62 protein-coding genes and 1 pseudogene (2 of these 63 only partly in view) are annotated in these 55425 nt (G+C 70.2%); 36 read left to right on the forward strand and 27 right to left on the reverse strand.

Annotated elements, in window-relative coordinates:
- The 14 genes from rimM to ACVHNB_RS08425 form a co-directional block, all read left to right on the forward strand.
- A protein-coding gene (gene rimM, locus ACVHNB_RS08360; RefSeq protein ID WP_428952041.1) for a ribosome maturation factor RimM crosses the window boundary here: on the forward strand, nt 1-373 show its 3' portion. Its footprint begins 185 nt before the window's first position; only the last 373 of its 558 coding nucleotides appear in the window; its start codon lies beyond the left edge, outside the window; it ends in the stop codon at nt 371-373.
- On the forward strand, nt 370-1191 hold the full coding sequence (gene trmD / locus ACVHNB_RS08365; protein ID WP_428952040.1) for a tRNA (guanosine(37)-N1)-methyltransferase TrmD: 822 nt from the start codon (nt 370-372) through the stop codon (nt 1189-1191). Before rimM ends, trmD begins: the two co-directional genes overlap by 4 nt.
- 132 nt (nt 1192-1323) lie before the next feature.
- Nucleotides 1324-1674, forward strand: coding sequence for a 50S ribosomal protein L19 (gene rplS, locus ACVHNB_RS08370; RefSeq protein ID WP_428952039.1), 351 nt, complete (start codon nt 1324-1326; stop codon nt 1672-1674).
- Between the two features lie 66 nt (nt 1675-1740).
- Nucleotides 1741-2445: a signal peptidase I gene (gene lepB / locus ACVHNB_RS08375; RefSeq protein ID WP_428952038.1), complete on the forward strand. Its 705-nt coding sequence runs from the start codon at nt 1741-1743 to the stop codon at nt 2443-2445.
- Complete coding sequence (gene lepB / locus ACVHNB_RS08380; protein WP_456228855.1) at nt 2438-3553, forward strand: signal peptidase I; 1116 nt, start codon at nt 2438-2440, stop codon at nt 3551-3553. Before lepB (ACVHNB_RS08375) ends, lepB (ACVHNB_RS08380) begins: the two co-directional genes overlap by 8 nt.
- Nucleotides 3441-4418: a signal peptidase I gene (lepB, locus tag ACVHNB_RS08385; RefSeq protein ID WP_428952037.1), complete on the forward strand. Its 978-nt coding sequence runs from the start codon at nt 3441-3443 to the stop codon at nt 4416-4418. The genes lepB (ACVHNB_RS08380) and lepB (ACVHNB_RS08385) overlap by 113 nt, the downstream gene beginning before the upstream one ends.
- 92 nt (nt 4419-4510) lie before the next feature.
- Nucleotides 4511-5251 (forward strand): signal peptidase I, encoded by a 741-nt coding sequence (gene lepB, locus ACVHNB_RS08390; RefSeq protein WP_456227720.1) that lies wholly within the window; start codon nt 4511-4513, stop codon nt 5249-5251.
- Nucleotides 5244-5753, forward strand: coding sequence for an NUDIX hydrolase (locus ACVHNB_RS08395; protein WP_456227721.1), 510 nt, complete (start codon nt 5244-5246; stop codon nt 5751-5753). Before lepB (ACVHNB_RS08390) ends, ACVHNB_RS08395 begins: the two co-directional genes overlap by 8 nt.
- A gap of 55 nt (nt 5754-5808) precedes the next feature.
- Nucleotides 5809-6117, forward strand: coding sequence for a DUF2469 domain-containing protein (locus ACVHNB_RS08400; RefSeq protein ID WP_005311352.1), 309 nt, complete (start codon nt 5809-5811; stop codon nt 6115-6117).
- 96 nt (nt 6118-6213) lie between these two features.
- Complete coding sequence (locus ACVHNB_RS08405) at nt 6214-6621, forward strand: YraN family protein (RefSeq protein ID WP_428957529.1); 408 nt, start codon at nt 6214-6216, stop codon at nt 6619-6621.
- A complete protein-coding gene (locus ACVHNB_RS08410) occupies nt 6621-8240 on the forward strand; it encodes a YifB family Mg chelatase-like AAA ATPase (protein ID WP_428952034.1) in 1620 nt (539 codons plus the stop codon). The genes ACVHNB_RS08405 and ACVHNB_RS08410 overlap by 1 nt, the downstream gene beginning before the upstream one ends.
- A complete protein-coding gene (gene dprA, locus ACVHNB_RS08415; RefSeq protein ID WP_456227722.1) occupies nt 8237-9418 on the forward strand; it encodes a DNA-processing protein DprA in 1182 nt (393 codons plus the stop codon). Before ACVHNB_RS08410 ends, dprA begins: the two co-directional genes overlap by 4 nt.
- A gap of 361 nt (nt 9419-9779) precedes the next feature.
- Complete coding sequence (gene whiG, locus ACVHNB_RS08420; RefSeq protein WP_428952032.1) at nt 9780-10622, forward strand: RNA polymerase sigma factor WhiG; 843 nt, start codon at nt 9780-9782, stop codon at nt 10620-10622.
- A gap of 130 nt (nt 10623-10752) precedes the next feature.
- On the forward strand, nt 10753-11310 hold the full coding sequence (locus ACVHNB_RS08425; RefSeq protein WP_428957528.1) for a TetR/AcrR family transcriptional regulator: 558 nt from the start codon (nt 10753-10755) through the stop codon (nt 11308-11310).
- Nucleotides 11311-11355: 45 nt separating this feature from the next.
- Here the strand turns inward: ACVHNB_RS08425 and ACVHNB_RS08430 are convergent, their stop codons facing one another.
- Complete coding sequence (locus tag ACVHNB_RS08430) at nt 11356-11898, reverse strand: M23 family metallopeptidase (protein ID WP_456227723.1); 543 nt, start codon at nt 11896-11898, stop codon at nt 11356-11358.
- A 268-nt stretch (nt 11899-12166) separates the two neighbouring features.
- Between ACVHNB_RS08430 and rpsB the strand changes: the two genes are divergently transcribed.
- The 5 genes from rpsB to ACVHNB_RS08455 all read left to right on the forward strand — a co-directional run bounded on the left by rpsB (nt 12167) and on the right by ACVHNB_RS08455 (nt 16845).
- Nucleotides 12167-13060 (forward strand): 30S ribosomal protein S2, encoded by an 894-nt coding sequence (gene rpsB / locus ACVHNB_RS08435; protein ID WP_428952030.1) that lies wholly within the window; start codon nt 12167-12169, stop codon nt 13058-13060.
- A 117-nt stretch (nt 13061-13177) separates the two neighbouring features.
- The gene (tsf, locus tag ACVHNB_RS08440) at nt 13178-14014 is read left to right on the forward strand and encodes a translation elongation factor Ts (protein WP_428952029.1); all 837 of its coding nucleotides are present in this window, start codon (nt 13178-13180) and stop codon (nt 14012-14014) included.
- A 162-nt stretch (nt 14015-14176) separates the two neighbouring features.
- Nucleotides 14177-14947, forward strand: coding sequence for a UMP kinase (gene pyrH / locus ACVHNB_RS08445; RefSeq protein WP_428952028.1), 771 nt, complete (start codon nt 14177-14179; stop codon nt 14945-14947).
- Nucleotides 14948-15103: 156 nt separating this feature from the next.
- Nucleotides 15104-15661, forward strand: a complete 558-nt coding sequence (frr, locus tag ACVHNB_RS08450; protein WP_428952027.1) for a ribosome recycling factor — start codon at nt 15104-15106, stop codon at nt 15659-15661.
- 32 nt (nt 15662-15693) lie between these two features.
- Entirely contained in the window at nt 15694-16845 is a 1152-nt protein-coding gene (locus tag ACVHNB_RS08455) for a phosphatidate cytidylyltransferase (protein WP_428952026.1), read from the forward strand.
- A gap of 115 nt (nt 16846-16960) precedes the next feature.
- Here the strand turns inward: ACVHNB_RS08455 and ACVHNB_RS08460 are convergent, their stop codons facing one another.
- Nucleotides 16961-17389: a hypothetical protein gene (locus tag ACVHNB_RS08460; RefSeq protein WP_456227724.1), complete on the reverse strand. Its 429-nt coding sequence runs from the start codon at nt 17387-17389 to the stop codon at nt 16961-16963.
- 112 nt (nt 17390-17501) lie between these two features.
- On the opposite strand from ACVHNB_RS08460, the gene ACVHNB_RS08465 reads away from it, so the two are divergent.
- Nucleotides 17502-17894, forward strand: a complete 393-nt coding sequence (locus tag ACVHNB_RS08465; RefSeq protein WP_456227725.1) for a hypothetical protein — start codon at nt 17502-17504, stop codon at nt 17892-17894.
- Nucleotides 17895-18093: 199 nt separating this feature from the next.
- On the opposite strand, the gene ACVHNB_RS08470 is transcribed toward ACVHNB_RS08465, so the two are convergent.
- From ACVHNB_RS08470 to ACVHNB_RS08525, 12 genes are all read right to left on the reverse strand, one after another.
- Nucleotides 18094-18633: a hypothetical protein gene (locus ACVHNB_RS08470; RefSeq protein WP_428952023.1), complete on the reverse strand. Its 540-nt coding sequence runs from the start codon at nt 18631-18633 to the stop codon at nt 18094-18096.
- A 346-nt stretch (nt 18634-18979) separates the two neighbouring features.
- A complete protein-coding gene (locus tag ACVHNB_RS08475; protein WP_456227726.1) occupies nt 18980-20242 on the reverse strand; it encodes a tyrosine-type recombinase/integrase in 1263 nt (420 codons plus the stop codon).
- Nucleotides 20242-20439: a helix-turn-helix transcriptional regulator gene (locus tag ACVHNB_RS08480; RefSeq protein WP_338701022.1), complete on the reverse strand. Its 198-nt coding sequence runs from the start codon at nt 20437-20439 to the stop codon at nt 20242-20244. The genes ACVHNB_RS08475 and ACVHNB_RS08480 overlap by 1 nt, the downstream gene beginning before the upstream one ends.
- A gap of 2 nt (nt 20440-20441) precedes the next feature.
- Nucleotides 20442-21830, reverse strand: a complete 1389-nt coding sequence (gene repSA / locus ACVHNB_RS08485) for a replication initiator protein RepSA (protein ID WP_456227727.1) — start codon at nt 21828-21830, stop codon at nt 20442-20444.
- 7 nt (nt 21831-21837) lie between these two features.
- Entirely contained in the window at nt 21838-22020 is a 183-nt protein-coding gene (locus ACVHNB_RS08490) for a hypothetical protein (protein ID WP_456227728.1), read from the reverse strand.
- Between the two features lie 91 nt (nt 22021-22111).
- A complete protein-coding gene (locus tag ACVHNB_RS08495; RefSeq protein ID WP_428952018.1) occupies nt 22112-22438 on the reverse strand; it encodes a SpdD-like protein in 327 nt (108 codons plus the stop codon).
- 24 nt (nt 22439-22462) lie between these two features.
- Complete coding sequence (locus ACVHNB_RS08500; RefSeq protein ID WP_456227729.1) at nt 22463-22618, reverse strand: hypothetical protein; 156 nt, start codon at nt 22616-22618, stop codon at nt 22463-22465.
- A 9-nt stretch (nt 22619-22627) separates the two neighbouring features.
- Complete coding sequence (locus ACVHNB_RS08505) at nt 22628-22816, reverse strand: mobile element transfer protein (RefSeq protein ID WP_428952016.1); 189 nt, start codon at nt 22814-22816, stop codon at nt 22628-22630.
- A 20-nt stretch (nt 22817-22836) separates the two neighbouring features.
- Complete coding sequence (locus ACVHNB_RS08510) at nt 22837-23517, reverse strand: DUF2637 domain-containing protein (protein WP_456227730.1); 681 nt, start codon at nt 23515-23517, stop codon at nt 22837-22839.
- 132 nt (nt 23518-23649) lie between these two features.
- Nucleotides 23650-24987, reverse strand: a complete 1338-nt coding sequence (locus ACVHNB_RS08515) for an FtsK/SpoIIIE domain-containing protein (protein WP_456227731.1) — start codon at nt 24985-24987, stop codon at nt 23650-23652.
- A gap of 3 nt (nt 24988-24990) precedes the next feature.
- On the reverse strand, nt 24991-25323 hold the full coding sequence (locus ACVHNB_RS08520) for an SCO3933 family regulatory protein (protein ID WP_456227732.1): 333 nt from the start codon (nt 25321-25323) through the stop codon (nt 24991-24993).
- A 134-nt stretch (nt 25324-25457) separates the two neighbouring features.
- Nucleotides 25458-26237, reverse strand: a complete 780-nt coding sequence (locus ACVHNB_RS08525) for a GntR family transcriptional regulator (protein WP_428952013.1) — start codon at nt 26235-26237, stop codon at nt 25458-25460.
- Nucleotides 26238-26255: 18 nt separating this feature from the next.
- Here ACVHNB_RS08525 and ACVHNB_RS08530 point away from each other — a divergent pair, with 18 nt between their 5' ends.
- The gene (locus ACVHNB_RS08530) at nt 26256-26732 is read left to right on the forward strand and encodes an NUDIX hydrolase (protein WP_456228856.1); all 477 of its coding nucleotides are present in this window, start codon (nt 26256-26258) and stop codon (nt 26730-26732) included.
- A gap of 516 nt (nt 26733-27248) precedes the next feature.
- Here the strand turns inward: ACVHNB_RS08530 and ACVHNB_RS08535 are convergent.
- Together ACVHNB_RS08535 and ACVHNB_RS08540 are read right to left on the reverse strand one after the other, a co-directional pair.
- Nucleotides 27249-28040 carry a hypothetical protein gene (locus tag ACVHNB_RS08535; protein WP_456227733.1) on the reverse strand — a complete coding sequence of 264 codons (792 nt, stop codon included), beginning with the start codon at nt 28038-28040 and terminating at the stop codon, nt 27249-27251.
- Between the two features lie 187 nt (nt 28041-28227).
- The gene (locus ACVHNB_RS08540; RefSeq protein ID WP_456227734.1) at nt 28228-28815 is read right to left on the reverse strand and encodes a DUF6932 family protein; all 588 of its coding nucleotides are present in this window, start codon (nt 28813-28815) and stop codon (nt 28228-28230) included.
- Between the two features lie 477 nt (nt 28816-29292).
- Between ACVHNB_RS08540 and rlmN the strand changes: the two genes are divergently transcribed.
- The 5 genes from rlmN (at nt 29293) to ACVHNB_RS08565 (ending at nt 35255) form a co-directional block, all read left to right on the forward strand.
- Nucleotides 29293-30399 (forward strand): 23S rRNA (adenine(2503)-C(2))-methyltransferase RlmN, encoded by a 1107-nt coding sequence (gene rlmN, locus ACVHNB_RS08545; protein ID WP_428952009.1) that lies wholly within the window; start codon nt 29293-29295, stop codon nt 30397-30399.
- Nucleotides 30400-30627: 228 nt separating this feature from the next.
- Nucleotides 30628-31704: a thiamine ABC transporter substrate-binding protein gene (locus tag ACVHNB_RS08550; RefSeq protein WP_428952008.1), complete on the forward strand. Its 1077-nt coding sequence runs from the start codon at nt 30628-30630 to the stop codon at nt 31702-31704.
- Entirely contained in the window at nt 31680-33374 is a 1695-nt protein-coding gene (locus ACVHNB_RS08555; RefSeq protein ID WP_456227735.1) for an ABC transporter permease, read from the forward strand. The genes ACVHNB_RS08550 and ACVHNB_RS08555 overlap by 25 nt, the downstream gene beginning before the upstream one ends.
- Nucleotides 33375-33383: 9 nt before the next feature.
- Nucleotides 33384-34433 (forward strand): ABC transporter ATP-binding protein, encoded by a 1050-nt coding sequence (locus ACVHNB_RS08560; protein WP_456227736.1) that lies wholly within the window; start codon nt 33384-33386, stop codon nt 34431-34433.
- A 9-nt stretch (nt 34434-34442) separates the two neighbouring features.
- Nucleotides 34443-35255: a maleylpyruvate isomerase N-terminal domain-containing protein gene (locus tag ACVHNB_RS08565; RefSeq protein WP_456227737.1), complete on the forward strand. Its 813-nt coding sequence runs from the start codon at nt 34443-34445 to the stop codon at nt 35253-35255.
- Nucleotides 35256-35328: 73 nt separating this feature from the next.
- On the opposite strand, the gene ACVHNB_RS08570 is transcribed toward ACVHNB_RS08565, so the two are convergent.
- The 7 genes from ACVHNB_RS08570 to ACVHNB_RS08600 all read right to left on the reverse strand — a co-directional run bounded on the left by ACVHNB_RS08570 (nt 35329) and on the right by ACVHNB_RS08600 (nt 41797).
- A complete protein-coding gene (locus ACVHNB_RS08570; RefSeq protein ID WP_428952004.1) occupies nt 35329-35997 on the reverse strand; it encodes an LAETG motif-containing sortase-dependent surface protein in 669 nt (222 codons plus the stop codon).
- A 176-nt stretch (nt 35998-36173) separates the two neighbouring features.
- On the reverse strand, nt 36174-37316 hold the full coding sequence (locus ACVHNB_RS08575) for an LOG family protein (RefSeq protein WP_428952003.1): 1143 nt from the start codon (nt 37314-37316) through the stop codon (nt 36174-36176).
- A 38-nt stretch (nt 37317-37354) separates the two neighbouring features.
- Nucleotides 37355-37762, reverse strand: a complete 408-nt coding sequence (locus tag ACVHNB_RS08580) for a VOC family protein (RefSeq protein ID WP_456227738.1) — start codon at nt 37760-37762, stop codon at nt 37355-37357.
- A gap of 73 nt (nt 37763-37835) precedes the next feature.
- Nucleotides 37836-39020, reverse strand: coding sequence for a hypothetical protein (locus ACVHNB_RS08585; RefSeq protein ID WP_456227739.1), 1185 nt, complete (start codon nt 39018-39020; stop codon nt 37836-37838).
- Nucleotides 39002-39742 (reverse strand): ABC transporter ATP-binding protein, encoded by a 741-nt coding sequence (locus ACVHNB_RS08590; protein ID WP_428952000.1) that lies wholly within the window; start codon nt 39740-39742, stop codon nt 39002-39004. Before ACVHNB_RS08590 ends, ACVHNB_RS08585 begins: the two co-directional genes overlap by 19 nt.
- 175 nt (nt 39743-39917) lie before the next feature.
- The gene (locus ACVHNB_RS08595) at nt 39918-41297 is read right to left on the reverse strand and encodes an aspartate aminotransferase family protein (protein ID WP_456227740.1); all 1380 of its coding nucleotides are present in this window, start codon (nt 41295-41297) and stop codon (nt 39918-39920) included.
- Nucleotides 41282-41797 carry an Lrp/AsnC family transcriptional regulator gene (locus tag ACVHNB_RS08600; protein ID WP_428951998.1) on the reverse strand — a complete coding sequence of 172 codons (516 nt, stop codon included), beginning with the start codon at nt 41795-41797 and terminating at the stop codon, nt 41282-41284. Before ACVHNB_RS08600 ends, ACVHNB_RS08595 begins: the two co-directional genes overlap by 16 nt.
- 176 nt (nt 41798-41973) lie before the next feature.
- On the opposite strand from ACVHNB_RS08600, the gene ACVHNB_RS08605 reads away from it, so the two are divergent.
- The 3 genes from ACVHNB_RS08605 (at nt 41974) to ACVHNB_RS08615 (ending at nt 45284) form a co-directional block, all read left to right on the forward strand.
- A complete protein-coding gene (locus tag ACVHNB_RS08605; protein WP_428951997.1) occupies nt 41974-43416 on the forward strand; it encodes a gamma-aminobutyraldehyde dehydrogenase in 1443 nt (480 codons plus the stop codon).
- The gene (locus ACVHNB_RS08610; protein ID WP_456227741.1) at nt 43413-43925 is read left to right on the forward strand and encodes a DUF1990 family protein; all 513 of its coding nucleotides are present in this window, start codon (nt 43413-43415) and stop codon (nt 43923-43925) included. The genes ACVHNB_RS08605 and ACVHNB_RS08610 overlap by 4 nt, the downstream gene beginning before the upstream one ends.
- Nucleotides 43926-44081: 156 nt before the next feature.
- Nucleotides 44082-45284: a polyamine ABC transporter substrate-binding protein gene (locus tag ACVHNB_RS08615; RefSeq protein ID WP_428951995.1), complete on the forward strand. Its 1203-nt coding sequence runs from the start codon at nt 44082-44084 to the stop codon at nt 45282-45284.
- 75 nt (nt 45285-45359) lie between these two features.
- Here ACVHNB_RS08615 and ACVHNB_RS08620 read toward each other — a convergent pair whose 3' ends face one another.
- The gene (locus tag ACVHNB_RS08620) at nt 45360-46244 is read right to left on the reverse strand and encodes a helix-turn-helix transcriptional regulator (RefSeq protein ID WP_456227742.1); all 885 of its coding nucleotides are present in this window, start codon (nt 46242-46244) and stop codon (nt 45360-45362) included.
- Between the two features lie 247 nt (nt 46245-46491).
- Here ACVHNB_RS08620 and ACVHNB_RS08625 point away from each other — a divergent pair, with 247 nt between their 5' ends.
- The 6 genes and pseudogenes from ACVHNB_RS08625 (at nt 46492) to ACVHNB_RS08650 (ending at nt 51533) form a co-directional block, all read left to right on the forward strand.
- Nucleotides 46492-47508, forward strand: coding sequence for a zinc-dependent alcohol dehydrogenase family protein (locus ACVHNB_RS08625; protein WP_456227743.1), 1017 nt, complete (start codon nt 46492-46494; stop codon nt 47506-47508).
- Nucleotides 47509-47602: 94 nt separating this feature from the next.
- Nucleotides 47603-48016, forward strand: a complete 414-nt coding sequence (locus ACVHNB_RS08630) for a (R)-mandelonitrile lyase (RefSeq protein WP_428951992.1) — start codon at nt 47603-47605, stop codon at nt 48014-48016.
- 180 nt (nt 48017-48196) lie between these two features.
- Nucleotides 48197-48978, forward strand: a pseudogene (locus tag ACVHNB_RS08635) (helix-turn-helix domain-containing protein).
- A gap of 483 nt (nt 48979-49461) precedes the next feature.
- Entirely contained in the window at nt 49462-50154 is a 693-nt protein-coding gene (locus ACVHNB_RS08640) for a haloacid dehalogenase type II (RefSeq protein ID WP_456228857.1), read from the forward strand.
- Nucleotides 50155-50239: 85 nt separating this feature from the next.
- Entirely contained in the window at nt 50240-50941 is a 702-nt protein-coding gene (locus ACVHNB_RS08645) for an SDR family oxidoreductase (RefSeq protein ID WP_456227744.1), read from the forward strand.
- 22 nt (nt 50942-50963) lie between these two features.
- Nucleotides 50964-51533, forward strand: coding sequence for a TetR/AcrR family transcriptional regulator (locus ACVHNB_RS08650; protein ID WP_456227745.1), 570 nt, complete (start codon nt 50964-50966; stop codon nt 51531-51533).
- 101 nt (nt 51534-51634) lie between these two features.
- Here ACVHNB_RS08650 and ACVHNB_RS08655 read toward each other — a convergent pair whose 3' ends face one another.
- The 3 genes from ACVHNB_RS08655 to ACVHNB_RS08665 all read right to left on the reverse strand — a co-directional run bounded on the left by ACVHNB_RS08655 (nt 51635) and on the right by ACVHNB_RS08665 (nt 54704).
- Nucleotides 51635-52780, reverse strand: a complete 1146-nt coding sequence (locus ACVHNB_RS08655) for a serine hydrolase domain-containing protein (RefSeq protein WP_428951989.1) — start codon at nt 52778-52780, stop codon at nt 51635-51637.
- 141 nt (nt 52781-52921) lie between these two features.
- Nucleotides 52922-53602, reverse strand: coding sequence for a glycerophosphodiester phosphodiesterase (locus tag ACVHNB_RS08660; RefSeq protein WP_428951988.1), 681 nt, complete (start codon nt 53600-53602; stop codon nt 52922-52924).
- Between the two features lie 37 nt (nt 53603-53639).
- Nucleotides 53640-54704: an adenosine deaminase gene (locus tag ACVHNB_RS08665; protein WP_428957525.1), complete on the reverse strand. Its 1065-nt coding sequence runs from the start codon at nt 54702-54704 to the stop codon at nt 53640-53642.
- A gap of 132 nt (nt 54705-54836) precedes the next feature.
- On the opposite strand from ACVHNB_RS08665, the gene ACVHNB_RS08670 reads away from it, so the two are divergent.
- Nucleotides 54837-55425 carry the 5' portion of a DUF4190 domain-containing protein gene (locus ACVHNB_RS08670; protein WP_456227746.1) on the forward strand. 47 nt of this gene lie beyond the right edge of the window, so only the first 589 of its 636 coding nucleotides appear in the window; it begins with the start codon at nt 54837-54839; its stop codon lies off the right edge, out of view.

Below are 55425 nucleotides of genomic sequence, written 5' to 3' on the forward strand. Positions count from 1 at the left end.
CTTCGCGGGCGTACGCGACCGGAACGGGGCGGAGGCGCTGCGCAACACCCTCCTGATCGCCGAGGTCGACCCGGAGGAGCTGCCGGAGGACGAGGACGAGTTCTACGACCACCAGCTCATGGACCTCGACGTCGTCACGGCGGACGGTGTCGAGGTCGGCCGCATCACCGAGATCTCGCACCTGCCCTCGCAGGATCTGTTCATCGTGGAGCGGCCCGACGGCAGTGAGGTCATGATCCCGTTCGTCGAGGAGATCGTCACCGAGATCGACCTCGAGGAGCAGAAGGCGGTCATCACCCCGCCGCCCGGCCTCATCGACGACCGGGCGGAGGTCGTCTCCGCCCGCGACGAGGCGGAGGGCGAGTCCGCATGAGGCTCGACGTCGTCACGATCTTCCCCGAATACCTCGAACCGCTGAACGTCTCGCTCGTCGGCAAGGCACGCGCGCGTGGTCAACTCGACGTCCGTCTGCACGACTTGAGGGAGTGGACGTACGACCGGCACAACACGGTCGACGACACCCCCTACGGCGGCGGCCCCGGCATGGTCATGAAGACCGAACCGTGGGGCGACGCCCTCGACGACGTCCTGGCCGACGGATACGAGAACGGGGCGCGAGGGCCTGTCCTGGTCGTTCCCACGCCCAGCGGACGCCCCTTCACCCAGGAACTCGCCGTGGAGCTCTCCGAGCGCCCCTGGCTGGTCTTCACGCCCGCGCGCTACGAAGGCATCGACCGACGCGTCATCGACGAGTACGCGACCCGTATGCCGGTCTACGAGGTCTCCATCGGCGACTACGTCCTCGCGGGCGGGGAAGCCGCGGTGCTCGTGATCACGGAGGCGGTCGCCCGCCTGCTGCCGGGCGTGCTCGGCAACGCCGCCTCGCACCAGGACGACTCCTTCGCGCCCGGCGCCATGGCCAACCTCCTGGAAGGGCCCGTCTACACCAAGCCGCCCGAGTGGCGCGGCCGGGACATCCCGGACGTGCTGCTCAGCGGCCATCACGGCAAGATCGCGCGCTGGCGCCGGGACGAAGCGCTGCGCCGCACCGTGCGCAACCGGCCCGACCTCATCGAGCGCACGGACCCGAAGGCCTTCGACAAGAAGGACCGCGAAATGCTCTCGATCCTGGGCTGGCGGCCGGGGCCCGACGGACGATTTGGGCCAACGCCCGAGGCCGTGGAAGAATAGGCCGCTGCTGTGCGTTCAGCCCGCGCCCCTGCCACAGGGGGAACGACGCTGGGCCCGACGCGATCAGCTACCGAAACTCACCGCATATCTCCCGCCGATGACCTGTGGCATCGGCGAAGAAAGCAGACGATCATGTCTCACCTGCTCGACTCCGTCGACGCCGCGTCGCTGCGCAGCGACCTCCCGGCCTTCCGCCCGGGTGACACCGTCAACGTCCACGTCCGCGTCATCGAGGGCAACCGCTCCCGTGTGCAGCAGTTCAAGGGCGTAGTCATCCGTCGCCAGGGCGCCGGTGTCCGCGAGACCTTCACGGTCCGCAAGGTCTCCTTCTCCGTCGGCGTCGAGCGCACCTTCCCCGTGCACACGCCGATCGTCGAGAAGATCGAGCTCGTCACCAAGGGTGACGTCCGTCGCGCCAAGCTGTACTACCTGCGCGACCTGCGCGGCAAGGCCGCGAAGATCAAGGAGAAGCGCGAGAACTGATCTCGCGCCCGCGAGAGCACCTCTCGCGGATGGAGTCACAGCGCGGCCGGATAGCATCTGGCCTCGATGGACACCGAAGCACAGCATGCGGAGCGCGATCGCTCCTCCGAGCCCCCAGAGAGCACCTCAGCGGGCGAGGAGGACCGGTCGCGCTCCTCTTTGCTGTCCGGGGTCGCTGCCTGGCTGCCCGGCGGACGCATCACGCTCGCACTCCTGCTGTGCCTGGCGTTCCTGCTCGCCTTCGGCATCTTTGTGATGCAGCCGTTCCAGATCCCCAGCGGCTCCATGGAGTCCACATTGAGGGTCGGGGACCGCGTTCTCGTAAATAAGTTGGCGTACCGTTTCGGTGTCGAACCGAAGCGCGGGGACGTGGTCGTCTTCGACGGCAGCGGGTACTTCGGTGACGCCGACTACATCAAGCGCGTCGTGGGTGTGGGGGGAGACCACGTGGTCTGCTGCGACAGCAGGGGGAGGATCGAGGTGAACGGGCAGTCGGTGGACGAGCGCTCCGTGTTGCACACGGGGGACGCGCCTTCGGCCGTGCCGTTCGACATCGAGGTTCCTGAAGGCACCCTCTTCCTGCTCGGCGACCACCGCAGCGACTCCCGTGACTCCCGCGACTATCTGGGTGCCCCCGGCGGCGGTTTCGTCCCCGTCGACCACGTGATCGGCAAGGCCCAGTGGATCGCCTGGCCGGCGGGACACTGGCACTCCTTGTCGCGTCATGACGTCTACGCGCGCGTGCCCGCACCCGGCGGTGCCCATGGGTAGGCGCGGCAAGGCGCGCTCCGGCCACGGCTCGGACGAGCGGCTGCCCACCGGGAGCCGGCCCACCAGCGGCCCGCCGCTGCCCGGCCGCGCGGAGCGGCGCAAGCTCGCCCGCAAGGTGAAGCGACGCAGAAGGCGCTCCGCGATCAAGGAGATACCCCTCCTCATAGGCGTGGCCCTGCTCATAGCCCTCGTCCTCAAGACGTTCCTCGTGCAGGCCTTCGTCATTCCGTCGGGCTCCATGGAGCAGACGATCAAGATCGGTGACCGGGTCGTCGTCGACAAGCTCACCCCGTGGTTCGGCGCGAAGGTGCAGCGCGGCGATGTCGTCGTCTTCAAGGACCCCGGCAAGTGGCTCGAGCAGGAGACCGGACAGAAGAAGGACGACCCCGTCGGGGTCAAGCAGATCAAGACGGGCCTGACCTGGATCGGCCTGCTGCCGTCCGACGACGAACGCGATCTCATCAAGCGGGTCGTCGGGGTCGGCGGCGACACCGTGAAGTGCTGCGACGACCAGGGCCGCGTCACGGTCAACGGGACTCCGCTCGAGGAGACGTCGTACATCCACCCCGGCAACGCCCCCTCCAAGTTCGACTTCTCGGTGAAGGTGCCCGAGGGGCGGCTGTTCGTGATGGGGGACCACCGCGCCAACTCGGCGGACTCGCGCTACCACCTCACCGACAAGTTCAACGGGACCGTCTCCGAGGAGTCGGTCGTCGGCCGGGCCCGGTGGATCGTGTGGCCGTTCGGACACTGGGCCGCGCTCGGGGAACCGGAGACCTTCTCGGCGGTGGCAGACGCGCATGGAGACGGGTCGACCGCGGCCTCCGCCACGTCGCATAGGCTGGCCACCGCGACCAGCGCCGTCTCGAGTTCGAACGCATCGGATTCGGACGGATTGATCCCCCTCCCGACCCCTGCGGAACTCCCGCTCGTTATGGGAATGGTGGGCCTGCATCGCGTAGGGATCAGGCAGCGGCACGGAGTGAGGAGTGGATGTGGGGGACTTGGCGGTCGGCGCACGGTCAGGGCATGGGCCCGAGGAGCAGCCCGGGCGATCCGACGACGCGGCGAGTCCGGCCGTGACGGACAGCGTGTCCGGGGACGGTGACGCGGTGGAGGCGAAGTCCGTGAGCGAGGCGGGATCCGGCGGCGACGCGGCGGCGAGAAAGCAGAAGAAGCCCCGTTCCTTCTGGAAGGAGCTGCCGCTGCTCATCGTCATCGCCCTGGTCCTCGCCCTGGTGATCAAGACGTTCCTGGTCCAGGCGTTCTCGATCCCGTCGGCGTCCATGGAGAACACGCTGCAGATCGGCGACCGCGTGCTCGTCGACAAGCTCACTCCGTGGTTCGGCTCGGAGCCCGAGCGCGGCGAGGTCATCGTCTTCCACGACCCGGCCGAGTGGCTGGAGGGTGAGCCGACCCCGGAGCCGAACGCGGTGCAGCAGGTCCTCAGCTGGGTCGGCCTGATGCCGTCCGCCAACGAGAAGGACCTCATCAAGCGCGTCATCGGCGTCGGCGGCGACACCGTCGAGTGCAAGGGCACGGGCCCGCTCAAGGTCAACGGCAAGGCCCTCGACGATTCGTACGTGTACGCGGGCAACACCCCGTGCAGTGCCGACAACGCGGGCGGGACCTTCAAGGTGAAGGTTCCTCAAGGCAAAGTTTGGGTCATGGGCGACCACCGCCAGGACTCGATGGACTCCCGCTACCACCAGAACGACAAGAACCACGGCTTCGTCCCGGTCGACAACGTCGTGGGTCGCGCCATCGTCGTCGCCTGGCCGCCCACGCACTGGTCGACGCTGCCGGTGCCGGACACCTTCGACCAGTCGGGCATCAACACCGCGGCGGGCGTGGCTCCGGGTGCGCTCGGGCTCGCGGGTGCGGTGCCGCTGGTGCTGTGGCGCCGACGCAAGATCAATCAGGGCCTTACCGACGGGAACACCAGGGTTTCTGGGACCGGTACCGCCGGGTAGGGTGCCGTCCCAGATCGCCGATCTTCCGTGGTCCGTGCCGCTCCGAGGCCGGGCCGCGGGGATCGATTTCTCCAACGCGGGGAGCAACTGGGATGAGCAGGACACGTCGTACGGACGAGGGCCACGGCCGGGTCGGCAGCGTGCTGTCGGGCATAGCCGTGGCCCTCGGCTGTGTGCTGTTCCTCGGCGGATTCGTGTGGGGTGCCATCGTCTACCAGCCGTACACGGTGCCCACCGACTCGATGACGCCGACGATCGGCGCGGGCGACCGGGTTCTCGCGCAGCGCATCGACGGCAGTGAGGTCAAGCGCGGTGATGTCGTCGTCTTCCAGACGAACAGCTGGGGCGATCTGCCGCTCGTGAAGCGGGTCGTCGGTGTCGGAGGCGACGAGATCGCCTGCTGCACGGACGGCAAGCTGACCGTCAACGGCAATCAGATCGACGAACCGTATCTCCCGGCCGGCAAGAACGCCTCGCTCACCGGTATCAAGTCCACGACAGTCCCCGAGGGCCGACTGTTCCTGCTCGGCGACGAGCGCAACGGATCCCTCGACTCCACCGTCCATCTCGGCGACTCCGAGCACGGCTCGGTGGAGCGCGGTGCCGTGCAGGCCCGCGTGGACGCCGTGGCCTGGCCCATGGACGGCATGCTGGCGAAGCCCACCGGCTTCGAGGCGCTGCCCGGCGGGATCTCCCGTCCGGGACCGTTGAATCTCATCCTGACCACCGTGGTCGCGGGAGCGGTCCTCGTGCTCGCCGGGGCGGCGTACGGCCCGATCGCCAAGCGGGCGCGGCGTCCCCGCGCCGGCGCCCCGGAGCCGGTCCGTGCCTGAGCTCGGCCACGAACTGCGCAAGGTGGCCCGGGTCGTGCTGCTCGACCCGGAGGGCCGCATCCTGCTGCTGCACGGGCACGAGCCGGGCGACACGGCGGACGACTGGTGGTTCACGCCGGGTGGCGGCCTGGAGGGCGACGAGACGCGTGAGCAGGCGGCGCTGCGGGAACTCGCCGAGGAGACCGGAATCACCGACGTGGAGCTGGGGCCGGTGCTGTGGCAGCGGCTCTGCTCCTTCCCGTTCGACGGGCGGCGCTGGGACCAGGACGAATGGTATTTCCTGGCCCGCACGACGGCCGCGGCGGTGCGGCCGGAGATCAATGAGACGGGCCTGACCGACCTGGAACGACGCAGTGTGGCCGGAGCGCGCTGGTGGACGTACCGGGAACTGGCCGAGGCGCATGAGACGGTGTATCCGACCAGACTCGCCGAGCTGCTGAACCGGCTGCTCGACGAAGGTCCCCCGAGCCGGCCGCTGCTTCTCGACACGGAAATCGTCTAGAGGCCCCAGGGGCTGGCGCACAATAGGGGGACGCACGGCTGAAGGGGAACATGCCATGAGCGCCGAGGACCTCGAGAAGTACGAGACCGAGATGGAGCTGAAGCTCTACCGGGAGTACCGCGATGTCGTCGGTCTGTTCAAATACGTGATCGAGACCGAGCGGCGTTTCTACCTCACCAACGACTACGAGATGCAGGTGCACTCGGTCCAGGGCGAGGTGTTCTTCGAGGTGTCGATGGCGGACGCGTGGGTCTGGGACATGTACCGACCGGCGCGGTTCGTGAAGCAGGTGCGCGTCCTCACGTTCAAGGACGTGAACATCGAGGAGCTCAACAAGAGCGATCTGGAGCTTCCGGGCAGCTGAGCCGGCTTTCCGGCCTGCCCGCCCCCTCCGGCGGGTGACGAGGTTTTCCACAACCCGTAAGTAGTTCACCAAGATCCACTTCGTGTGCGGCCGTGCATCAGCGTGGGCGTCGGAGGTGGTGCCGACGTGAACGCACGGGGCGCAATGGGGAAGTACGGCGAAGACCTGGCCGCGAGGCGGCTGACCGACGCCGGGATGACGGTGCTCGCGCGGAACTGGCGCGCGGGCCGTACGGGCGAGATCGACATCGTGGCGCGGGACGGCGACGCGATCGTCGTGTGCGAGGTGAAGACCCGCCGGGGGCGCGGCAGGGCGGGCGGGGCCTTCGAGCACCCGATGGCCGCGATCACCCCGGCCAAGGCCCGACGGCTGCACGAGCTGGCGGAGCGCTGGGCGCAGGAGCACGGGGGAGCGCCACCCGGCGGCGTCAGGATCGATCTGGTCGGCGTCCTGCTGCCGGAGCGCGGGGCTCCGCTCGTCGAGCACGTGCGGGGGGTGTCCTGATGGGATTCGCGCGTACGTGTTCCGTGGCCCTGGTGGGCGTCGAGGGTGTCGTCGTCGAGGTCCAGGCGGACCTGGAGCCGGGCATCGCCGCGTTCACGCTCGTCGGCCTGCCCGACAAGAGCCTCGTCGAGAGCCGCGACCGGGTCAGGGCGGCTGTGGTCAACTCCGGCGCGGACTGGCCGCAGAAGAAGCTCACGGTGGGCCTCAGCCCGGCGTCCGTGCCCAAGGGGGGAAGCGGTTTCGATCTCGCTGTCGCCTGCGCCGTGCTGGGCGCGGCCGAGCGGATCGATCCACGAGTCCTCGCCGACATCGTGATGATCGGAGAGCTGGGGCTCGACGGGCGGGTGCGCCCGGTGCGGGGCGTCCTCCCGGCCGTCCTCGCCGCGGCAGACGCGGGGTACGAGCAGGTCGTCATCCCCGAGTCCACGATGGGCGAGGCGACTCTCGTGCCCGGCGTCTCCGTGCTCGGCGTCCGCAGCCTGCGCCAGCTCATCGCGGTGCTCACCGACGAGCCGGTGCCCGACGAGGACCCGCAGGAGCGCGGCCGTCCCGATCAGATGCTCGCCGGGCTGAGCATGCCGGGCAGCGGTGCGGGCACGGGGCTCGGCGGACCGCTGCATGACGGCCACGGGCTCGATCTGGCCGATGTCGTCGGGCAGCTGTCGGCCCGCACCGCGATCGAGGTCGCCGCGGCGGGCGGGCACCACGTGATGCTCTCGGGCCCGCCGGGCGCGGGCAAGACGATGCTCGCCGAACGGCTGCCGGCCATCCTGCCGCCGCTCACCCGCGCGGAGTCCCTGGAGGTCACCGCGATCCACTCGGTGGCCGGCATGCTGCCGCCGGGCAAGTCGATGATCGACACCGCGCCCTACTGCGCACCGCACCACTCGGCGACCATGCAGTCCCTCGTCGGCGGCGGGCCGGGGGTGGCGCGGCCCGGGGCGGTGTCGTTGTCGCACAGAGGCGTGCTGTTCATGGACGAGGCGCCCGAGTTCAGCGGCCAGGCCCTCGACGCTCTGCGCCAACCTCTCGAAGCGGGGCACGTGGTGATCGCCCGCAGCGCCGGGGTGGTGCGGCTGCCCGCGCGCTTCTTGCTGGCGCTCGCCGCGAACCCCTGTCCCTGTGGGCAGTACCGGGCCCTGGGCGGTGAGTGCGACTGCCCGCCGGCCACCGTGCGGCGCTACCAGGCACGGCTCTCCGGACCCCTTCTCGACCGGGTCGATCTGCGGGTCGAGGTGGACCCCGTCACGCGTAACGAACTGTCCGGGTACGGGCCGCGGGGTGAGAGCACCCAGACCGTCGCCGATCGGGTGCGGGCGGCCCGGGAGCGGTCGGCGGCACGGTTCGCTGACACTCCCTGGCGGGCCAACAGCGAGGTCCCGGGCCATGCGCTGCGCACACGATGGCCCGCGGCACCGGGCGCCCTGGACGAGGCCGAGCTGGATCTGGAGCGCGGTTTCCTGACCGCCCGCGGGCTCGACCGGGTGCTGCGGGTGGCCTGGACCGTGGCCGACCTCGCGGGACGGGACCGGCCCTTCGCCCAGGACGTGGCGCTCGCGCTGCAACTGCGGACCGGGATCTCGCGCGGGGTGCCGATGACGATCGGGGCCGACGCGTGACGGCGCCGGGCGCCCCGGAGGCGGTGCGGCTGGCGCGGGCCCGGCTGACCCGGATCGTCGAGCCGGGCTGGGACGTGGCGGGACGCTGGCTCAGGGAGTTCGGGGCCGTGGAGACCGTGCGGCGGATCGACGAGGCCGATGAGGGCACGGGCGAGCCGCTCCTGTTGCCGGGGGTGCGCGCCGAGCGCTGGGCCGGACTGGTCGCGCGGTCCCGCGAAGCGCCGCCTCCGGAGCGGGACTTGGCTCGGGCGGAGCAGTTCGGGGCGCGGTTCGTGTGCCCGGGCGACGCCGAATGGCCGGGGCAGCTGGACGACCTGGGGGACGCCCGGCCGGTCGGGCTGTGGGTGCGGGGCGGGGCGAGCCTGCGGATGTGGGCGCTGCGCTCGGTGGCCGTGGTCGGCGCGCGGGCGTGCACGGACTACGGGGTACGGATGGGCGCCAGTCTCGGGGCCGGGCTGGCGGAGCGCGGGTGGGTCGTCGTCTCCGGCGGCGCGTACGGGGTCGACGCGGCGGCGCACCGCGGGGCGCTGGGCGCCGCCGGGGCCACCGTCGCCGTTCTCGCCTGCGGTGTCGATCGCGTCTATCCGCGCGGCCACGCCCAGTTGATCGACCGGGTCGCGGAACAGGGGCTCGTGATCGGCGAGTTGCCGCCGGGCGATCATCCGACGCCCAGCCGCTTCATCCAGCGGAACCGGGTGATCGCCGCGCTCACCAGAGGCACGGTCGTCGTCGAGGCGGCGTACCGCAGCGGTGCGCTGGGCACGGTCCGTTGGGCGCAGCGCCTGGGGCGGCACGCGATGGGGGTGCCGGGCCCGGTGACCAGCGGCGTCTCGGCGGGAGTGCATGAACTGCTGCGCAAGGAGGGTGTGCTGGTCACCGATGCCGCGGAAGTCGTCGAGCTGGTCGGGGAGATGGGGGAGCTGGCGCCGGAGCGTCGTGGGCCCGTGCTGCCGCGCGATCTGCTGCCGCCGGCCACGGCGCGGGTGCTGGCCGCGCTCCCCGCGCAAGGGGCGCGCACCGCGGCGGAGATCGGCCGGGAGGCCGCGGCCGGTGTGGACGACACGATCGGGAGGCTGTACGAACTGCGCTCATTGGGGTTCGTCGAACGACACGGCGACGGCTGGCAGTTGACACGCCAGGCGATCCGCTCGGACTTTTCGGACGGGGGGCATTCCTGACGCGGAGGGTTCCGCCGTCCGGATGACCCTCGACGGCCTTGGCAGTTCCGGTAGTTGACGATTCGCCCCGATCGCGTAGGGCAACAGAAGCGCTCGCGCAAGTCCCCCAACGGAACGTATCTGCGCGCGTACGATCCCATACCCTTCGCTCACCGCGACACTCCAGTCACGCTACGCTCACCAGGATTCGGGTTCGATACCTCAATCCGCAATCAGGCAGGCGGTTCGACACCAGTCACCATCAGACGGGCAACACGGCATCTTCACCAGTAAAGCGATCACCGCGACCACAACCTCGGTCACTCTCCCCGACTCCCTCTCCGATTCGCTCGGTCAGCAGCAGAACGGCACAAGGCGGCGCATGCCACAGCACACCTCCGGATCCGACCGGGCGGCGGTCCCTCCCGCGGCCCGCGGCTCCAGCGTGCGGCCTCCGGCTCCCTCCTCCCTCGAGGAGCTGTGGAGGTCGTACAAGGCGACCGGCGACGAGCGGCTGCGCGAGCAGCTGATCCTGCACTACTCGCCGCTCGTGAAGTACGTCGCCGGCCGGGTCAGCGTGGGGCTTCCGCCCAATGTCGAGCAGGCCGACTTCGTCTCGTCCGGGGTGTTCGGGCTGATCGACGCGATCGAGAAGTTCGACATCGAGCGGGAGATCAAGTTCGAGACGTACGCGATCACCCGGATCCGGGGCGCGATGATCGACGAGCTGCGGGCGCTGGACTGGATCCCGCGGTCCGTGCGGCAGAAGGCGCGCAACGTGGAGCGGGCCTACGCGACCCTGGAGGCCAAGCTGCGGCGCAGTCCCTCGGAGAGCGAGGTCGCCGAGGAGATGGGCGTCGCGCTGGAGGAACTGCACGCCGTTTTCAGCCAGTTGTCGCTGGCGAACGTGGTGGCGCTGGAGGAGCTGCTGCACGTCGGGGGCGAGGGTGGCGGGGATCGGCTCAGCCTCATGGACACCCTCGAGGACCATGCGGCGGACAATCCGGTGGAGGTCGCCGAGGACCGGGAGCTGCGACGGTTTCTGGCGCGGGCGATCAACACGTTGCCGGAGCGGGAGAAGACCGTGGTGACGCTCTACTACTACGAGGGCCTGACCCTGGCCGAGATCGGCAACGTGCTCGGGGTCACGGAGAGCCGGGTCAGCCAGATCCACACGAAGTCGGTGCTGCAGCTGCGGGCGAAGCTGGCCAGTTTCGGTCGCTGAGGAGCTCTGGAGCGCTGGTAGTGGTGAATCGTCCCTGCCGGGTGTTGGCGGGACGGGGTGGCCGGTGCGACTCCCGTCCTGGGCGGCGCGTCCGTAAAGTGGAGACGTGCCAAGGATTCGAGCGGCCTCTGTGGCCGAGCACCGGTCGATGCAGCGCGGCGCCCTTCTGGACGCGGCGCGTTCCCTGCTGTCCGAGGGCGGGACGGAGGCGCTGACGTTCCCCGCGCTGGCCGAGCGGACGGGGCTCGCGCGCTCGTCCGTCTACGAGTACTTCAAGTCCCGTGCGGCGGTCGTCGAGGAGCTGTGCGCGGTCGACTTCCCGGTGTGGGCGGCCGAGGTCGAGGCCGGGATGGCGCGGGCGGCGACGCCTGAGGGCAAGGTCGAGGCGTATGTCCGGGAGCAGCTCGCCCTGGTCGGGGACCGGCGGCACCGGGCCGTGGTGGCCATCTCGGCGAGCGAGCTGGACGCGGGGGCCCGGGAGAAGATCCGGGCCGCGCACGGCGGGCTCGTCGCGATGATCGTCGAGGCGCTCGGCGAGATGGGGCACGAGCAGCCCCGGCTCGCCGCGATGCTGCTGCAGGGCGTGGTGGACGCGGCGGTCCGGCGCATCGAGCTGGGAGCCGCGGAGGATCCGGGCGTGATCGTGGACGCGGCCGTCGGGATGGCGCTGCGGGGCGTCCAGGGCTGACCCCGGCCGTGCGGCGACGGGGATCGCCACCGGCTCCTGATCCGGTTACCAGGGGCGAATGTTCCCGAGAGGCCACCCCCACACGGGCAGCAGCCGCGCCGGCGCCCGGCGCAGGAGCGACGGATCCAGCAGGGACAGCGGGTCCAGGTACGTATCGCCTCTCAGCAGGCCCCAGTGCAGGCACGACGGGGACGAGGGCGGGCAGTGGCCCGTCGGGAGTTGCAGAACGCCGATCGGGTCGCCCGGAGCCACCTCCGTGCCCTTCTCGACCGTCGCCGTCACGGGCTCGTACGTCGTGCGCAGAGGCGGGTCCCCGGTGCCCGACAGTTCCACCGAGACCACGCCCCGGCCCGCCACCTCGCCCGTGAAGGAGACCCGGCCGGCCGCGACCGCGCGGACCGGAGCGCCGATCGGGGCGGACAGGTCGACCCCGCGATGGCCCGGACCGTAGGGAGTCGCGGGCGGGGACCAGGGGCGGACCACCGCCGGGTGGTCGCCCACGGGCCAGAACCGTGAGCCTGCCGCGAGCGCGCGATCGGGCAGCGCGCACACGAGCAGGGTGAACGTCACACAGAGTAGTTTTCGCATGGCTCAGACGATCCCGGGCCCGGCCGGTTCCGGGGGATCATGGCCGGGAAACGTGGACTACCGGGCGGTTGTGGACAGCGGCGTCACCCCGTACCTCGCGGGTCCCGTACACTTCATGTGGCGATCCGGGCCACCGGATCGACTTCGCACGCCCCGGCACCGAGCCTCACCGGCTTCGTGTCAGCGTCCTTCGGTCCCGTACTCACGTACGCGGCAGGCGCGCAGCGGGGCGTCAGGACACAACCGAGAACACACAAGGAGTACGGCCATGGCCGTCGTCACGATGCGGGAGCTGCTGGAAAGCGGCGTCCACTTCGGTCACCAGACCCGTCGTTGGAACCCGAAGATGAAGCGCTTCATCTTCACGGAGCGCAACGGCATCTACATCATCGACCTTCTCCAGTCGCTGTCGTACATCGACCGCGCCTACGAGTTCGTCAAGGAGACCGTTGCCCACGGCGGCACGGTCATGTTCGTCGGTACGAAGAAGCAGGCGCAGGAGGCGATCGCCGAGCAGGCGACCCGCGTCGGCATGCCTTTCGTCAACCAGCGCTGGCTGGGCGGCATGCTCACCAACTTCTCGACCGTCTACAAGCGTCTGCAGCGCCTCAAGGAGCTCGAGCAGATCGACTTCGAGGACGTCGCCGCGTCCGGTCTGACCAAGAAGGAGCTTCTCGTGCTCTCGCGCGAGAAGGCCAAGCTGGAGAAGACCCTCGGCGGTATCCGCGAGATGTCCAAGGTTCCCAGCGCCGTCTGGATCGTGGACACCAAGAAGGAGCACATCGCCGTTGGTGAGGCCCGGAAGCTCAACATTCCGGTCGTCGCGATCCTCGACACCAACTGCGACCCCGACGAGGTCGACTACAAGATCCCGGGCAACGACGACGCGATCCGCTCCGTCACCCTGCTCACCCGCGTGATCGCCGACGCCGTCGCCGAGGGCCTCATCGCCCGTTCCGGCGTCGCCACGGGCGACCAGAAGCCGGGCGAGAAGGCCCAGGGCGAGCCGCTCGCCGAGTGGGAGCGCGACCTGCTCGAGGGTGAGAAGAAGGCCGACGAGAAGGCTGAGGAGGCCCCGGCCGCCGAGGCTGCTGCCGCCGAGGCCCCCGCTGCCGAGGCGCCCGCCGCCGAGGCTCCGGCCGCGGACGCCGAGCAGGCCTGACCCGCACGGGTACCGGCTTCAACACCGGTTTCACGAGGTGACGGCGGGGGCCGCTTCGGCCCCCGCCGTTCACCCGTGACCTTCGTCTTCAGACTTCGTAGAGAGAAAACCAGGATCATGGCGAACTACACCGCCGCTGACGTCAAGAAGCTCCGCGAGCTCACGGGCGCCGGCATGATGGACTGCAAGAAGGCGCTCGACGAGGCCGACGGCCAGGTCGACAAGGCCGTCGAGGCGCTCCGCATCAAGGGCCAGAAGGGCGTCGCCAAGCGCGAGGGCCGCTCCGCCGAGAACGGTGCCGTCGTCTCCCTCATCGCCGACGACAACACCTCCGGTGTCATCGTCGAGCTGAAGTGCGAGACGGACTTCGTCGCCAAGGGCGAGAAGTTCCAGTCGGTCGCCAACCAGCTGGCCGCCCACGTCGCCAAGACGAGCCCGGCCGACCTCGAGGCGCTGCTCGCCTCCGAGATCGAGGCCGGCAAGACCGTCCAGGCGTTCGTCGACGAGGCCAACGCCAACCTCGGCGAGAAGATCGTCCTGGACCGCTTCGCGCAGTTCTCCGGCGCCTACGTCACCGCCTACATGCACCGCACCATGCCCGACCTGCCCCCGCAGATCGGTGTTCTGGTCGAGCTGGACAAGGCCGACGCCGACCTCGCCAAGGGTGTCGCGCAGCACATCGCCGCCTTCGCGCCGAAGTACCTCTCCCGTGAGGACGTCCCGGCCGAGGTCGTCGAGTCCGAGCGCCGCGTCGCCGAGGAGACCACCCGCGCCGAGGGCAAGCCCGAGGCCGCGCTCCCGAAGATCGTCGAGGGTCGCGTCAACGGCTTCTTCAAGGAGGCGACGCTGCTCGGTCAGCCGTACGCCCTCGACAACAAGAAGTCCGTCGAGAAGGTGCTCCAGGAGGCCGGTGTCACCCTGAAGCGCTTCTCGCGCATCAAGGTCGGCATCTGAGTCCGTACCGCGACAGCCGCGAGACCCCGCTAGGGTCGACAGCAGTCGCCCGGGAACGTGCCGGACGACCGCAGATGTGACGAGGAGGCCATTGCCGCGCATGGGATGCGAACACCCCATCGGCAGTGGCCTTCTTCGTATGTGCACCACGAGGAGAACTCCATGACCACCACCCAGGCCGACAACGGCGACAAGAGCGACGACGGCAAAGGCACTGGCCGCTTTCTGCTGAAGCTTTCCGGCGAGGCGTTCGCCGGGGGCGGGGGTCTGGGTGTCGACCCCGATGTGGTGCACGCCATCGCCCGTGAGATCGCGGCGGTCGTCCGCGACGGGGCGCAGATCGCCGTCGTCATCGGCGGCGGCAACTTCTTCCGCGGCGCCGAGCTGCAGCAGCGCGGCATGGACCGGGCCCGCTCCGACTACATGGGCATGCTCGGCACCGTCATGAACTGCCTCGCCCTCCAGGACTTCCTGGAGAAGGAGGGCATCGACAGCCGCGTGCAGACCGCCATCACGATGGGCCAGGTCGCCGAGCCCTACATCCCGCTGCGCGCCGTGCGCCACCTGGAGAAGGGCCGCGTCGTGATCTTCGGCGCCGGTATGGGCATGCCGTACTTCTCCACCGACACCACCGCCGCGCAGCGTGCCCTGGAGATCGACGCCGAGGCGCTGCTCATGGGCAAGAACGGCGTGGACGGTGTCTACGACTCGGACCCGAAGACGAACCCCGGGGCCGTGAAGTTCGACGCGCTCAGCTACAGCGAGGTCATCACCCGCGACCTCAAGGTCGCCGACATGACCGCGATCACCCTGTGCCGGGACAACAAGCTCCCCATTCTCGTCTTCGAGCTGCTGACGTCCGGCAATATCGCCCGGGCCGTCAAGGGTGAGAAGATCGGGACGCTCGTGGGCGACCAGGGCACCCGCGCCTGACCCTCATGTCCGTACCACCTCGCGAGGGATGGACAATGTCCTGCCGGTCGGACACCGTGCAAGGACACCGCAGGAAACCGCGCGGGAAATAGACACGCGACGCAGCCGGCCGCCCCGTGCAAGCCGGGCCTCACTCAAGACACGCAGGAGCAAGTGGTGATCGAAGAGACCCTCCTCGAGGCCGAGGAAAAGATGGAGAAGGCCGTCGTGGTCGCCAAGGAGGACTTCGCCGCGATCCGCACCGGTCGTGCGCACCCGGCGATGTTCAACAAGATCGTGGCCGACTACTACGGCGCGCTGACGCCGATCAACCAGCTGGCCTCGTTCTCGGTGCCCGAGCCGCGGATGGCCGTGGTGACCCCGTTCGACAAGAGCGCGCTGCGCAACATCGAGCAGGCGATCCGCGACTCCGACCTGGGCGTCAACCCGAGCAACGACGGCAACATCATTCGTGTGACGTTCCCCGAGCTCACCGAGGAGCGCCGCCGCGACTACATCAAGGTCGCCAAGAACAAGGCGGAGGACAGCAAGGTGTCCATCCGTTCGGTCCGCCGCAAGGCCAAGGACGCCATCGACAAGGCGGTCAAGGACGGCGAGATCGGCGAGGACGAGGGCCGTCGCGGCGAGAAGGAACTGGACGACACCACCGCCAAGTACGTGGCCCAGGTGGACGAGCTGCTCAAGCACAAGGAAGCCGAGCTGCTCGAAGTCTGAGCGAGCGCGGAACATCGAGGTTCGAGGAATCCGTGAACGACTCTTCCTGGGGGGCGCCGCAGACCGGGCCCGGGTACTGGGGCCCCGCCGATCAGGGCCAGGGGCCCGCGTACGGTCAGGGCCCCTCGTACGACCAGGGGCGTGCTCCGGCGGGTCCCGCGTACGAACGGCACGCGGTTGAGGAGACTCGGCCCATGCCCATCGTGCCCGATATGCCTGATGTGCCCGCCGGTGGCGGTGACCAGGACGACCGGGGGGCCGCTCGGCTGAGTGGTCCCCTGTTCCGCGACGAGACGCCGCAGGAGCCCATGCCCAGCGCAGCACCGCAGCCCGCCCCCGCCGCGCCGCAGGAGCCCCTGCCGAAGCAGAAGAAGAGCGCGGGCCGGGACCTCGGGGCGGCCATAGGGGTCGGTGTCGGACTCGGTGCGGTGATCGTCGCGTCGTTGTTCGTCGTCAAGGCCGTGTTCGTCGGCGTGATAGCGGTCGCCGTCGTCGTCGGCCTGTGGGAGCTGACCTCGCGGCTGGAGGAGCGCAAGGCCATCAAGGCCCCGCTCGTGCCGCTCGCCGTCGGCGGTGCGGCGATGGTGGTCGCCGGATACGTCCGCGGGGCCGAGGGTGCCTGGGTGGCGATGGCGCTGACCGCCCTCGCCGTCCTGGTGTGGCGGATGACCGAGCCGCCCGAGGGCTATCTGAAGGACGTCACGGCGGGGGTCTTCGCCGCGTTCTACGTGCCGTTCCTCGCGACGTTCGTGGCGATGATGCTCACCGCGGACGACGGGGCGTGGCGCGTACTGACGTTCCTGATCCTGACCGTGGTCAGCGACACCGGCGCGTACGCCGTCGGCTGGCGGTTCGGCAAGCACAAGCTCGCGCCGCGCATCAGCCCCGGCAAGACCCGCGAGGGCCTGGTCGGCGCGGTGACGTTCGCGATGGTGGCGGGCGTGCTGTGCATGCAGTTCCTGGTGGACGACGGCACGTGGTGGCAGGGCCTGGTCCTCGGCGTCTGCGTCGCCGCCAGCGCCACCCTCGGTGACCTGGGCGAGTCCATGATCAAGCGGGACCTCGGCATCAAGGACATGGGCACGCTGCTCCCCGGCCACGGGGGCATCATGGACCGCCTCGACTCCTTGCTGCCGACCGCGCCGGTGGTGTGGTTGCTGCTGGTGCTGTTCGTGGGGTCCTGAGCGGCTGAGCCGACGGCTCTCGCCGATTCGACACGAGCCCTCGCCCTTCGGGTGGGGGCTCGTCGTCGTGCGGAGCCGGTGGCGCGCGGCCGTGGGTGGGCGGGGCGGGGGCTGGTCACGCCGGCGGGGGCTGCCGCCGAGGCAGGCGCAGGAGGAGGACCGTCATGAGGTTGGCCAGCAGCATGCTGAAGACCAACCCGGGCGCCCAGCCGAGAAAGGCCAGAACCGGGATACTGATCAGTCCGTAGGCGACGGCGCGGACGCGGGCCGTCCTGGTGAGGTCCTTGAGGCTCGCGATGATCATGAACATGGGTCCGGTCCAGCACAGGCACATCGCGGCTACCGCCCAGACGGTTCCCATCGTGTACAGAGCGCCTTGCCCGTAGCCGTCGCTCTCCCCTCCGAAGGCGTCCGGAGCGAGCAGCCCGATCGCGGCCCCTACGACGAGGTGGCTCAGGACGTAGGCGGCCACGGCGGTCAAGAACCAGGCCACGCTCGACACGAAGCGGTGCAGGAGGGCGCGCAGAAGGGCTCGTGCGTTCACTCTTGGAGTCTCGGCGCGGCCGCGGCTGGCGGGGGCGGCCACTGGCCCTGTCTGCGCCGGCGAAAGTCCCGACTGTTGACCTCAATCAAGGTTGAGGTACGACGATGACGGCATGACGACACAGGGCAGCGTTCTGCTCTTCCGTAACACGATGCGCATCACCGAAGGCCATGTGGTCGAGTTCCGTGAGGCCATCGCGAACGCGGTGGACTTCGCCCAGCGGCACGGACCGCAGCTGATGGTGCAGACGTTCATCGACGAGAGCCGGATGCTCGCGCACAGCTTCCAGCTCTACCAGGACTCCGATGCCGTCCGCGCCCACTGGGCACTCTCCGACCCCTACATCCAGGACGTGATGAAGCACTGCAGCGTCGACCGCTTCGAGGTCTTCGGGCAGCCGGACCCCGACGTGGCCCAGGGCCTGCGCTCCGTGCTCGGGGAGGGCGCCCGGATCACGTTCTCCCCGCGGACGGCAGGGTTCCTGCGCGGGGCGAGTGTCGACTGAACCGGGCCGGCGTCCTGGCCGACGGGCCGGCGGTTCCCTCTGTGAGGCCGGTAGAACCATGCCTGGTCCTGCGGAACAGGATCCGATATCAAAGGCCCTGAACTGCGTGCTGGGTGCGGATCGAGAGCCCTGTGCGGTAGTACTTCCCGCGCAGTAGCAGGCAGGCGTCCCGACAGCCGCGCACGCCTCGGCTGCATCGTCAGGGCCAGGCATCTGTCCGGGACCTGCGCTGGTCCGACAGACGGTACTGGCCCACTTCGGGGTCGGGAGGGCCGTCCATACCCAGGTCCTTTCGCATCACCTCACGCAGGCGGGCGTTCTCCCGCCAGAGATCTGCGCGGCAGACCCGGTAGGCGCTGCTCCGGATGTCAGGCTCCTCGACGAGTCGGTCCCGCATCATCGCCAAGGCGTCACACGTCTTCTCGGCGAGCACGATGATCTCGGCGGGGGCGGTGAGTGAGAGATTCTGTCTCAGGCGCCAGATGCCTGCGCTGTCGAGAGCTTGATGAAGCGCGCCGTAAAGGGCATCGCCGGACGGGTGGTCGGGTTGCAGAACCACGCTCCGCAAGGTCGAGTGGCCGCTGCTCAGTGCCATCAGGAACTCCGAGTACACGGCTCTGCGTGTCTGTGCCGCTTCCCTCACCTGATCGCGACGCCATCGGATGCGGTCGGCGACCAGCGCGGACCCCACGCCGACCACAGCCCCTGCCAAGGTGCTCACTGGTGATATCCAGTCCATCGGTGAGTGTTACCCCGATGTCCGATATCCGCTAACTCGTTTGGCTGTCAGTGAGGCCGAGGACTCGGCTGCTGGCGACTGCTCTCAGCGTGCCCGATTGGCCCCGTCCATGCGCTCTGATCTCGTGCTTTAGGGGTGCCCCGGGCTGTCTGCGGGCCGTCCGAGAGAAGCCGAGTGCGCCTTCAACGGCCGTCGATGCCCCCTTGCGGAAGCGACGACAGCAGGTCAGGCCATCTGATCTGCGACACTGGTACAGCCATGCCTAAGCCCGGAGAACTGGCAGTGATCCGGCATCAAAAAGGCCCCCGACCTGCGCGTTTGGCGCGGATCAGGGGCCTCTTTTGGCTTACTGGGCCGTCTCTGGGCCGTCGGGCTCAGGAGGCGGCGGCAAGAACACCCGGTCCACGGCGTTCCGGGTGCGCTCCTGGCTCGACGGCATCAGGTGCGCGTACACCCGCAGCGTCAGCGCCGGGTCGGTGTGCCCCAAGTACTGGCTCACGGCCTTGATGCTCTCTCCGGCATCCAGCAGCACCGAGGCGTAGAAGTGCCTCAGCGCGTGCATGCCGTGCTCGCGGGCCGACGCGTACTTGCCGTCGGGTCCGGCGTCCGGGATGAGGCCAGCGAGCGCGAGAGCAGGCTTCCAGTCCTGGACGTTGAAGTTGCTGCGCCAGACGATCCCGTTCGCGGCGTTCGTGAACAGGAGACGGGCCGTCACCTTCGGGCCGTCCGGCTTCCGCCACGGCAGCGTGATCTCAACCGGCTTGAAGACATCCAAGTGGATGTGCAGCGCCTCAGCGACGTACGAAGGCAGCGGGACGTCACGCTCCTTGCCGCACTTCGGCGGGGCGAACACGGCCTTGCCCCGGATGAGCTTCACCTGACGGACCACGCGCAGGATGCCGGCATCGAAGTCGATTGCGTCTTCAGCAAGTCCGACGATCTCGCCCTGGCGGAGGCCGCACCCGGCGCCCGTGTCCACCATGGTCCGGTAGCGCTGGGGGAGCGCTGCGCGAACGGCCTGCACCTGCGTGGGCAGCCATGGAACGACGCGCCGTCGCTCAGCAGTCGGCGGGCGGACGGACTTCGCAGAGCACGGGTTCCGGGACAGGAGACCGTCGTCCACGGCTGCGCTCAGCACGGCACGAACGTCGCCGTAGATGTTGCGCGCGTAGGCGCCACTCACTGCCGGGTTGGCCTCCAGGGCGCTGGTGAGCTGGCGGATGTGCTCGGGGCGGAACGAGTCCAGCGGGCGTGTGCCGATCACCGGGAACGCGTGCAGTCGAAGCCGCTGCTCCGTGACGATCTGGCTCGACACGTCAGCGGTGTGCGCCGTGAGCCACTTCTCGGCGTACTTCTTGAAGGTGATCCGAGCGGCGCGAGGATCGACGTAGTTGCCGCGCGACATGTCCGAAGCAATGTCGATCAGCCATTGCTCCGCGAGCCGCTTCTGCCGGTCCGGAAAGCTCTTGGACTTCTCGGATCCGTCCGGCCCGATGTAGCGGGCGCGATAGCGGAGACCGACGCCGTAGCGGTCGCTCTTGACCTTGACGGGCTTGCCGTCCGGGCCGGGCTCGTCCTTGAACCAGCGGTCTTGGATGTGTCCGGCCATCAGGCGGCGGCTCCTTCCATGAGAGAACCGACCCAGGCGCGGACGTCGGCGGGGTCGAAACGAAGGTGCCGGCCGACGCGGAATCCCTTCGGACCCGTGCGCTTGCGACGCCACTGGTAGACGGTCTCGACCGAGACGCCCAGGAGTTCGGCGACGTCAACAGGGGTCATGTAGCGGTCGGGCAAGGCGTGCTGCATAGTCACCACTCCTTCTCGTCTGCCAGGTCTGCAAGTGCCTCGCGTGCTGTCTCGCGGTTCAGTTGGAGGTCACGGCGGATGTTGGAGGCGAGCCAGGACTCACCCGGGGTGTGGCCATGTCCGGCGTAGGCCCAGTGCGCGAGGGTGAGCGTGGTCTCCTCGGGGATCTCGTCCGGATCGGGCAAGCCGAGGGCTGCGCGGTGCTGGGCGGCGCGGTAGTCGGCGCGGACCTGGCGGAGGGCTCCGAGGGTGGTGGAGAAGCGGCGGGACTTGGTGGAGAAGTGGCCGCGAAAGCCGAGCATGTGGGCCCAGTCGCGGAGCTTTCGGTCCGGGTAGGCGGTGTGCAGGTCGAGACAGGCCTCGATCAGGCGGCGCGGGTGGTCGGGCACGTCGAGGAGGACCAGGGCCTCCTTGTTGCCGATGCGGCGGTCGACGGTGCCGGTGGTCTCGGCGGCTTTGGTGGCGTACTTGGCGACGTAGGAGGCGACGGCCTGTTCGGTGATTTCGGAGCCATCGCCGAAGGCTTTGATGGGCTGGACGTCGAGCCGGTCGCCCCAGCAGAAGACGCGGGCGGGGTGGTCGCCGGAGGCGTCCAGGTCGACGCGGACGCGAGCAGCTGCAGCGCGGATCGCGTCGGTCAGGAGCGAGAGCGTGGCCCAGTGCGGGGGAGGGGAGTCGGGACCGTCCGGGCCGTCGAAGCGGATCACGGCGTGAAAGTGGATCGCGCCACGCTTCTGGTACTCGGCGACCTTGCCGAAGGAGAGCCGGGACTGTTCCTTTGCCGCCTTCTGGGTGAGTCCGGCGCGGGCGGCGATCTCGCGGCGGAGGTAGATCGTGAAGTAGCGCCACAGGTCGGAGGCGTGGTTGTTCCAGAGCACCGAGCCCGCGTAGTCGTAGGTGTCCGGGTCGAGGGGCGTGCCCAACTCGGCTGCGTCTTCCAGGTGCCGGATGCCGCAGCGGCACGGGCGGGTGCCGGGCCGGTTGTGCACGGGGCCGAAGCTCGGGGCGGTGAGCGTGGCGAAGACGCGGGGGTGCTCGCGCAGGGTGCGTGGGGTGCCCTTGTCGGGGTCGCCGACGAGTCCGGCGCGGATCAGGTGGTAGGTGTCGCCCGCGTAGGTCCAGGCGCAGGACGGGCAGCGTGAGGCACGGCGGTTGCCGCAGGCGACCCGGAGGCGTCCGCCGGGCTCGGTGTCGGTCGAGTAGCTGTAGAGGACCTGGCCGGTGGTGCGGTCGCGGGTGACGGTGGCGCCCTGGAGATGGATGGGGTCGGAGCAGCCGCCGGTACGGCGGATCTGGTCTTGGATGCGGTCGAAGCCCGGGGACCCGGCAACCCTCAGCACGTCGGTGAGAGTGGCCGGGTCCAGGCCCGCCATGGTGGCGGTGTCGGTCATCGGTCGGTCACCGGCCCGCGCGGGCGAGGACGGCGCGGGTGGTGTGGCCGTGGCCGTTGCAGGTGCGGCAGGTGGCGGTGAGGGTCTGGCGGGAGCCGTCCCGGTCGCGCAGGCCGGTGGTGATCGCGACGACGGGGAAGCCGTCGCAGTCGGAGCAGATGCGTGCGCGGGCAGGGGTGAGCTGGGCCATGATGGTTCTTCCTTCCGGATCTGTTGGTTCGGGCAGGAGGCACGGCTCCGGAGCGGGCGAGACTTGGCGGTTGAGACCGCTCCGGGGCCGGTCAGCGGTGGTTCTTGATCTCGCTGTTGATGAGCGAGCGGACGACGAGCGCGACGATGGCGAGCGACCCGGCGGTGATGGCGACCGCGAGGAGCATGGAGACCAGCACGGCGCCGATCACGAGGACGCCCGCAGTGCCGCCGCCGACGAGCAGCGCGACCGAGCCGGGGGTGAGCTGCACGGTGGGCCGGTTGGTCGCGGCCGGGGTGGGGGCCGGGTGCTGGCAGTTGCAGGCCGGGGCGTGCTGGTGGCCGTCCACGGCGTTGGTGTCGAGCGGGATGATCTGGCCGGTGGGCTGGTCGTTGACCGGGATCTTCGGCGTGAACACGGGCGTACTCCCTTCCGGGGCAGGTCAGTTGATGAGGGAGTCGACGGCGGGGCCGAGGAAGCTGTCGGCCATGAGGTAGCCGCCGAGCAGGAGCAGGATCACGAGCCACCAGGGCGGGCGGACGAGCTTGATGCCGAGCCATCCGACGACGATCAGGGCGAGCCAGAGCGGGACGTCCACGGCGGTCTCCTAGGCGGTGCAGCGGTGGGTGCGGGCGGCGAGTTCGGCGGCGGAACGGTTGTCGTACTCCGTGGAGAAATCACAGCGGGGCGCGGTGCAGGCAGCCGTGTGGCGTTCGCGGCCGCGCCCGTCGAAGAAGGTGGCGACCTGGACGGGGCCGAACTTCTGCACGTTGCGGAACCGGCGGTATGCGCTCATGTCGGGGACGTCCTTTCTGATCAGGCGAGTTGGAGGTGAGCGGCGATCGAGTCGACGACCGGCGCGGGAAGGCCGAGTTGGGCCCGCAGGTTGGCGACCGGGAGCGGACTGCCGGTGGTCGCGTGGTGGTGGTCGGCGAGCTTTCGGGCGTGGTCCAGGAGTGCCGGCGGAACGCTCGCCGGGAGCGGCGCGGGCTCCGGGATCGGTTCGGCTGCCGGGAGTTCCTGGGCGGCCGGTTCGGGGAGTTCGGGTGTGCTGTCGGTGCGGTGCAGGTCGACCGCGGGCACGTCTTCGGTCGGCTCCGGCGCGGCAGGCACCGGGGCCGGGGTGGTCTTGGTCGGGGTGTGGACCAGGAGCGTGCCGCCGAGGAAGGCGAGCGCGGGCCATCCGGCGACGACGATGCGCAGCCAGGCCGGGACGGCGTTGAGGTCGAGGAGTCCGGCGGTGGCGATGTTCGCGCCGAGCGAGGCGAACAGAGCGATCACGAACCAGGCCCAGGCGGCGCGGTCACGGCGGCTTGTGCGCAGACGCCGCCAGGCCGCGACGAGGAGCAGGTCGACGCTGATCGGGTAGGCCCAGGCCTTCCAGCCGGACTGTCCGGCGGCGTCGGCCAGGTCGTGCAGGTGAGAGAAGGACAGGGCTCCGGCGATCACGGCTTGGATGAGTACGGCGTCCAGGCGGATCGAGCGGTTCACCGTCATCACCTCCTAGCAGGGCTGGGGCCGAGCGGGGCGGGGAGCAGGGGCTCCGGCCGCCCGGCTTCGGCGGATTCAGGCATGGGTGGGGTAGGGACCTGGCGCGAGACGGTCGCGCCGACCGGAGAGCGAGGAGCGTCAGGGGAACGCGGGTGCCGTCGTCGGCATGGGCGGGATCGTCGGCGCCGGGACCGAAACGGCCGGCCGGAAGGGAGCCAGGGCCGGAAGGTCCGGGATCAGGTGAGCGAACTCGCGACAGGTGGCCACGGTTTCGTCGACCGAGGTGTACGGGGTTCGGATGTGTCCCCAGCCGCCGGAAGCGTCGGCGGCAACGGCCTGCCCAGGCCGGTCGGCGGGGATGGTGCACGCGGCCGGGACGGACTCCGGGGCCACGTCGTTCAGCCCCATCTCTGCCGTCTGCTTGTCGTTGACGCGGTGCACCACGCGGCCGGTGAGCTGGGCACGGAGCATGGTTGCGCCCTTGCCCAGCTCGGAGCCGAAGCGCTGCCCAGAGATCTCCAGGTAGATACCCACCGCGCGGGAGAGCTGGGCCAGGCGGATCATCCCGGTGACGATGCGCTCCCGGCGCTCCTCGTCCTTCTTGGAGGAGATCAGGAAGAGTTCCGCGATCTCGTCGACCAGGACCACGACCGGCGCCGGGCGCAGGTCCTCGGGCAGCTCCCACAGGTCCGAGACGGCGTACTTGGCCAGCAGATCGAAGCGGCCTTCCATCTCCGCCACCAGCACATCGACCAGTGAGGCAGCGTCGTCGGGGTTGGTCGCGAGCGCGGACAGGCGCGGGGCGTAGCGGGCCTGCTCGACCCCGCGCTTGCAGTCCATCCCCACCAGGGCGACGGGCAGTTGAGCGAGCCCCTTGATCAGGTTGCGCTGGTACATGGACTTGCCGGACTGGTTCGCGCCGAGGGTGAGCGCGTGCGGGATCTCGCGGTAGTCCCGCAGATACGCCGTACCGTCGTCCCGGAGTGCGACCGGCACCACCAGATCGTGCGGGGCCGTCTTCTTCGGCAACTGCACCCGGCGCAGCAGGTCATGCCCGGTCATCCGCAGTTCGACATAGCCCGGCTTCTTGGCGATCACCTGGACCGAGTGGACGCCCCAGGCGTGCCGCAGCCGCTCGGATGCGGCGGCCAGGTCGGCGGGCTCCAGACCGGCGGGAAGCCGCAGCGTGACCCGCAGACCGGTCGAAGTGCCCCGCACCCGGCGGATCTTCGGAGCCACCGGCCGGACCTCGTGGCGGGCGACCCGGCGGGACATGAACGCTCGCAGTCCCGACGGCTGGACTGTCAGCCCGCACACATCCATCGTGTTCCGGTACGAGAGAGCGAACCGGCCCCAGGTCATCGGCAGGCCCACGGCCGCCCAGTAGACGCGCGGAGCCTTGTACTTGGCGTAGGCGACGCCCCCAGTACCCGCTATGGCGCCCGACGCCTCGAACCACACGGCCAGGTCAGCCACGACTCAGACCCCCGACGTGATCGCGATCGCGCGGAACGAGATCCCGTGCCGCTTCTCGCCGTTGAAGGTGTTCTCCCAGTCACGGGCCTTGAGCCCGGTCACCCGAACCGGAGTGCCCGGCGCGAGGCCCTCGGGGATGCCCGTCTCCGGGACGGTCACCTGGTAGAGGTTGCCCTCTCCCTCGTCCGAGACCAGCAGGCCCACCGTCGACAGCGCGACGCTCGGGTTGTCGCGGTCCATGGCCCGCTCGCCGGTCTTCTTGTTGATCAGCTTCGGCTCCGGCGCGGTCGCCACGAACACGATGGCGGTCTGAAGGTCGATCTTGAAGGACGGCATTGCGTCTCCTCTATACGAGCTCTTCTCCTGCACTCATGTACAGGAGTTATGAGTAGAAGAGTGCCCAACTCATGTACATGAGTCAAGCAATCAGGGTCGCTGTGCGCCGAGTTGGCCAGAAAGTGGTTCGGCTGTCAGTCCCGCGCGGCGAAGCGATAGTCCAGAACGAACTGGTCAGCGGCCATGATCGTGTCGCAGACCTCCACCACGCGATCGCCATCCGTGATCGCGTTCCGGACAAGGTGAATCACGGGCGCTCCCGGGCTCAGAGCCAAGGCGGAGCCCTCGGCCTTCGTCGCGAGGCGGGCGCTGACGGTCTCGACGAACTCGGCGAGCAGGTGGCCGTGTTCTTCAAGCCGGGCGTAGATGCCGCCGCCCCCGGGGTTCTCAGCGAACATCTCGGGGATGTCCTTCACCACGTCCCACGGCAGGTAGGAGGTCGCCTCTTCGGTGGGAACGCCGTCCCGGAAGTAACGGCGCTTGCGGGCCAGGACCTTCGAGCCCGCCGGCACTTCGAGTCGCTCAGCGATCTCCGCCGGTGCATCAATGGGCCCGACGAACAACACGTTCACCGACGGCACCCCGCCCGACCGCTCCGCCTCGGCGAGGTAAGCAGCCTTCCCGGCCTTCCGGTGGGCCCTACGGAAGCGATCAGAGGACTTCCGCTGTACCGGCGGACGCGAGCGCACGAAGGAACCGCGGCCGTGGTGGGTCTCGATCAACTGGGTAGCGCGGAGCTCGGCCACGGCCTTGCGCACGGTGCCGGACGCGACTCCATACCGAGCCATCAGGTCCGATTCGCTGGGTACAGGAGACCCAGGCTCAAGCGTGCCCGATTGGATCTGCGCGGCCAGGTCGTCCGCGATCTGTAGGTACTTCGCCTTCGCTGAAGACGCCACGCTGTCACTCGCCATAGTCCTACAGTCTCTCCTATTCTCCTGTACATGAGTAACAGCGACCGCCAGAAGCCGTCAACGCCTCTGCACTCGGTATCCGTAGCGGGGGTTGTCGTGCGCGAGGACGGGCGCGTGCTGGTGATCCGTCGCGCCGACAACGGGCACTGGGAGCCGCCGGGCGGAGTGCTGGAGCGGGACGAGGCCATCGAGGATGGGGTGTGCCGCGAGGTCTACGAAGAGACCGGGATCAAGGTGCGCGTCGAGCGGCTCACCGGGGTGTACAAGAACATGACGATCGGGGTCGTCGCCATGGTCTTCCGATGCAGCCCGGACGGTGGGCACGAACAGCTCTCGGACGAATCGACGGCAGTGACCTGGCTTGCCCCGGACGAAGCCATGGCCGCGATGAGTGAGGCCTACAGCGTCCGCATCGCAGATGCCCTCACCGACGACACGGCGCCCCATATCCGAACCCATGACGGACGGAACCTCACCGACCCGGCAGGCAACTAATCCAACTTCCCGTAGGCGGAGAGCTGTTACAAGTTTCTCTACCTCATCAAGCACCCGGCTGCGCTCCGCTCCGCCGGGCGGGCTTCCCGGCTCCGCTCGGGGCGCCGCTCCTGCCTTCGGCCCGCTCCGCCCCGGCTGCGCCGACGCCCGCCCACTGTGGATAGGCCCGGAGGTCATGAGTCGAGCACCCGGCACGCTCGCGGCTCACGGTCGCAGACGATGCCTCCGGCGGGGGATCGGCCGGCACCGGGTGGGAGGGGGCGCCGTTCCCGGCCGCGGGCACATCGTGGCGAGCGTTGGGGGCTCCCATCCCGTCCACCGTCGCCCCAGGCAGAGCCGAGCAGACGCGGCCCATGGCGTCCAGGTCGTTCGTACAGTGGCGCGCTCCACCTGGACGCCATGAACCACGCCCGCTCCACAGACGTGTGGGTCGACGGCGGACGGGATGGGAGCAGGGGAGAGTGGTGGGTGTCCTCTTACAGCCAAAGCGAATCCGGTGGTGCCGAAAGTCGACCGCTAACCTTTTGGATCTGTGGACTCTGTGATCTCGGTCTGCAAGCCTACGTTGGCTTGGTTACCGATGTAATCGATCCGAAGAAGTTTGTGAGTGAATGACTCGCGACCGGTAGCGGTAGACCAGTTTCGCGTCTGCTCCACCTGAACCTCCACTCGCCTGTTGAAGTATGCGCCTAGGTGCGCTGCATTGTCTGGATCGACAAAAAGATTGATGCGCTTGCCGTCGTCGGTCAGGAGCTGTGGATGCACCACTGTACTCACGGTTGAGAGCGTTCCCCTGATGTTTTGTACGGTCGTCTCTTGCTTGGTTCGCTCAATCGCGTCCCGAAGCGCAAGGGCGCCTCTGCGGCCAAGCGTCGCGTTATGTTTTTCGGCTCGACTTCGCCAAACAAAATCGATATCGATTTCGCTCTCGGTGATGGCCTTGGCGAGGTCACTCAAATGCCTAGCTGTGCGTGGACCGAGAAGACGCAGGTCCTCGACCGAGGAGGCTTTTGAAGGATCGTCGACTTGAGCAGTATTGATGACGTTAAAAAAGGCACGAAAGGCTAGGTCGAGCAACGTGTCGGAGCCGCTTGTCTCGGGAATCTCATCGCCTGTAACGGGTTCGGCTGAACCGCCCAGATGGAAAACTACAGATCCAAAGCCGAGCGCCGGAGAGAAGCGGAGCTCAGTAGCGCGCAGGATGGCGGCCTGCACGGACCCAGCCGCAGTCGCCTTCTTTGCTACCGCCTGGCCGCACGCAGTGACGGCCTCCTGGACGGTGCCGATAATAGTAGTGGCCTCACGCACGGGAACTTCGTGTCCCGGGACGGCGCGACCGTGTAGACGCATGTCGAGCTGTGGCGGCTCCTCGGCGATTGGATAGCCCGAGTCTCTCAACATGGCTCGTGTACTTAGATGGGAAAGTTCGGCACTATCTCGCGGGGCCTCGAATTTAGACTTGGCGAGCTTCGCCTTTAGTGCGGCTGCACGCTCCTTAGCGGTATTCACTGAATTTCACCTCCAAGTATCCGCGCCTAGGGAAAGAGTCTTGGCGTACTGGTGGGTCCCCTTTGTTTCCGGTTCTCGATCTCAGCCACCAGTCGTCCCAATATCCGCGTGTGACGTAGTAGTTAGACTGATTGGGGTCCCTGAAGGGGGTTGGGGCAGCGAAGCTGAACCAGGGGATCATGTAGGAATCAACTTGAAGGCCGTGCTGTTGTGCACCCTTGCTTCCAGTTGCGAAATTGCTAATAATCCCCCTCTGCTCGCTATTCAGGGCGTCATATTCCGGGCCGTTGACCAGGAATGTGATGTCTACGTCTCCGGGGTCCAATTTTGAAGTCGTGAAGCTACCGGCAATCCATACTGCGTGGACCGTGAGCGTAGAAGTTATGACTTCGCGAGCTATTTCCCAGTCGTTCCAAATGTTCAGTCGCGAGACGGAAGAAGAAAAATCGGGATGCTCAACAAAGGCGTGCCTGATCTCTTCCTCGGTGCATTCATAACGCCCAAGTGGCAGTGTTCCTGAAGCGCTATTCAATGCAGGTACCGGCATGCTTGGCCCCCCTCCAAACAAACTCATGCCTACCAGGCAAGAGTCCGAGGGTATCGTGCGCCTTCATAGCGGTACACCTCCTACACACCTCAAGCATGCACGGCGTAGCTCGTTGGTGCTCAGTCGCCGCTGGTGATGCCCTGATGGAGTGACCGTAACTCCGTCCACTGACAGCAGGGTGAGGGGCGTAGAGATGAGTGGCCAACGATCGGCCGGCATAGCAGACCGTCCCGTGGCTAGGACACGCGCTGATAAGACCTGCACAGCGTCTAATCCTCAGCGCGAACCAGGCTCGCGCGGCCGCCACGTCGGCTGAATCAGCTGGGCCATCCTCCTTTTCTGTGGCGGTATTAGCCGGTCAGGCCGCGTGGGTGGCCAGAGAGTCTGGGGCCGTCCCTGGGCCGTCCAAGGCCGCTCACCAGTGACCAGCGGCGACCGACAGTGACAGGCGCCCAGCGCGACGACCCCAGGTCAGGCCGATCCATCTGCGACACTGGTACAGCCATGCCTAAGCCCGGAGAACTCACTTTCGTCGCCCCCCGCGGAGCCAAGAAGCCGCCGCGGCACCTCGCCGACCTCTCGCCCGCCGAGCGGAAGGAAGCTGTTGCCGCGATCGGTGAGAAGCCGTTCCGCGCCAAGCAGCTGTCGCAGCACTACTTCGCGCGGTACGCGCACGACCCGGCGGAGTGGACCGACATCCCGGCCGGTTCGCGCGAGAAGCTGCGGGAAGCGCTGCTGCCCGAGCTGATGACCGTCGTGCGGCACCTGTCGACCGATCAGGACACCACCCGCAAGACCCTGTGGCGGCTGTTCGACGGGACGCTCGTCGAGTCCGTTCTGATGCGGTACCCGGACCGGGTCACCATGTGCATCTCGTCGCAGGCCGGATGCGGGATGAACTGCCCGTTCTGTGCCACGGGGCAGGCCGGGCTCGACCGGAATCTGTCGACCGGCGAGATCGTGCACCAGATCGTCGACGGGATGCGGGCCCTGCGCGACGGGGAGATCCCGGGCGGTCCGGCGCGGCTGAGCAACATCGTGTTCATGGGGATGGGCGAGCCGCTCGCCAACTACAAGCGGGTGGTCGGTGCGATTCGGGCGCTGACCGACCCCGAGCCGGACGGGCTCGGGCTGAGCCAGCGCGGCATCACCGTGTCGACGGTCGGGCTCGTGCCCGCCATCAACCGGTTCGCCGACGAGGGCTTCAAGTGCCGCCTCGCCATCTCGCTGCACGCCCCCGACGACGAGCTGCGCGACACCCTCGTGCCCGTCAACACGCGGTGGAAGGTGCGGGAGGTGCTCGACGCCGGCCTGGAGTACGCGGCCAGGTCCGGGCGGCGGCTGTCCATCGAGTACGCGCTCATCCGCGACATCAACGACCAGGCGTGGCGCGGTGACCGGCTCGGCCGGCTGCTCAAGGGCAAGCCGGTGCACGTGAACCTGATCCCGCTGAACCCGACGCCGGGCTCGAAGTGGACCGCGTCGCGGCCCGAGGACGAGAAGGCGTTCGTCGCGGCCATCGCCGCGCACGGCGTGCCGGTGACCGTCCGGGACACCCGTGGCCAGGAGATCGACGGGGCGTGTGGTCAGCTCGCCGCCACCGAGCGGTAGCCTTGCGTCCGGTAGTACCTACATCTGCATATTCCGACAGGGGAGCGCCACAGCGCTGAGAGTGCGGCACCAGACCTATGGCAGGCCGCAGACCCTCTGAACCTTGCCCAGGTCATTCTGGGTAGGAAGTTCGGACACCACTCAAGCTGTTGCGCCCTGCCCGGAACCTTGTCCAAGGTCTCCGGGCAGGGCCGCGTCTTCTCCTGGTCACCCCCAGGAGGAATTCCAGTGAGCAAGAAGACGTACGTGGCCGTGGCCGTCGGCCTCGGACTGGTCACGCTGTCCGCGTGCGGGTCGTCCGGCACCGCGGGCTCCGGCGGCGACGCCAAGACCGTCACCCTCGTCAGCCACGACTCGTGGGCCGTCTCCAAGAACGTACTGAAGGACTTCGAGAAGAAGTCCGGGTACAAGGTGAAGGTCCTGGAGGACGGCGACGCCGGGCAGGCCGTCAACAAGGCGATCCTCTCCAAGGGCAACCCGCAGGGCGACGTGTTCTTCGGCGTCGACAACACCCTGCTGTCGCGGGCGCTCGACAACGGGGTCTTCTCCTCGTACAAGGCGAAGGGCCTCGGCGAGGTGAAGAGCGAGTACCAGCTCGACGCCGACAAGAACCGGGTCACGCCCGTCGACACCGGCGACATCTGCGTCAACTACGACAAGAAGTACTTCGAGCAGCACAAGCTGACGCCGCCGGGCTCCTTCGCCGACCTCACCAAGCCCGCGTACAAGAACCTGCTCGTCACCGAGAACGCCGCCACGTCGTCGCCCGGCCTCGGCTTCCTTCTCGGGTCCGCCGCGCGGTACGGCGACGACGCCTGGCAGGGCTACTGGAAGAAGCTCGTGGCCAACGGCGTGAAGGTCGTCGACGGCTGGGACCAGGCCTACAACGAGGAGTTCAGCGGAAGCGCCGGCGGGAAGAAGGCGGGCGGCGACCGGCCGCTCGTCGTGTCGTACGCCTCCTCGCCGCCCGCCGAGGCGATCTACTCCGACCCGCAGCCCAAGACGTCGCCGGTCGGCGTCGCGACCGGCACCTGCTTCCAGCAGGTCGAGTTCGCCGGCCTGCTCGACGGAGCGAAGAACACCAAGGGCGGCCAGGCGTTCATCGACTTCCTGATCTCCAAGGAGTTCCAGCAGGACATGCCGCTCAACATGTTCGTCGACCCGGTGACGGAGAGCGCCACCGCGCCCGCCGACTACACCAAGTACGCGGTGCAGGTCGACGACCCCGAGACCATGAGCCCCCGCAAGATCGCGGACAACCGTGACGACTGGGTCAAGGCGTGGACCTCGCTCGTAAGGAAGTGACGAAGGCGCGGGCGACCCGCGTCCGCCGGCCCGGGAACGCGACGCGGCTCGGCCTCATGGCCGTGCCCGTCGTGTTCTTCGGCGTCTTCTTCGCCTACCCGGTCGTCGCGATCGTGCGGCGGGGGCTGTACGCCGACGGCGGCCGGCACCTCGGGCGGATCGTGGACGTGCTGGGGGAGCCGGACATCCGGCACGTCCTGTGGTTCACGGTGTGGCAGGCGCTCGCCTCGACCGTGCTCACCCTGCTGATCGCGCTGCCGGGCGCGTACGTCTTCGCCCGGCTCGACTTCCCCGGCAAGCAGGTGCTGCGGGCCGTGGTGACCGTGCCGTTCGTGCTGCCGACCGTCGTCGTCGGGACCGCGTTCCTGGCCCTCGTCGGCCGGGGCGGGCTGCTCGACGAGCTGTGGGGCGTCCGGCTCGACACCACGGTGTGGGCGATCCTGATCGCGCATGTCTTCTTCAACTACGCGGTGGTCGTGCGGACCGTGGGCGGCCTGTGGTCGCAGCTCGACCCGCGCCAGGAGGAGGCCGCGCGGATGCTCGGCGCCTCCCGGCTCGCGGCCTGGCGCACGGTGACGCTGCCCGCGCTCGGCCCGGCCGTGGCGGCCGCGGCCCTCATGGTCTTCCTGTTCACGTTCACGTCGTTCGGGGTCGTGCAGATCCTCGGCGGGCCCGGCTACTCGACCCTGGAGGTCGAGATCTACCGGCAGACCGCGCAGATCTTCGACCTGTCGACCGCGGCCGTCCTCACCCTCGTGCAGTTCGCGGCGGTCGGGCTGATCCTCGGCGTGCACGCCTGGACCGTGCGGCGACGGGAGGGCGCGCTGCGCCTCGTCGACGCCGCGCACACCGCCCGTCGGCCGCGCGGGGCGGGCCAGTGGGCGCTCCTCGCCGGGGTGCTGGCGACCGTCGTCGTACTGATCCTGCTGCCGCTCGGCGTGCTGGTGCAGCGCTCGCTCGACGCTCCGGGCGGATACGGCTTCGCGTACTACCGGGCGCTGGGCGACGCCGACGGCGGCACCTTCCTCGTGCCGCCGATCAACGCGATCTGGAACTCGCTGGAGTACGCGCTCGCCGCCACCGCCATCGCGCTCGTCATCGGCGGGCTCGCCGCGGCGGCCCTGACCCGGCGCGCGGGGCGGCTCGTGCGCGGGTTCGACGCGCTGCTGATGCTGCCGCTCGGGGTGTCCGCGGTGACCGTCGGGTTCGGTTTCCTGATCACCCTCGACAAGCCGCCGCTGGACCTGCGGGCCTCCTGGATCCTGGTGCCGCTCGCGCAGGCGCTGGTCGGCGTCCCGTTCGTCGTCCGCACCATGCTGCCGGTGCTGCGGGCCGTCGACGGACGGCTGCGGGAGGCCGCCGCCGTACTCGGCGCCTCGCCGCTGCGGGTGTGGCGGGAGGTCGATCTGCCCATGGTGCGGCGGGCGTTGCTGGTCGCGGCGGGGTTCGCGTTCGCCGTGTCGCTCGGCGAGTTCGGGGCGACGGTCTTCATCGCGCGGCCCGACAACCCGACGCTGCCGGTCGCCGTGGCACGGCTGCTCGGCCGGGCCGGCGACCTCAACTACGGGCAGGCGATGGCTCTTTCGACGGTCCTCATGGTCGTCTGTGCCGTCTCCCTGCTGTTGCTCGAACGTATTCGGCCCGCCAAGGCCTCGACCGGGGAGTTCTGAGGAGTCTGTATGCCGGCGCTGCTGGAGTTGGACGACGCGACCGTACGGTTCGGCGGGCGCGCCGCGCTCGACGACGTGGACCTGGAGGTCGCCGAGCACGAGATCGTGTGCGTGCTGGGGCCCAGCGGCAGCGGCAAGTCGACGCTGCTGCGGGCCGTCGCCGGACTGCAGCCCCTGGACGGCGGGCGGGTCCTGCTCGACGGACGTGACCAGAGCGGGGTGCCCGCGCACAAGCGGGGCGTGGGCCTGATGTTCCAGGACCACCAGCTGTTCCCGCAGCGGGACGTGGGCGGCAACGTCGCCTTCGGGCTGCGGATGCACGGCGCGGCCCGGGACGAACAGGCTGCCCGTGTCGGGGAGTTGCTCGAGCTCGTCGGCCTGCCCGGCGCCGAGCGCCGGGCCGTCGCCGCGCTGTCCGGCGGTGAGCAGCAGCGCGTCGCCCTTGCCCGGGCCCTCGCGCCGCGCCCCCGGCTGCTCATGCTCGACGAACCGCTCGGCCAGCTCGACCGGTCGCTGCGCGAGCGGCTGGTCGTCGAACTGCGCGAACTCTTCGGCGAGTTGGGCACCACCGTGCTCGCCGTCACGCACGACCAGGGCGAGGCCTTCGCGCTCGCCGACCGGGTCGTCGTCATGCGCGACGGGCGGATCGCCCAGTCCGGCACCCCTCTCGACGTGTGGCGCCACCCGGCCGACGAGTTCGTGGCCCGCTTCCTCGGCTTCGACAACGTGGTCGAGGCGACCGTGTCCGTCTCGGGCGACGCCGCGGACACCCCCTGGGGCAAGGTGCCGGTGCCCGCGGGCGCGGCGCCGGGCACCGCCAGGATCCTCGTCCGGCCCGCGGGCGTACGCCTCGTGCCCGCCGCCGACGCCCAGTTGCTCTGCACCGTCGCCGCCCGCACCTTCCGCGGCACGCACGTCGCGCTGCACCTGCAACCGGACGACGCGCCCCGGCTCGAAGCGGCCTGCGCCCTGCGCGAGGCGCCGGAGCAGGGCGCCGAGGTCGGCGTCGCCTTCGGCGCGGCGGAAATCGTGATGCTGGGCGGCGGCCCGGATACGTAGGGTCGGCGCATGACGACCTCAGCGCCGCAGTCGCCCGGACAGCTCTCCCACGACCGTCATTGCGACGAAATCATCGCCCAGACCGCTCTGTTGAGGGGACACCTGGCCGATGCCGACCTCTCCGTGACCGTGCCGACCTGCCCCGACTGGAGCCTGCGCGAACTCGCCGAGCACGTCGGCCGCGCACACCGCTGGGCCGAGGCCATGGTCCGCACCCGGGTGACCGAGGCACTGCCCGAGGACGAGGTGCCGGACCGGGCACCGCGGGACAGCACGGCCGCGACGCTCGGCAGCTGGCTCGACGACGGGGCGCGGCGGCTCGCGGACACCCTGCGCGCGGCCGGTCCCGACACCGCCTGCTGGAGCTGGGCGTGGCGGCACGACGCCGGGTTCTGGGCCCGCCGGATGACCCACGAGACGGTGATCCACCGGGCCGACGCGGCCCTCGCGGCGAAGGACGACTACGACGTGGCGCCCGAGGTGGCCGCCGACGCGATCGAGGAATGGCTGCGCATCGTGCGCTTCGTCCAGGACGTCGACGCCCGGGACTGCGCCCAGGAGTTGAAGGCCGGCGGCCGCACCCTGCATCTGCACGCCACCGACACCGCCCCGGAACTCGCCGCCGAGTGGCTGATCGAACTGCGCGACGAGGGCATCGTCTGGCGTCGCGACCACGCGAAGGCCGACGTCGCGCTGCGCGGCCCGCTGACCGCCGTGCTGCTCGCCTTCTACCGCCGCGAACCGGTCGACGGCGGCCGCGTCGAGGTCCTGGGCGACCGGGAGTTGCTCGACCACTGGCTGGCCCGGGCCACCTTCGCCTGAACGCGAAGAAGGGGCCGTACGGGACACCGGCCCACCTGCTCGGCCAAGGCGCCCGTACGACCCCTTCAGATGCTCAGCGCTGGGCGGCGCCGCGCTTGCGCAGCGCGAACACCACACCGCCGCCCGCGACGACCAGAGCCGCGGCGACACCGGCGATCAGGCCGGTGTTGCTGTTGGCACCGGTCTCGGCGAGGTCCGAACCACCGGCCGGGGAGGCCGAGTTGCTCGGGGCCGGGGCCGCCGGGGTGGTGGACTCGGACGCCGACGGGGTCGGCGTGGCCGACTCGGCCGGCTTGGACGTGCTCGGCGCCGGGGAGGACGGCGTCGGGGTCGGCTTCTCCGTGGCGCAGGCCGTCGCCGGGGTGGTGACGCCGCCCGGGATGTCCTTGTCCACGTCGTACTTGTCGGTCTTCACGTGCACGCGGTACTGCGTGTTCGGGGCCCAGTTCTCGGTGAACGTGATGGTGGTGCCCTCGCGGGAACCGGTCACGGTCTGGGTGCCGACGAGCTTCTCGCTGTCGCCCGACCCGGTGAACAGGGTGATGGTGGCGGGCGTCCTCGAGGAGTCGACGTCCTTGACGGTGATGACGCCCTGGTCACCGTTGCAGCTGGCCTCGGCGGTGAAGTCGCCGATGGAGCACGCCGAGGCGGAACCGGCTACGCCCAGCGTCAGCGCCGTCGCGGCGGCAGCCACTCCGGCGAAGCGCGCGGCGCGTGCGGATATACGGGGGGTTACGGACACGGTTGTCCTTCACGGGATCAAGTGCAGAAAACGATGGGTGCCGTGGGGGAACGCGTGGCTCCTGCCTCAACACCCTCACGGTCCCCTCACGTTTACAAGCGCCCATAACGCAGCGTCAATACACAGAGGGGCCTCAGAGTTCAGTCTTGACCCGCGCTTGACCCGGCGGCCGGCTCTCACGTCATGCGCGTCAGCGCCTCGCCCGCCTCCTCGACCGAGTCGACGAGCGCGATCCGCGACTCCATCGACCGGCCGCGCGCGAGCGCCTGCAGCAGCGGCCACGCCGGCAGCCGCTCCGTCCAGTGTGCCCGGTCGACGAGGACCATCGGGGTCGGTTCGCCACGCGACTCGTAGTAATTGGGCGTGGCGTTGTCGAAGACCTCCTGGACCGTGCCGGCCGCGCCGGGCAGGAAGATGACGCCCGCGTTCGAGCGGGCGAGCAGGCCGTCCTCGCGGGTGGCGTTGGCGAAGTACTTGGCGAGGTGCGCGGCGAACGCGTTGGGCGGCTCGTGCCCGTAGAACCAGGTCGGGATGCCGACCGAGGCACCGCCGCCGGGCCAGCGCGAGCGCACCTCGAACGCGGCGCCCGCCCAGTCCGTGACCGAGGGCGTGAACGACGGCGCCTTCGCGAGCAGCCGCAGCGCCTCGTCCAGCATGCCGTCGGCGAAGGGCGCGGCGTACCCGCCCAGGTTCGCCGCCTCCATCGCGCCCGGACCGCCGCCCGTCGCCACGGTGAGACCGGCCCGCGCCAGCGACCGGCCGAGCCGGGCCGCCCCCGCGTACTCCTGGGTGCCGCGGGCCATCGCGTGGCCGCCCATGACGCCCACCACCCGGGCCCCGGCGAGGAGTTCGTCGAGGGCGTCGGAGACCGAGTCGTCGTGCACGGCACGCAGCATCGACGCGAACACATCGCCGTCGGCCTTGGTCCGCTGGAACCAGTCGTACGCGCGGGCGTCCGGCGTCGCCTCGTACCCGCCCGGCCCGGACAGCCCCTCGAAGAGCTCCTCCGGCGTGTAGAGGTGGCCCCGGTACGGGTCGAAGGGAAGGCCGGGCACCGGCGGGAAGACGAGGGCCCCGGCGGCCCGCACCCGCGCGGCCGCCGCCGGCTCCATCGGGCAGCCGAGGAAGACCGCCCCCGCGACATCGGCGGCGAGCAGCCGGTCCGAGCGGTCCGTCAGATCGACGGCCTGCACCCGGTGACCGGCGAGCGTGCCGTGCGCGTCGACGGTCTCGTCGAACTCCGCGAGCGTCTCGATCTCGCGGTCGGACGTGGTCCGGGGCGGGGACGGTTCGGATGACTGCTCAGGTGTCGTCTGCACCCGCCCATGCTAAGCACCCCCGCCGCAACGGCAGTTGCTCAGCCCTCCACGACCGACGGGTCCATCCACATCACCTCGAAGGTGTGGCCGTCCAGGTCGTCGAAGGCCCGGCCGTACATGAACCCGTGGTCCTGCTTCTCGCCGGTCTCGGTGCCGCCCGCCGCGATCGCCCGGTCGACCAGCTCGTCGACCTTCTCGCGGCTCTCGGCGCTCAGACACAGCAGCACCTCGCTGCTGCTCGTCGAGTCGACGATCGTCTTCTTCGTGAAGCTCGCGTACTTCTCCTTGGAGAGCAGCATGATCACGATGTGCTCGCTGACCACGATCGACGAGCAGGTGTCGTCGGAGAACTGGGGGTTGCGCGCGTATCCGAGCTCGGTGAAGAACTTGGTGGCCGCCGCCAGGTCGTTCACGGCCAGGTTCGGGAAGATCATCTGCTGGTACATGGGGTGTCCGTCGCCTTCTCGGTCCGGTGGTCTCGTGTCGTACGCAGAGTTAGACGCCGGGCCGCGGCAAAACTCATCGCACGGCCAGCGGACTCGCCGAAAGTTCCGCGACGGCCCAGGTCAGCGGGCCGAAGAGGGCCAGCAGAGCGCCCGCGCGCAGGGCCGCGGCCCCGCGCAGCATCGTGGCCGGCGCACCGAGCCGCAGCAGCGCGGCGGTGGTGTGGCTGCGGGCCTGGCGCGCCTCGACGGCCGCGGTCGCCAGCGTGGCGAGGGTGCAGCCGACGACGAGCACCGCGCCGAGCGTCGTCAGCGGACCGAGGCCCGGGTCGGCCTTGCCGACGTTCCCGTACAGCACGTTCGCCGCGTACGCCCCGGAGGCCACCGCGCAGACGACGCCGAGCGGGCGCCCGATGCGCCGCGCCTCCTCCTGGAGCACGCGCCCGGCGAGCAGCCGGACGGCCCCCGGGCGTACGGCCTGGAGGACGCGCCCGCACTGGTAGGTGAGACCGGGTCCGGCGAGCGCCAGGCCGAGCGCGGTCAGCGCCCAGCCGGCCAGTACTCCGCCCGGGCTGCCGCCGAGCCCGCCCGGCATCGGCGGCCCGTCGGCGCCGCGGGCGTGCGAGGCGTACGTCTCCACGGCGAGCCCGGCGGCGAGCAGCGCGACGCCCCACGGCAGGCCGGTCGGCGCGGGGGTCGGCTCCGCGGCCGCCGCGGCCCCTTCCTCGGCGGCGGCCTTGCGGGCCTTGCCCGGCTGGGGGCGCAGCACGAGGGCGCTGGCGCCGGACGCCACCAGCGGCACGAAGGTGAGCAGGGTGAGGGCGGCGGCCAGCGGCAGCGGCCGGTCGGCGGCGAGGAGCCGACGGGCCGCGCCGTCGAACGGGAGCCCCGAGAGGTCCCCGCGCAGGTGCAGGAAGAACAGCAGCGCCAGCATCGAGCCGAGGGTGCAGGCGATCGCCGTGGAGATCGCCGACAGGAGGGTGAGGCGCGCCGGGCCGAGGCCCACGGCGGACAGGCCGGGGCGCGGTTTCGTCCCCGGGTCCGAGCGGGCCACGGCGACGGCGAAGTGCACGGTGGCGGCGAGCGGTACGACGCACCAGGCCAGGCGCAGCAGGGCGTTCGTGGACGCCTCGGGGTGCCCCATCGCGTACCCCAGGGTGCACAGCAGCAGGAATCCGGTGCCCGCCGAGGCGGCGGCCACCAGGAGTCTGCGGAGCTGGACCAGGGGATGGGAGCCGCGGGCTAGACGGAGAGCGAGCACGCGGCCCGGCCTTCCGCGTCAGTGGCCCCGGCGGGCAGGTGCACGGTGTTCACCCGGCGTCCGTCGAGCAACGACACCGTGCGGTCGGCGAGCGCGCTGACGTCGGGGTCGTGGGTGGCCAGCACGACGGTGATGGCGTGCGAGCGGGCCGCCGCCGTCAGCGTGCGAAGAACGTGGGCGCGGTCGGCGCGGTGCAGCGTCGCGGTCGGCTCGTCGGCGAACACCACGTCCGGGGCGTGCACCAGGGCGCGGGCGATGGCGACGCGCTGCCGCTCGGCCATCCGCAGGGCGCCGGGGCGCTTGCGGGCGAGGTGGCCGACGTCGAGCCGGTCCAGCCATTCGTGGGCGGCGGTCTTGGCGGGGCGCCGGCCGGTGCCGCGCAGCATCAGCGGCAGGGCCGTGTTCTCCCACACGTTCAGCTCGTCGACGAGGGCGGGTTCGGGGTCGATCCAGCCGAACCGGTCGCGCCGCAGCCGCTCGCGCACCAGGGCGCCCATGGTGTGCACCGGCGTGCTGTTGAACCACACCTCGCCCTGCTGCGGCAGGAGCTGGCCCGACAGGCACTGCAGCAGCGTCGTCTTGCCGGCGCCGCGCGGGCCGCTGACGGCGAGGATCTCGCCCTCGCGGACACCGAGCGAGACGCCGGTGAGCGCGGGCGAGCCGCTGTGCGTGAAGTGCAGGGCGCGTGCCCAGAGAACGTCGTTGTCCGGCGGGGCCACCATGGGCGTACACCTCGGTTCAGATCAGTTGCCTTACCCCGTAAGGGGGGAACGAAGGCGGGGCCGATCGGTCACTGGGCACGGTAGGTATCCCTGAGCGGATGCCGGACAAAGGACGCGGCCCGGCCGCCCCCATCTCACTCGGATGGGCGCAGCCGGGCCGTTGCCCGAAGGAGGATCAGATCTTCGTCCAGGCCTCCTGGAGCACCTGGCGGATGATCCCCTCGATCTCGTCGAACGTGGACTGGTCCGAGATCAGCGGCGGGGAGAGCTGGATGACCGGGTCGCCACGGTCGTCGGCGCGGCAGTACAGGCCGTACTCGAAGAGCTTCTTGGAGACGAAGCCGTAGAGCACGCGCTCCGACTCCTCGTCCGTGAAGGTCTCCTTGGTGGCCTTGTCCTTGACGAGCTCGATGCCGTAGAAGAAGCCGTTGCCGCGGACGTCGCCGACGATCGGCAGGTCGTGCAGCTTCTGCAGCGTCTGCAGGAAGTTGGCCTCGTTGTCGAGCACGTGCTGGTTGAGGCCCTCGCGCTCGAACAGGTCGAGGTTGGCGAGACCCACCGCGGCGGACACCGGGTGACCACCGAAGGTGTAGCCGTGCAGGAAGGTGTTGTCGCCCTTGTAGAAGGGCTCCGCGATGCGGTCGGACACGATCGCGGCACCGATCGGGGAGTAGCCCGAGGTCATGCCCTTGGCGCAGGTGATGATGTCCGGGACGTAGCCGAACTTGTCACACGCGAAATACGTGCCGAGACGGCCGAAGGCGCAGATGACCTCGTCCGAGACGAGCAGCACGTCGTACTGGTCGCAGATCTCGCGCACGCGCTGGAAGTAGCCGGGCGGCGGCGGGAAGCAGCCGCCGGCGTTCTGCACCGGCTCCAGGAACACGGCCGCGACCGTCTCCGGGCCCTCGAACAGGATCTCCTGCTCGATCTGGTCGGCGGCCCAGCGGCCGAAGGCCTCGGGGTCGTCGCCGTGGATCGGGGCGCGGTAGATGTTCGTGTTCGGCACCTTGTGCGCGCCCGGGACGAGCGGCTCGAAGGGGGCCTTGAGGGCCGGCAGGCCGGTGATGGACAGGGCGCCCTGCGGGGTGCCGTGGTAGGCGACCGCGCGCGAGATGACCTTGTACTTCGTGTGGTTGCCGTTGAGCTTGTGGTACTGCTTCGCCAGCTTCCACGCGGTCTCGACGGCCTCGCCGCCACCGGTGGTGAAGAAGACCTTGTTGAGGTCGCCCGGAGCGTGGTGGGCCAGGCGCTCGGCCAGCTCCACCGCCTTGGGGTGGGCGTAGGACCACACGGGGAAGAAGGCCAGCTCGGCCGCCTGCTTGGCGGCGACCTCGGCGAGCTCCTGGCGGCCGTGGCCGGCCTGGACCACGAACAGGCCCGCGAGGCCGTCGAGGTACTTCTTGCCCTTGTCGTCGTAGATGTAGGTGCCCTCGCCACGCACGATGGTGGGAACGGGCGCGTTCTCGTACGACGACATGCGGGTGAAGTGCATCCACAGGTGGTCGTACGCGGTTCGGCTGAGGTCCTTGCTCACGGCTATCGGGTTCCCCACATATAGGTCTGCTTCTTGAGCTTGAGGTAGACGAAGCTCTCGGTGGAGCGCACGCCGGGCAGCGCCCGGATGCGTTTGTTGATGACGTCCAGAAGGTGGTCGTCGTCCTCGCAGACGACCTCCACCATCAGGTCGAACGAGCCCGCTGTCATCACGACGTACTCGCATTCCGGCATGGCCGTCAGCGCGTCCGCCACGGGATCCAGGTCGCCCTCGACGTTGATGCCGACCATCGCCTGCCGCCGGAAGCCCACGGTGAGCGGGTCCGTGACGGCGACGATCTGCATCACGCCCTGGTCGAGCAGCTTCTGCACGCGCTGGCGCACGGCCGCCTCGGACAGGCCGACGGCCTTGCCGATGGCGGCGTACGGGCGCCTGCCGTCTTCTTGGAGCTGCTCGATGATGGCGAGGGAGACGGCGTCCAGCGGCGGACTTCCGCCGTTCTTCGGACGGGGTCCCTTGGGGTCTGCGCTGCGACTGGCCACGACCTCACTGTGCACGAGGACTCGACAGTTCCGCAAGCCCGGATCGATGAAATCCGTTGTTTACGACTTCGATACTCACGGATTTCGTAGGTGCGGGGTGGCGGGGGGTGTCGAAAACGTCGGTGAACGGATTAGGGTGGGTGTCTCAAGCAGTGGACATCCGTCTTTTCCATCCGCAAGGAGGCCGGTCAGTGACCACCAGTGAGCTGCGTCGTCTGCGCAATTACATCGATGGCGAGTTCCGGGACGCCGCCGACGGCCGGACCACCGAGGTGGTCAACCCGGCCACCGGCGAGGCGTACGCCACCGCGCCGCTGTCCGGGCAGGCGGACATCGACGCCGCCATGGCCGCCGCCGAGGCCGCGTTCCCGGCCTGGCGCGACCTGACCCCGGCCGAGCGCCAGAAGGCCCTCCTCAAGATCGCGGACGCGTTCGAGGAGCGGGCCGAGGAGCTCATCGCGGCCGAGGTCGAGAACACGGGCAAGCCGATCGGGCTCACGCGGTCCGAGGAGATCCCGCCGATGGTGGACCAGATCCGCTTCTTCGCGGGTGCCGCCCGGATGCTCGAAGGCCGCGCGGCCGGCGAGTACATGGAGGGCCTGACCTCCATCATCCGCCGCGAGCCGATCGGCGTCTGCGCGCAGGTCGCGCCGTGGAACTACCCGATGATGATGGGCGTGTGGAAGTTCGCCCCGGCGCTGGCCGCGGGCAACACCGTCGTCCTCAAGCCGTCCGACACCACCCCCGCCTCCACGGTCCTGATGGCCGAGATCATCGGCTCGATCGTGCCCAAGGGCGTCTTCAACGTGGTGTGCGGCGACCGTGACACCGGCCGCATGATGGTCGAGCACGAGACCCCGGCGATGGCCTCCATCACCGGTTCCGTGCGCGCCGGCATGCAGGTCGCCGAGTCCGCGTCCAAGGACCTCAAGCGCGTCCACCTGGAGCTGGGCGGCAAGGCCCCGGTCGTCGTCTTCGAGGACACCGACATCGCCAAGGCCGTCGAGGACATCTCGGTCGCGGGCTTCTTCAACGCGGGCCAGGACTGTACGGCCGCCACCCGCGTCCTCGTCCAGGAGTCCATCCACGACGAGTTCGTGACCGCGCTCGCCAAGGCCGCCGCCGACACCAAGACCGGCCAGCCGGACGACGAGGACGTGCTCTACGGCCCGCTCAACAACCCGAACCAGCTCAAGCAGGTCTCCGGGTTCATCGAGCGCCTGCCCGCCCACGCCAAGGTCGAGGCCGGTGGCCACCGCGTCGGCGAGAAGGGCTTCTTCTACGCCCCGACCGTCGTCTCGGGCCTCAAGCAGGACGACGAGATCATCCAGAACGAGGTCTTCGGCCCGGTCATCACCGTCCAGTCCTTCACGGACGAGGCGCAGGCCACCGAGTGGGCCAACGGCGTGGACTACGCGCTGGCGTCCTCGGTGTGGACCAAGGACCACGCGCGCGCGATGCGCATGTCGAAGGTCCTCGACTTCGGCTGCGTGTGGATCAACACGCACATCCCGCTCGTCGCCGAGATGCCGCACGGCGGCTTCAAGAAGTCGGGCTACGGCAAGGACCTGTCGGCGTACGGCTTCGACGACTACACGCGCATCAAGCACGTGATGACGTCGCTGGACGCGTGACCCTCACCTATCCGGAGGTCGGCGCGACCCTGACGGACGGTCACCTGCCGTCGGGGTACGCCCACATGGACCGTCGTGTCCGTCTCGGCTCGGGGCCTGAGTGCTTCGAGCGGGCGGGCGCGGCGGTTCTGTCGTGGGCGGCGCAGCGCGGGGCAGGGCTGACCGTGACACCGCCGGACGCCGTCCGGGAGGACGCCGACGTGGTGCTGCGGGCGCCGTTCCTGCCCGGCGTGCGGATCCCGTGCCGCGTCGTACGGGTCGTCCGGGACGAGGCACGCGCCGGCTTCGCGTACGGGACGCTGCCCGGGCATCCCGAATGCGGCGAGGAGGCCTTCCTCGTCGAACGGGACGCGGACGGCTCCGTGTGGTTCCGGATCCGGGCGTTCTCGCGGCCGGGGCGGTGGTACGCCCGGGTGGGCGGGCCTGTGGCGCGGGCCGTGCAGAGGTGGGTGACCGGGCGGTATCTGCGGGCCGTTCAGCGGGCGGCCGCCTCGTCGCCGCGGGCGTGACTCCCGTTCGCGGGCGCGGAGTTCGCCGAGGTTGCCCGCGCGGGTTCCCGCGCCGTCGGCGGGCCCGAAAAGATCGACAGGGTGTCGGCCGGGGGCCGCGCCGCTCGACGCAGCGTCCATTGCCCGGGGCCGGACAGCGGCGGCATCCTGCACTGCGTGCGAGCCAACCGTGTCACCTCCCAGGTCACCCGCCGTTCCCTGCTGCGCGCCCTCGGCGGTGGTGCCGGCGCCGCGGCGGTCGGCGCCCTCGCGACGGGGTGCGGGGTGCCCGCCGCCTACGTGGCGCCCGGCGACCGCGCGGCCAAGGACCTCTCGTCCGGCGACAAGCGCCTCACCTGGGCGAACTGGCCGCTCTACATCGACGTCGACGACGACAACCCGTCGAAGCGGCCGACGCTGGACGCGTTCGAGAAGCGGACCGGCATCCAGGTCAAGTACACCGAGGAGATCAACGACAACGACGAGTTCTTCGGCAAGATCAGCCCGTCGCTGATGAACCACCAGAAGACCGGCCGCGACCTCATCGTCATCTCCGACTGGATGTGCTCCCGCTTCGTCCGCCTCGGCTGGGTCCAGGAAATGGACCGCGCGCGCCAGCCGAACGTCACCGAGTACCTCGATCCGCTGCTGCGTTCGCCGGCCTTCGACCCCGGCCGCAAGTACACCGTGCCGTGGCAGTCCGGCATCACCGGCATCGCGTACAACAAGCGCCGGCTCGGCCGCGAGATCAAGCACGTCTCCGACCTGTGGGCCGCCGACCTCAAGGGCCGGGTCACCCTGCTCTCCGGACTCGACGAGTCCTTCGCGCTGCTCATGCAGGGCAACGGCGTCGACATCACCAAGTGGACCGCCGACGACTTCCACCAGGTCTGCGACCAGGTCGAGAAGCTCGTGCGCACGAAGCACATCCGCCGCTTCACCGGCAACGACTACATCAAGGACCTGTCGAGCGGTGACGTCCTCGCCTGCCAGGCCTACAGCGGTGACGTCATCCAGCTCCAGGCCGACGATCCGGACATCGAGTTCGTCGTCCCCGAGGAGGGCGCCGAGCTGTGGGCCGAATCCCTGATGATCCCCAACCTCGCCGACCACAAGGCCAACGCCGAGCGCCTGATCGACTACTACTACGCGCCCGAGGTCGCCGCCGAGCTCGCGGCGTGGGTCAACTACGTCTGCCCGGTCCCGGCCGCCAAGGACGTCCTGGCCTCCTCCAAGGACAAGGAGACGGCCGAACTCGCCGAGGACCCGCTGATCTTCCCCGACGACAGGATGCGCGCGCGGCTCGCGATCGCGCGGGACATCAGGTCGTCGGAGCGCACGCAGTTCGCGAAGCGGTGGAACGCCATCGCAGGGTTGTGAGCCGGGACCTGCCCGTCCTGTGACGAGACGCCCCCGCGGGTGCCCGTCGGCACGCTGTCGTCGAGTACCCGCAGGTCATCCGGCTCGTTCCGCGTCGGCGTCGGTCTCCTGCGTGGCGGCCCAGGAGGCGAGCAGGCGCAGGCCCTCTTCGGAGGGCGAGCCGGGTTCGGCGGTGTAGATGGTGAGGGTGAGTCCGGGTTCGGCGGCCATCTCGAGTCCTTCGAAGGCAAGGGTGAGGTCGCCGACGGCCTGGTGGTGGAAGCGTTTGGTGCCGGTGCCGTGGTGGCGGACGTTGTGGGCGCCCCAGCGGGTGCGGAATTCATCGCTGCGGGTCGACAACTCGCCTACGAGGTCGTGCAGTTCCTTGTCGTGGGGGTTGCGGCCGGCCTCGGTGCGCAGGATGGCGACGGCGATGTCGGCGAAGAGGTCCCAGTCCGGGTAGAAGCGGCGTGAGGACGGGTCCAGAAAGTTGAAACGGGCCAGGTTCGCCTGGTTGTGCCGCGAGGCGTAGACGTCCGCGTAGAAGGCCCGGGCGAGCGGGTTGGCGGCGAGGATGTCCAGGCGGCCGTTGCGGACGAAGGCGGGGCCGGCGGTGATGGCGTCCAGGGTCCATTGCAGGCTGCGGTGCGGCGTCCACTGCCGGGCGGCGCGGCGGCGGGGGCGGGTGAGGGCGTCGGAGCCGTCGGCGGCCTGGGCGAGGTTCAGCAGGTGGGCACGTTCGGCGTCGTCGAGCTGGAGCGCGCGGGCGACGGCTTCCAGGACGGCCGGGGAGACTCCGGCGAGGTTCCCGCGTTCGAGCTTGGCGTAGTACTCGACGCTCATGTCGGCGAGAGCGGCGACCTCGCTCCTGCGCAGGCCGGGCACGCGCCGTCGGCTGCCGGAGGGCAGCCCGGCCTGCTCCGGGCCGATCTTCGCGCGCCGCGAGGTCAGGAACTCGCGGACCTCTTCATGGTTGTCCACACCTCGACGGTACGTCCGGAACGCGAGCTGAGGGATGTACTGCCGGTACACCCCTTGACGGTGACTCGCTCCGTGCGCGAAGTGCCGGTTTCCTGGAAGACGTGGTGCTCCTCGCCCGTCGTGCGACGACTGGCGAGGACTCCATGCCCGGCCGGACGGCTCACCTCCGCTGCGGCCGGTGCGCCCCCTGTCCGGCGTCGCCCACTCACCCGTCCGGCGTACGCCCCCGTACGTAAGGAGCCCTCTCATGCGCGGAGCCGTGATCCACGCCCCCGGCGACATCCGTTTCGAGACCCTGGAGGACCCGAAGATCCTCCAGCCGACGGACGCGGTCATCCGCACCGCCGTCACCTGTGTGTGCGGCTCGGACCTGTGGCCCTACCGCGGTCTGGAGCCCACGGACGAGCCGCACCCGATGGGCCATGAGTACGTCGGCTTCGTGGAGGAGGTCGGCTCCGAGGTCACCGCGGTCGAGCCGGGCCAGTTCGTCGTCGGCTCCTTCGCGACCTCGGACAACACCTGCGCCAACTGCAGGAACGGCTTTCAGTCCAGCTGCCTGCACCGCGAGTTCATGAGCACCTGCCAGGCCGACTACGTGCGCATCCCCAACGCCCAGGGCACCCTGGTGGCCACCGACGAGATCCCGGGCGAGGAGCTGTGGCCGAGCCTGCTGGCCGTCTCCGACGTCATGGGCACCGGCTGGTGGGCCGCGGACGCCGCCGAGGTGAAGCCCGGCTCCACGGCCGTCGTCGTCGGTGACGGCGCGGTGGGCCTGTGCGCGGTGATCGCCGCCAAGGAGAGGGGCGCGGAGCGCATCATCGCCATGTCCCGTCACGAATCCCGCCAGAAGCTGGCCCGCGCGTTCGGCGCCACCGACATCGTCACCGAGCGCGGCGACGAGGGCATCGAGCGGATCAAGGAACTGACCGGCGGCATCGGTGCCGACAGCGTGCTGGAGTGCGTCGGCACCGCCCAGGCCATGCGGCAGGCCCTGCACTCGGCCCGCCCCGGCGGCAACGTCGGCTTCGTCGGCGTCCCGCACGAGGTCGCCGTCGACGGGCAGGAGCTGTTCTTCTCCCACGTCGGCCTGCGCGGTGGCCCGGCGCCCGTGCGCCGCTACCTGCCCGACCTCATCGAGCTGGTCCGGACGGGCCGCATCGACCCGGGCAAGGTCTTCGACCTCACCCTGCCCCTGGAGCAGGTCGCCGAGGGCTACCGGGCGATGGACGAGCGCCGCGCCATCAAGACCCTCCTCAAGCCTTGACGCCCCAGGCGCGCCGACGTCACCAACGACGCAGCGCGACGCGTCCTGAACCCACCCCGCCCCGCAGCGTCCACGAACGACAAGGAAGATCAGCATGGAGCACATCACCTCGACCCCCACGGCCAAGGCCCCGGCCGAGCGGTTCACCGGCGACGTCTACCTCAACATGATCGAGACCCCGGCCGAGCCCGCCCGCCTGGCCGCCGCTCTGGTCCGCTTCACCCCCGGCGCCCGGACCGACTGGCACCGCCACGCCAACGGGCAGACCCTCTACATCACCGACGGCATCGGCCTGGTCGGTACCCGCGACGGCAGCGTCGTGCGTGTCAGCGCCGGACAGATCGTCAAGTGCCCGGCCGGTGAGGAGCATTGGCACGGAGGTACCGACACCACGCTCATGGCGCACATCGCCATGGTCATCGGCGACGGTGCGGGCGACGGCACCACATGGCTGGAGCCCGTCACCGACGAGCAGTACACGCAGGCCCTCGCCGGAATCAGGGACTGATCCGAGCGACAGGCGTGCCCGGATACCCGCGCCGGGCATGACGCACGGGCGGAGCACAGCGGTGGGCCCGCCCGCGCACGCCAGGGGGGACTCGCCCTTCGTGCTCATGCCCACTCCCATGCTCATGAGGCCACTGTGGGCTCCACCGGGTTCCTCGATCCACCAGTGATCTGGCGTGTGATGCCGGAAACCCGCCACACCGCGACACCGTCCTCTGAGTCCGACGAGGCACCCCTGCAGGGCGGCGCGTGGCTGCCGCACGGTTACCGGCTCGACCCTCCTCGCATGCCCAGGGGCAGATCGTCTACGCCGCCGCGGGCGCGCTGGCCACCGCGACGGAGCGCGGGACCTGGGTCGCCCCGGCCAGCCGGGTCACCTGGACGCCGCCGCGGTTCGCCCACTCCCACCGCTTCTACGGGCGCACCGACGTCCGCCTCCTCGCCGTCCCGGTCGACCTGTGCGCCGGGCTCGTGGACCGTTCCAGCGTCTTCGCGGTGAGCCCCCTGCTGCGCGAGGCGATCCTGGCGTTGACCGACCGGCCGGAGAGGCGTCCCGGCGCCCACCGGCGACTGCTCACCGTGATCGTGGACGAACTCGCCGACGCCGCCGAGCACTCCCTGCATCTGCCCGAAGCCGACGACGACAGGCTGCGCGCCGCCACGGGCCTGCTGCACGAGGACCCCGCGCGTCCCGCCACCCTGGCGCAGCTGGGGCGGACGGTGGGCGCGAGCGAGCGGACCCTGAGCCGCCTGTTCCACACGGAACTCGGCATGAGCTTCCACCGGTGGCGCACCACCCTGCGCATCCATCACGCCCTGGCCCACCTCGCCGACGGGCTGTCCGTCACCGAGACCGCGGTGGCCTGCGGCTGGTCCAACCCGTCCAGCTTCATCGCTGCCTTCACCGAGGTCGTCGGCCAGACTCCCGGCCGCTATCAGGCGGACCTGCGCAACCACGGATGAGCTTGGCGGCTTTCCGGCATGCGCTGTCCGATCGCCGGTGGTCCGCAGGTCCCGCCCGGTTTCACAGTGGTGTCCGAACGCCGCACCACCCGGGCGGCACACCGTCGTTCGCGTCCTCCGCGCGTCCGTCCACCGCTTCGAGCTCGGAGGCTCGCTCACCCATGACGGCATCACGCGAACACGCGGCCGTCGTCCTCATCGGCGCGGGTGTCGCCGGCCTGACGCTCGGCAGCCTTCTGCTGCGCAGAGGGCGACGCCGGTCTTCTCGACAGCTACTCGCAGACCTGCCTGCCCCACATCTGGAACTACCAGGCGTTCGCGACCTGGATCACCGACATGATGCACAACGCCGGCTTCACCGGCCACGAGGGCGAGTTCCGCAAGCGGATCGCCCGAGTGGAACTGCAGCGCCAGTTCACCTCGGACGCGGCGAACAAGCTCTTCGGCGAACTCACTGCCGGAACGAACCAGACAGGAGACCGGATGTCCGGGACAGGTGACATCGAGGCCGTCGTCTTCGACGTCCTCGGCACGATGGTCGACGAGCCGGGCGGGCTCCTGGCGGCCGTCCGCGAGGCGGTGCCCGACGCCGATGCGGCGTCCGTCGATTCCCTGCTCACCGTGTGGCAGGAACACGTGGAGCACGAGCAGCGGCGCATCGAGGACGGCGGCCGGGCCTACGCCAACAGCGAGGTCATCGATCGCGAGGCGGCCCGCCGCGTCGCCGGCCGCGCCGGGCTCACCGACCCCGTCGCCGTCGAACGGCTGGCCACGGCGAGCCGGCGCCTGGATCCCTGGGCCGACTCCGTCGACGCACTCGCGCGCCTCGCGCGGAGCCTGCCCGTCCTGGGGCTCTCGAACGCCGGGCGCGTGACACTGCTCCGCCTCGACGCGCACGCCGGGCTCCGCTGGCATCTGGCGCTGTCCGCCGAGGACGCTCGCGCCTACAAGCCCGCGCCGGAGGTCTACCGGCTCGCGCTCGACGCGGCGGGCTGTCCGCCGGAGCGCGTGCTGATGGTCGCCGCCCACGCCTGGGACCTGCGCGGCGCGCAGGCGGTGGGCATGCGGACCGCCTACGTCGAGCGGCCGGTCGGGGATCCGCCGGGGGCGTCCGACACCTTCGACCTGCGGGTCGGTGGCCTGGACGAGCTGGTGACCGCGCTCACGGGGACGTAGGCCCGCTTGAGATTGGAAACCGATCGGTTTACGCTACTGGAAACCGATCGGTTTCCCATTGTCGGATCCCTGCTTGGAGTACGCCATGACCGACCTCAAGAACGCCGTCGCGCTCGTCACCGGCGGCAGCCGCGGCATCGGAGCCGCGCTGGTCGAGGAGCTGTACGCGCGCGGCGCCGCCAAGGTCTACGCGACGGCCCGCGACCCGCGCACCGTGACCCACCCCGACGCCGTACCGCTCGCCCTGGAGGTCACCGACCCGGCGTCCGTCGCGGCCGCGGCCGCCCAGGCGCCCGACGTCACCGTGCTGGTCAACAACGCGGGCGCCTCGGTGAAGGCGTCCTTCATCGGCTCGCCCGTCGAGGACGTGCGCCGCGAGTTCGAGACCAACTTCTACGGGCCGCTGCTCGTCACCCGCGCCTTCGTGCCGGTCATCGAGGCCAACGGCGGCGGCCACCTCCTCAACGTCCACTCCGTGCTCTCCTGGCTCGGCGTCGCGGACTCCTACAGCGCCTCCAAGGCCGCGCTCTGGTCGCAGACCAACTCCCTGCGCCTGGAGCTGCGGCCGCGCGGCATCGAGGTCACCGGGCTGCACGTCGGCTATGTCGACACCGACCTCACCGCCGGAATCGACGCCCCGAAGTCCGACGCGCGGGCCGTGGCCGCCGCCGCTCTCGACGGGGTCGCGTCGGGCGCGTACGAGGTGCTCGCGGACGACGTGTCACGGCAGGTGAAGGCGGGCCTGTCCGGGGACCTCGCCGCGCTGTACCCGCAGCTGGCGCGGTAGCCGTCCCGCGTAATCTCGCACCATGACCACAGAGGCGAAGCCCAGCTCCCGCGACCGGCTGCTCGACGCGGCCGCCGCGCTCGCCTACCGCGAAGGCGTCGGCGTCGGCATCGCGGAGCTGTGCAAGGCGGCCGGCGTCTCCAAGCGCTCGATGTACCAGCTCTTCGAGAGCAAGGACGAACTGCTCGCCGAGAGCCTGAAGCGGCGCGCCCCCGGATTCGCCGAGCGGCTCCGGCCCGCCGAGGGCGACGCCCGCACCCCGCGCGAGCGGATCCTGTACGTCTTCGGACAGGTGGAGGAGGCGGCCTCCGCCGACACGTACCGGGGCTGCCCCTTCCTGGCGGTCCAGGTCGAGCTCAAGGACGAGGAGCACCCCGCCAGCCGGGTGGCGCGCCGCGTCAAGGCGGACCTGGCCGGCTTCTTCCGCGACGAGGCGGAGCGCGGCGGTGCGGCCGACCCGGAGCTGCTCGCCCGCCAGTTGATGCTGGTCTTCGACGGGGCGAGCGCCCGCGCGGGGATCGGGGCCGACTCGCCGGCCGGCCTGGTGGTGCCGACCGTCGTCGTCCTGCTCGATGCCGCCGGAGTCGGCTGAGCGGGCCACCGTCGCGGGGGCGCGTGGGCGGCCGCGGCGACGGTCGTCTCGCACGGGGTGGCGCGGCGGCTGACCGCCCGCCGCTGACGTGCCCCGTCCGGTCAGCTGTTCGCCACGGCGGCCATGACGATGCGCTGGGCCACGGGATTCATCTCCTCGCCCTTCGCGTCCGTGGCGTTGACGGAGTAGACGACGGTCCTGGACAGATCGCGGGTCGCCGCGACGGCCGTCGCGTACCCGTAGCGGGAACCGGTCTTGGCCCAGAACACCGTGCCGTCGAACTCGATGCGCTGCAGGCCCGCGCTCATCGTCGCGCCCTTGATGCCGGACGGCACGGTGAACATCTCCCGCAGCTGCGGCGCGGGCACGATCCGCCCCCGGAACAGCGCGGTCAGCAGGCGCTCCAGGTCGGCCGTCGTCGAGATCATGTCGCCCGCCGCCTGCCGGTCGCCCTGCGCCCAGTCCGTGACGTCGACGAACTCGCCCTCCACGAGCTGGTATCCGCGGTTGTGCGGACCGTGGATGACCGGGTCGTCACCCGGGAAGGACGTGTCGCGCATCCCGGCGGGGCGCAGCACGAGCCGCGTCGCCACGTCCGCGTACGAGCGTCCCGTCACCCGCTCGATCAGCAGGCCGAGCAGCGTGTAGTTGATGTTCAGGTAGTGCTGCTGCCGGCCCGGCCGGAACTCCGGACCCTTGGCGAGCGCGGAGGCGGCCACCCGCTCGGGCGTGAGGACGTCGAAGCGGTGCGCGTACTGGTCGGCGAACGTGTCGCCCCAGCCGTCGCCGGGCTGGATGCCGCTGGTGTGGTTGAGCAACTGCCGTACGGAGACCGGCCGGTGGAAGGCGGTACCGCGGAAGAGCGCCGGGAGGTAGCGCTGCACCGGGGCGTCCAGGCCGATCCTGCCGTCCGCGGCGAGCCGCAGCACCGCGGCGGCCGTGACCACCTTGGTCGTCGACCCGGCCCGGAAGCGGCCGTGCTCGTCGGCGGCCCGCCCCGAGCCCAGATCGTGCACCCCGCCCGCCCCGTGCCAGGAGCCGCCGCTGCCGCCGACCCGGACGAGCGCGGCGGTGGCGTCGGCGTCGGGCAGCCCCGCGACGGCCGCCGCCAGAGCCCTGGCGTCCGGGGTGCCGGGCGCGGGTGCGGCCACGGCCGGGCGGGCCTGCGCCGGGACCGCGGCGAGCGGCACCGCGACCGCGCCGAGGGCGAGCGATGCGGACAGGGCGAGGGCGGCACGACGCTTCAAGGGAGCCTCCTGGTGGGGGAGTTGACCCGGCTGGGCCGACCCGCACCATCCTGGGCGGCGCCCGACCGCGGGAGGTCGTCGCGAAGGACGATCCGGACCCTGGTCCGCGCCGTGCCCGTCCCCTAGGGGAGTGCCGGCGTCTCAGGCGTCGCGCAGTGCCGTCAGGACGTCGATCCGGTTCGTCGTGACCGAGTCGACGCCGGCGTCGAGCAGCCGTCGCATCGACCGCTTCGTGTCCGGGGTCCACACCGAGACGAGGTGTCCGCCGCGGTGGACGCGGGCCACAAGCTCCCGGCTCACCAGCGGGAAGCGGTAGTTGAGCCAGCGCGGGCGGACCGCGTCCAGCAGGGCGGGACGCGGCGGGGCCAGCGTCGTCCAGGTCAGGGCGATCTCGGCGGACGGATCCGCGGCGCGCACCTTGAGCATCGTCTCGGCGCCCGCGCAGTAGTAGACGCGGTCCTCGGCGCCGCAGTCGCGGATCGCGCCGACGACGGTGCGGACCGCCCGGGCGGTCGCACCCGGCAGGTCGACCATCACCCGGGCGCCGTCCGTCGCCTTCAGCCCCTCGGCCAGCGTCGGCACCCCGCCCGCCGTCAGCCCGCGCACCTCGTCGGCGGAGAGCGCGGACAGCGGGCGGTCGTGCTCCCACAGCCGCTCGAGCGTCGCGTCGTGCAGCAGCACGGGCACGCCGTCGCGGGTCAGACGGACGTCGATCTCCACCGCGTCCGCGCCCCGGTCCAGCGCGGAGCGCAGGGACGGGAGGGTGTTCTCGCGGACACGGTAGGGGTCGCCTCGATGGGCCACGGCAGTCACGGTGCGCATGGCCCCATTGTGGTGGGTGCGGCCGGACCGCCGGGTGTTACGCGTCGGCGAGCCAGGCCTCCGTGTACGCGTCGATCTCCGCGGCGATCCGGGCCTTGCCGGGCTCGTCGAGGAAGGAGACGCGCACCGCGTTCTTCGCGAGCTCGGCAAGCCCCCGCTCGTCGAGATCGAGGAGACGGGCGGCGACCGCGTACTCGTTGTTGAGGTCCGTGGCGAACATCGGCGGGTCGTCCGAGTTGATCGTGACGGTCACGCCCGCGTCCACGAACTGCTTCAGGGGGTGCTCGTCGAGGGTGGCCACCGCGCGCGTCGCGATGTTCGACGTCGGGCACACCTCCAGCGGGATGCCGTGCTCGGCGAGGTGCGCGAGCAGCTTCGGGTCCTGGGCGCTGGAGGTGCCGTGCCCGATGCGCTCGGCGCCCAGGTAGGTCAGCGCGTCCCACACCGTCCCGGGCCCGGTCGTCTCGCCGGCGTGCGGTACGGAGTGCAGGCCCGCCGCGATCGCGCGGTCGAAGTACGGCTTGAACTGCGGCCGGGGCACGCCGATCTCGGGGCCGCCGAGCCCGAACGACACCAGGCCCTCCGGGCGCAGCGCGTCGTCCGTCGCGAGCCGCACCGTCTCCTCGGCCGACTCCAGGCCCGCCTCGCCCGGGATGTCGAAGCACCAGCGCAGCACCGTGCCGAACTCCGACTCGGCGGCCTTGCGGGCGTCCTCGACGGCGTCCATGAACCCCCGGGCGTCGATGCCGCGGCGGGTCGAGGAGTACGGGGTGATGGTGAGCTCGGCGTAGCGCACGTTCTGCCGGGCCATGTCGCGGGCCACCTCGTACGTGAGGAGCCGGACGTCCTCCGGCGTCCGGATCAGGTCGACCACGGACAGGTACACGGTGATGAAGTGCGCGAAGTCCCGGAACGTGAAGAAGTCCGCGAGGGCCTCGGGGTCGGTGGGCACCTGGGAGTCGGGGTGCCGGGCGGCGAGCGCCGCCACGATCCTGGGTGAGGCGGAGCCCACGTGATGGACGTGGAGTTCTGCTTTCGGCAGTCCGGCGACAAAGGTCTGCAGGCGCTGGCTCACGGATTCCTCCCCAGGAACTCGGGTGATCGGCTGATCGGGGTCCCCGGCATCGTATGCGGGCGCGTCCCGGGCGCGGCCGGGCGGGATCCCGGCCGCCGGGGAGCCCGGGCCACGGGCCCCGTAGCATGTCGGGACGCACGAACTAAGGGGGCGCTTCACATGGCAGGCGGCACCACACCGCAGGGGAACGACCCCTGGGCCGCGCCGCAGGACGCGGCAGCACAGCAGCAGCCGAAGGCCCAGGAGGCCCGCGGCCTGCACGACAGCCAGACGGTGACGGCGATGCCGGCCCACCAGGTACCGCAGCCCCCGCAGCCCCCGCAGGCGCCACAACCGCCCCAGGCACCGCAGCCGCCCCAGTCGCCGTACGGGGCGCCGCCCGTGCAGCAGGGAGGTCCGGTGCCGCCCCCGCCGGTCTCGCCCGCCGGCCCGGGCCTGCCGTCGTACGGCAGCTACCAGAGCGGCCCGCAGTACGGGTACCCGGCGCAGCAGCCCGCGCCGTACGGCGCCGCTCCCCAGTACGGCTGGCCGGGCGGGATGCCCGCGCAGCCGAGCAACGGCATCGGGGTCGCCGGCATGGTGACCGGCATCGTCTCCGCCGTGCTGTGCCTGATGTGGCCGCTCGCCATCATCACCGGCATCCTCGGCATCGTCTTCGGCATCATCGGCCGGGGCAAGGCCGGGCGCGGCGAGGCGACCAACCCGGGACAGGCCCTGACCGGGATCATCTGCGGCTCGTTCGGACTGG

It is taken from the genome of Streptomyces sp. YJ-C3 (assembly GCF_053891275.1).

Coding starts and splice junctions, on each gene's coding strand:
- trmD (WP_428952040.1), top strand. CDS start 370: ATGAGGCTCGACGTCGTCACGATCTTCCCCGAATACCTCGAACCGCTG.
- rplS (WP_428952039.1), top strand. CDS start 1,324: ATGTCTCACCTGCTCGACTCCGTCGACGCCGCGTCGCTGCGCAGCGAC.
- lepB (WP_428952038.1), top strand. CDS start 1,741: ATGGACACCGAAGCACAGCATGCGGAGCGCGATCGCTCCTCCGAGCCC.
- lepB (WP_456228855.1), top strand. CDS start 2,438: ATGGGTAGGCGCGGCAAGGCGCGCTCCGGCCACGGCTCGGACGAGCGG.
- lepB (WP_456227720.1), top strand. CDS start 4,511: ATGAGCAGGACACGTCGTACGGACGAGGGCCACGGCCGGGTCGGCAGC.
- ACVHNB_RS08400 (WP_005311352.1), top strand. CDS start 5,809: ATGAGCGCCGAGGACCTCGAGAAGTACGAGACCGAGATGGAGCTGAAG.
- ACVHNB_RS08410 (WP_428952034.1), top strand. CDS start 6,621: ATGGGATTCGCGCGTACGTGTTCCGTGGCCCTGGTGGGCGTCGAGGGT.
- whiG (WP_428952032.1), top strand. CDS start 9,780: ATGCCACAGCACACCTCCGGATCCGACCGGGCGGCGGTCCCTCCCGCG.
- ACVHNB_RS08430 (WP_456227723.1), bottom strand. CDS start 11,898: ATGCGAAAACTACTCTGTGTGACGTTCACCCTGCTCGTGTGCGCGCTG.
- rpsB (WP_428952030.1), top strand. CDS start 12,167: ATGGCCGTCGTCACGATGCGGGAGCTGCTGGAAAGCGGCGTCCACTTC.
- tsf (WP_428952029.1), top strand. CDS start 13,178: ATGGCGAACTACACCGCCGCTGACGTCAAGAAGCTCCGCGAGCTCACG.
- pyrH (WP_428952028.1), top strand. CDS start 14,177: ATGACCACCACCCAGGCCGACAACGGCGACAAGAGCGACGACGGCAAA.
- ACVHNB_RS08465 (WP_456227725.1), top strand. CDS start 17,502: ATGACGACACAGGGCAGCGTTCTGCTCTTCCGTAACACGATGCGCATC.
- ACVHNB_RS08470 (WP_428952023.1), bottom strand. CDS start 18,633: ATGGACTGGATATCACCAGTGAGCACCTTGGCAGGGGCTGTGGTCGGC.
- ACVHNB_RS08475 (WP_456227726.1), bottom strand. CDS start 20,242: ATGGCCGGACACATCCAAGACCGCTGGTTCAAGGACGAGCCCGGCCCG.
- ACVHNB_RS08480 (WP_338701022.1), bottom strand. CDS start 20,439: ATGCAGCACGCCTTGCCCGACCGCTACATGACCCCTGTTGACGTCGCC.
- repSA (WP_456227727.1), bottom strand. CDS start 21,830: ATGACCGACACCGCCACCATGGCGGGCCTGGACCCGGCCACTCTCACC.
- ACVHNB_RS08490 (WP_456227728.1), bottom strand. CDS start 22,020: ATGGCCCAGCTCACCCCTGCCCGCGCACGCATCTGCTCCGACTGCGAC.
- ACVHNB_RS08505 (WP_428952016.1), bottom strand. CDS start 22,816: ATGAGCGCATACCGCCGGTTCCGCAACGTGCAGAAGTTCGGCCCCGTC.
- ACVHNB_RS08510 (WP_456227730.1), bottom strand. CDS start 23,517: ATGACGGTGAACCGCTCGATCCGCCTGGACGCCGTACTCATCCAAGCC.
- ACVHNB_RS08520 (WP_456227732.1), bottom strand. CDS start 25,323: ATGCCGTCCTTCAAGATCGACCTTCAGACCGCCATCGTGTTCGTGGCG.
- ACVHNB_RS08525 (WP_428952013.1), bottom strand. CDS start 26,237: ATGGCGAGTGACAGCGTGGCGTCTTCAGCGAAGGCGAAGTACCTACAG.
- ACVHNB_RS08540 (WP_456227734.1), bottom strand. CDS start 28,815: ATGAGTTTGTTTGGAGGGGGGCCAAGCATGCCGGTACCTGCATTGAAT.
- rlmN (WP_428952009.1), top strand. CDS start 29,293: ATGCCTAAGCCCGGAGAACTCACTTTCGTCGCCCCCCGCGGAGCCAAG.
- ACVHNB_RS08560 (WP_456227736.1), top strand. CDS start 33,384: ATGCCGGCGCTGCTGGAGTTGGACGACGCGACCGTACGGTTCGGCGGG.
- ACVHNB_RS08565 (WP_456227737.1), top strand. CDS start 34,443: ATGACGACCTCAGCGCCGCAGTCGCCCGGACAGCTCTCCCACGACCGT.
- ACVHNB_RS08580 (WP_456227738.1), bottom strand. CDS start 37,762: ATGTACCAGCAGATGATCTTCCCGAACCTGGCCGTGAACGACCTGGCG.
- ACVHNB_RS08590 (WP_428952000.1), bottom strand. CDS start 39,742: ATGGTGGCCCCGCCGGACAACGACGTTCTCTGGGCACGCGCCCTGCAC.
- ACVHNB_RS08625 (WP_456227743.1), top strand. CDS start 46,492: ATGCGCGGAGCCGTGATCCACGCCCCCGGCGACATCCGTTTCGAGACC.
- ACVHNB_RS08630 (WP_428951992.1), top strand. CDS start 47,603: ATGGAGCACATCACCTCGACCCCCACGGCCAAGGCCCCGGCCGAGCGG.
- ACVHNB_RS08640 (WP_456228857.1), top strand. CDS start 49,462: ATGTCCGGGACAGGTGACATCGAGGCCGTCGTCTTCGACGTCCTCGGC.
- ACVHNB_RS08645 (WP_456227744.1), top strand. CDS start 50,240: ATGACCGACCTCAAGAACGCCGTCGCGCTCGTCACCGGCGGCAGCCGC.
- ACVHNB_RS08650 (WP_456227745.1), top strand. CDS start 50,964: ATGACCACAGAGGCGAAGCCCAGCTCCCGCGACCGGCTGCTCGACGCG.
- ACVHNB_RS08660 (WP_428951988.1), bottom strand. CDS start 53,602: ATGCGCACCGTGACTGCCGTGGCCCATCGAGGCGACCCCTACCGTGTC.